The organism is Niallia taxi, from assembly GCF_004005475.1.
Classification (GTDB): domain Bacteria; phylum Bacillota; class Bacilli; order Bacillales; family Cytobacillaceae; genus Niallia; species Niallia taxi.
Genome location: NZ_RZTZ01000002.1, coordinates 346,028 through 403,698 on the forward strand (window position 1 = coordinate 346,028; position 57,671 = coordinate 403,698).

The 57,671-nt window shown below is 39.0% G+C and carries 61 protein-coding genes (2 of these 61 running past the window's edge); 51 read left to right on the forward strand and 10 right to left on the reverse strand.

The window, feature by feature from the left end; genetic code table 11:
- The 3 genes in view from yqeK to EM808_RS06550 are tightly spaced (each overlapping or abutting the next) and all read left to right on the forward strand, a layout consistent with a single transcriptional unit that may run on beyond the window.
- Nucleotides 1–345: the 3' portion of a bis(5'-nucleosyl)-tetraphosphatase (symmetrical) YqeK gene (gene yqeK, locus EM808_RS06540; protein WP_127737384.1), read on the forward strand. Its footprint begins 225 nt before the window's first position; only the last 345 of its 570 coding nucleotides appear in the window; its start codon lies off the left edge, out of view; the stop codon is at nt 343–345.
- The gene (rsfS, locus tag EM808_RS06545) at nt 346–702 is read left to right on the forward strand and encodes a ribosome silencing factor (RefSeq protein ID WP_127737385.1); all 357 of its coding nucleotides are present in this window, start codon (nt 346–348) and stop codon (nt 700–702) included. It begins immediately after the preceding gene.
- Nucleotides 699–1,442, forward strand: coding sequence for a class I SAM-dependent DNA methyltransferase (locus EM808_RS06550; RefSeq protein WP_127737386.1), 744 nt, complete (start codon nt 699–701; stop codon nt 1,440–1,442). Before rsfS ends, EM808_RS06550 begins: the two co-directional genes overlap by 4 nt.
- 135 nt (nt 1,443–1,577) lie before the next feature.
- Here EM808_RS06550 and comER read toward each other — a convergent pair whose 3' ends face one another.
- Nucleotides 1,578–2,411 (reverse strand): late competence protein ComER, encoded by an 834-nt coding sequence (gene comER, locus EM808_RS06555; protein ID WP_127737387.1) that lies wholly within the window; start codon nt 2,409–2,411, stop codon nt 1,578–1,580.
- 88 nt (nt 2,412–2,499) lie between these two features.
- Between comER and EM808_RS06560 the strand changes: the two genes are divergently transcribed.
- The 5 genes from EM808_RS06560 (at nt 2,500) to holA (ending at nt 7,588) form a co-directional block, all read left to right on the forward strand.
- Entirely contained in the window at nt 2,500–3,093 is a 594-nt protein-coding gene (locus tag EM808_RS06560; protein ID WP_127737388.1) for a helix-hairpin-helix domain-containing protein, read from the forward strand.
- An 89-nt stretch (nt 3,094–3,182) separates the two neighbouring features.
- A complete protein-coding gene (locus tag EM808_RS06565; RefSeq protein WP_127737389.1) occupies nt 3,183–3,770 on the forward strand; it encodes a ComE operon protein 2 in 588 nt (195 codons plus the stop codon).
- 24 nt (nt 3,771–3,794) lie between these two features.
- Nucleotides 3,795–5,681 carry a DNA internalization-related competence protein ComEC/Rec2 gene (locus tag EM808_RS06570; RefSeq protein WP_127737390.1) on the forward strand — a complete coding sequence of 629 codons (1,887 nt, stop codon included), beginning with the start codon at nt 3,795–3,797 and terminating at the stop codon, nt 5,679–5,681.
- 53 nt (nt 5,682–5,734) lie between these two features.
- On the forward strand, nt 5,735–6,124 hold the full coding sequence (locus EM808_RS06575) for a ComEC/Rec2 family competence protein (RefSeq protein WP_328590373.1): 390 nt from the start codon (nt 5,735–5,737) through the stop codon (nt 6,122–6,124).
- 432 nt (nt 6,125–6,556) lie between these two features.
- Nucleotides 6,557–7,588: a DNA polymerase III subunit delta gene (gene holA / locus EM808_RS06580; RefSeq protein ID WP_127737392.1), complete on the forward strand. Its 1,032-nt coding sequence runs from the start codon at nt 6,557–6,559 to the stop codon at nt 7,586–7,588.
- A gap of 83 nt (nt 7,589–7,671) precedes the next feature.
- Here holA and rpsT read toward each other — a convergent pair whose 3' ends face one another.
- Nucleotides 7,672–7,938 carry a 30S ribosomal protein S20 gene (rpsT, locus tag EM808_RS06585; protein ID WP_127737393.1) on the reverse strand — a complete coding sequence of 89 codons (267 nt, stop codon included), beginning with the start codon at nt 7,936–7,938 and terminating at the stop codon, nt 7,672–7,674.
- 262 nt (nt 7,939–8,200) lie between these two features.
- On the opposite strand from rpsT, the gene gpr reads away from it, so the two are divergent.
- From gpr to deoC, 13 genes are all read left to right on the forward strand, one after another.
- Complete coding sequence (gene gpr, locus EM808_RS06590) at nt 8,201–9,322, forward strand: GPR endopeptidase (RefSeq protein WP_127737394.1); 1,122 nt, start codon at nt 8,201–8,203, stop codon at nt 9,320–9,322.
- Nucleotides 9,323–9,427: 105 nt separating this feature from the next.
- Nucleotides 9,428–10,609, forward strand: coding sequence for a stage II sporulation protein P (spoIIP, locus tag EM808_RS06595; protein ID WP_127737395.1), 1,182 nt, complete (start codon nt 9,428–9,430; stop codon nt 10,607–10,609).
- Nucleotides 10,610–10,640: 31 nt separating this feature from the next.
- The gene (locus tag EM808_RS06600; protein ID WP_127737396.1) at nt 10,641–11,003 is read left to right on the forward strand and encodes a DUF3679 domain-containing protein; all 363 of its coding nucleotides are present in this window, start codon (nt 10,641–10,643) and stop codon (nt 11,001–11,003) included.
- Between the two features lie 130 nt (nt 11,004–11,133).
- On the forward strand, nt 11,134–12,972 hold the full coding sequence (gene lepA, locus EM808_RS06605; protein WP_127737397.1) for a translation elongation factor 4: 1,839 nt from the start codon (nt 11,134–11,136) through the stop codon (nt 12,970–12,972).
- An 88-nt stretch (nt 12,973–13,060) separates the two neighbouring features.
- Nucleotides 13,061–14,197 (forward strand): radical SAM family heme chaperone HemW, encoded by a 1,137-nt coding sequence (hemW, locus tag EM808_RS06610; RefSeq protein ID WP_127737398.1) that lies wholly within the window; start codon nt 13,061–13,063, stop codon nt 14,195–14,197.
- A gap of 144 nt (nt 14,198–14,341) precedes the next feature.
- A complete protein-coding gene (gene hrcA, locus EM808_RS06615; RefSeq protein WP_127737399.1) occupies nt 14,342–15,370 on the forward strand; it encodes a heat-inducible transcriptional repressor HrcA in 1,029 nt (342 codons plus the stop codon).
- Nucleotides 15,371–15,550: 180 nt separating this feature from the next.
- Complete coding sequence (gene grpE, locus EM808_RS06620) at nt 15,551–16,159, forward strand: nucleotide exchange factor GrpE (protein WP_127737400.1); 609 nt, start codon at nt 15,551–15,553, stop codon at nt 16,157–16,159.
- 35 nt (nt 16,160–16,194) lie between these two features.
- Nucleotides 16,195–18,024, forward strand: a complete 1,830-nt coding sequence (gene dnaK / locus EM808_RS06625; RefSeq protein ID WP_127737401.1) for a molecular chaperone DnaK — start codon at nt 16,195–16,197, stop codon at nt 18,022–18,024.
- Nucleotides 18,025–18,220: 196 nt separating this feature from the next.
- Nucleotides 18,221–19,348 (forward strand): molecular chaperone DnaJ, encoded by a 1,128-nt coding sequence (dnaJ, locus tag EM808_RS06630; protein ID WP_127737402.1) that lies wholly within the window; start codon nt 18,221–18,223, stop codon nt 19,346–19,348.
- A 23-nt stretch (nt 19,349–19,371) separates the two neighbouring features.
- Complete coding sequence (gene prmA, locus EM808_RS06635; RefSeq protein ID WP_127737403.1) at nt 19,372–20,313, forward strand: 50S ribosomal protein L11 methyltransferase; 942 nt, start codon at nt 19,372–19,374, stop codon at nt 20,311–20,313.
- A gap of 112 nt (nt 20,314–20,425) precedes the next feature.
- Nucleotides 20,426–21,172 (forward strand): 16S rRNA (uracil(1498)-N(3))-methyltransferase, encoded by a 747-nt coding sequence (locus EM808_RS06640; protein WP_127737404.1) that lies wholly within the window; start codon nt 20,426–20,428, stop codon nt 21,170–21,172.
- A gap of 10 nt (nt 21,173–21,182) precedes the next feature.
- Complete coding sequence (gene mtaB / locus EM808_RS06645; protein WP_127737405.1) at nt 21,183–22,535, forward strand: tRNA (N(6)-L-threonylcarbamoyladenosine(37)-C(2))-methylthiotransferase MtaB; 1,353 nt, start codon at nt 21,183–21,185, stop codon at nt 22,533–22,535.
- 108 nt (nt 22,536–22,643) lie between these two features.
- Nucleotides 22,644–23,315, forward strand: a complete 672-nt coding sequence (deoC, locus tag EM808_RS06650; protein WP_127737406.1) for a deoxyribose-phosphate aldolase — start codon at nt 22,644–22,646, stop codon at nt 23,313–23,315.
- 42 nt (nt 23,316–23,357) lie between these two features.
- Here deoC and EM808_RS06655 read toward each other — a convergent pair whose 3' ends face one another.
- A complete protein-coding gene (locus EM808_RS06655) occupies nt 23,358–24,275 on the reverse strand; it encodes a Na/Pi symporter (protein WP_127737407.1) in 918 nt (305 codons plus the stop codon).
- Nucleotides 24,276–24,558: 283 nt separating this feature from the next.
- On the opposite strand from EM808_RS06655, the gene rpsU reads away from it, so the two are divergent.
- The 25 genes from rpsU to EM808_RS06780 all read left to right on the forward strand — a co-directional run bounded on the left by rpsU (nt 24,559) and on the right by EM808_RS06780 (nt 47,979).
- The gene (gene rpsU, locus EM808_RS06660; protein ID WP_003152957.1) at nt 24,559–24,732 is read left to right on the forward strand and encodes a 30S ribosomal protein S21; all 174 of its coding nucleotides are present in this window, start codon (nt 24,559–24,561) and stop codon (nt 24,730–24,732) included.
- Nucleotides 24,733–24,747: 15 nt separating this feature from the next.
- Nucleotides 24,748–25,191: a GatB/YqeY domain-containing protein gene (locus EM808_RS06665; protein ID WP_127737408.1), complete on the forward strand. Its 444-nt coding sequence runs from the start codon at nt 24,748–24,750 to the stop codon at nt 25,189–25,191.
- Nucleotides 25,192–25,344: 153 nt separating this feature from the next.
- Nucleotides 25,345–26,685 (forward strand): NfeD family protein, encoded by a 1,341-nt coding sequence (locus EM808_RS06670; protein ID WP_127737409.1) that lies wholly within the window; start codon nt 25,345–25,347, stop codon nt 26,683–26,685.
- Nucleotides 26,685–27,689, forward strand: a complete 1,005-nt coding sequence (gene floA / locus EM808_RS06675) for a flotillin-like protein FloA (protein ID WP_127737410.1) — start codon at nt 26,685–26,687, stop codon at nt 27,687–27,689. Before EM808_RS06670 ends, floA begins: the two co-directional genes overlap by 1 nt.
- Before the next feature lie 24 nt (nt 27,690–27,713).
- Nucleotides 27,714–28,160: a hypothetical protein gene (locus EM808_RS06680; RefSeq protein ID WP_127737411.1), complete on the forward strand. Its 447-nt coding sequence runs from the start codon at nt 27,714–27,716 to the stop codon at nt 28,158–28,160.
- A gap of 97 nt (nt 28,161–28,257) precedes the next feature.
- Complete coding sequence (gene yqfC / locus EM808_RS06685; RefSeq protein WP_127737412.1) at nt 28,258–28,542, forward strand: sporulation protein YqfC; 285 nt, start codon at nt 28,258–28,260, stop codon at nt 28,540–28,542.
- A 14-nt stretch (nt 28,543–28,556) separates the two neighbouring features.
- Nucleotides 28,557–29,750: a sporulation protein YqfD gene (yqfD, locus tag EM808_RS06690; RefSeq protein WP_127737413.1), complete on the forward strand. Its 1,194-nt coding sequence runs from the start codon at nt 28,557–28,559 to the stop codon at nt 29,748–29,750.
- Nucleotides 29,747–30,712 (forward strand): PhoH family protein, encoded by a 966-nt coding sequence (locus EM808_RS06695; RefSeq protein WP_127737414.1) that lies wholly within the window; start codon nt 29,747–29,749, stop codon nt 30,710–30,712. Before yqfD ends, EM808_RS06695 begins: the two co-directional genes overlap by 4 nt.
- Before the next feature lie 286 nt (nt 30,713–30,998).
- Nucleotides 30,999–33,152, forward strand: a complete 2,154-nt coding sequence (locus EM808_RS06700; protein ID WP_225314667.1) for an HD family phosphohydrolase — start codon at nt 30,999–31,001, stop codon at nt 33,150–33,152.
- A 13-nt stretch (nt 33,153–33,165) separates the two neighbouring features.
- Nucleotides 33,166–33,636 (forward strand): rRNA maturation RNase YbeY, encoded by a 471-nt coding sequence (gene ybeY, locus EM808_RS06705; RefSeq protein WP_127737415.1) that lies wholly within the window; start codon nt 33,166–33,168, stop codon nt 33,634–33,636.
- A gap of 4 nt (nt 33,637–33,640) precedes the next feature.
- A complete protein-coding gene (locus tag EM808_RS06710; RefSeq protein WP_205685841.1) occupies nt 33,641–34,009 on the forward strand; it encodes a diacylglycerol kinase family protein in 369 nt (122 codons plus the stop codon).
- Nucleotides 34,010–34,196: 187 nt separating this feature from the next.
- Complete coding sequence (locus tag EM808_RS06715; RefSeq protein WP_127737908.1) at nt 34,197–34,670, forward strand: cytidine deaminase; 474 nt, start codon at nt 34,197–34,199, stop codon at nt 34,668–34,670.
- On the forward strand, nt 34,657–35,577 hold the full coding sequence (gene era, locus EM808_RS06720) for a GTPase Era (protein WP_127737417.1): 921 nt from the start codon (nt 34,657–34,659) through the stop codon (nt 35,575–35,577). Before EM808_RS06715 ends, era begins: the two co-directional genes overlap by 14 nt.
- Nucleotides 35,578–35,719: 142 nt before the next feature.
- Entirely contained in the window at nt 35,720–35,863 is a 144-nt protein-coding gene (locus EM808_RS06725; RefSeq protein WP_127737418.1) for a YqzL family protein, read from the forward strand.
- Between the two features lie 31 nt (nt 35,864–35,894).
- Nucleotides 35,895–36,689 (forward strand): DNA repair protein RecO, encoded by a 795-nt coding sequence (gene recO, locus EM808_RS06730; protein ID WP_127737909.1) that lies wholly within the window; start codon nt 35,895–35,897, stop codon nt 36,687–36,689.
- 338 nt (nt 36,690–37,027) lie between these two features.
- The gene (gene glyQ, locus EM808_RS06735) at nt 37,028–37,906 is read left to right on the forward strand and encodes a glycine--tRNA ligase subunit alpha (protein WP_127737419.1); all 879 of its coding nucleotides are present in this window, start codon (nt 37,028–37,030) and stop codon (nt 37,904–37,906) included.
- Between the two features lie 5 nt (nt 37,907–37,911).
- Nucleotides 37,912–39,978 (forward strand): glycine--tRNA ligase subunit beta, encoded by a 2,067-nt coding sequence (gene glyS / locus EM808_RS06740; protein ID WP_127737420.1) that lies wholly within the window; start codon nt 37,912–37,914, stop codon nt 39,976–39,978.
- 99 nt (nt 39,979–40,077) lie between these two features.
- A complete protein-coding gene (locus EM808_RS06745) occupies nt 40,078–40,692 on the forward strand; it encodes a helix-turn-helix transcriptional regulator (RefSeq protein ID WP_225314692.1) in 615 nt (204 codons plus the stop codon).
- Between the two features lie 19 nt (nt 40,693–40,711).
- Nucleotides 40,712–41,539 carry a pyruvate, water dikinase regulatory protein gene (locus EM808_RS06750; protein ID WP_127737422.1) on the forward strand — a complete coding sequence of 276 codons (828 nt, stop codon included), beginning with the start codon at nt 40,712–40,714 and terminating at the stop codon, nt 41,537–41,539.
- 382 nt (nt 41,540–41,921) lie between these two features.
- Nucleotides 41,922–42,314, forward strand: coding sequence for a DUF188 domain-containing protein (locus EM808_RS06755; protein ID WP_235856575.1), 393 nt, complete (start codon nt 41,922–41,924; stop codon nt 42,312–42,314).
- 59 nt (nt 42,315–42,373) lie between these two features.
- Nucleotides 42,374–44,182, forward strand: a complete 1,809-nt coding sequence (gene dnaG, locus EM808_RS06760) for a DNA primase (protein WP_127737423.1) — start codon at nt 42,374–42,376, stop codon at nt 44,180–44,182.
- A 37-nt stretch (nt 44,183–44,219) separates the two neighbouring features.
- Nucleotides 44,220–45,344, forward strand: coding sequence for an RNA polymerase sigma factor RpoD (gene rpoD, locus EM808_RS06765; protein ID WP_127737424.1), 1,125 nt, complete (start codon nt 44,220–44,222; stop codon nt 45,342–45,344).
- 114 nt (nt 45,345–45,458) lie between these two features.
- Nucleotides 45,459–46,007 (forward strand): LTA synthase family protein, encoded by a 549-nt coding sequence (locus EM808_RS06770; RefSeq protein ID WP_127737425.1) that lies wholly within the window; start codon nt 45,459–45,461, stop codon nt 46,005–46,007.
- Nucleotides 46,008–46,157: 150 nt separating this feature from the next.
- On the forward strand, nt 46,158–46,877 hold the full coding sequence (locus EM808_RS06775) for a tRNA (adenine(22)-N(1))-methyltransferase (protein WP_127737426.1): 720 nt from the start codon (nt 46,158–46,160) through the stop codon (nt 46,875–46,877).
- A complete protein-coding gene (locus tag EM808_RS06780; RefSeq protein ID WP_127737427.1) occupies nt 46,864–47,979 on the forward strand; it encodes a Nif3-like dinuclear metal center hexameric protein in 1,116 nt (371 codons plus the stop codon). The genes EM808_RS06775 and EM808_RS06780 overlap by 14 nt, the downstream gene beginning before the upstream one ends.
- Before the next feature lie 42 nt (nt 47,980–48,021).
- Here EM808_RS06780 and EM808_RS06785 read toward each other — a convergent pair whose 3' ends face one another.
- On the reverse strand, nt 48,022–48,963 hold the full coding sequence (locus EM808_RS06785; protein ID WP_127737428.1) for a 4-hydroxy-3-methylbut-2-enyl diphosphate reductase: 942 nt from the start codon (nt 48,961–48,963) through the stop codon (nt 48,022–48,024).
- Between the two features lie 175 nt (nt 48,964–49,138).
- Nucleotides 49,139–49,747 (reverse strand): VrrA/YqfQ family protein, encoded by a 609-nt coding sequence (gene vrrA / locus EM808_RS06790; protein WP_127737429.1) that lies wholly within the window; start codon nt 49,745–49,747, stop codon nt 49,139–49,141.
- Nucleotides 49,748–50,072: 325 nt separating this feature from the next.
- On the opposite strand from vrrA, the gene EM808_RS06795 reads away from it, so the two are divergent.
- Both EM808_RS06795 and EM808_RS06800 read left to right on the forward strand, forming a co-directional pair.
- Complete coding sequence (locus EM808_RS06795) at nt 50,073–51,383, forward strand: DEAD/DEAH box helicase (RefSeq protein ID WP_127737430.1); 1,311 nt, start codon at nt 50,073–50,075, stop codon at nt 51,381–51,383.
- Nucleotides 51,384–51,412: 29 nt separating this feature from the next.
- Nucleotides 51,413–52,306 carry a deoxyribonuclease IV gene (locus EM808_RS06800; protein ID WP_127737431.1) on the forward strand — a complete coding sequence of 298 codons (894 nt, stop codon included), beginning with the start codon at nt 51,413–51,415 and terminating at the stop codon, nt 52,304–52,306.
- 62 nt (nt 52,307–52,368) lie between these two features.
- On the opposite strand, the gene EM808_RS06805 is transcribed toward EM808_RS06800, so the two are convergent.
- The 4 genes from EM808_RS06805 to EM808_RS06820 form a co-directional block, all read right to left on the reverse strand.
- A complete protein-coding gene (locus EM808_RS06805; RefSeq protein WP_127737432.1) occupies nt 52,369–52,695 on the reverse strand; it encodes a hypothetical protein in 327 nt (108 codons plus the stop codon).
- Between the two features lie 108 nt (nt 52,696–52,803).
- Nucleotides 52,804–53,655 (reverse strand): TIGR03943 family putative permease subunit, encoded by an 852-nt coding sequence (locus EM808_RS06810; RefSeq protein WP_127737433.1) that lies wholly within the window; start codon nt 53,653–53,655, stop codon nt 52,804–52,806.
- Between the two features lie 12 nt (nt 53,656–53,667).
- On the reverse strand, nt 53,668–54,534 hold the full coding sequence (locus tag EM808_RS06815) for a permease (protein ID WP_127737434.1): 867 nt from the start codon (nt 54,532–54,534) through the stop codon (nt 53,668–53,670).
- Nucleotides 54,535–54,825: 291 nt separating this feature from the next.
- Nucleotides 54,826–55,083, reverse strand: coding sequence for a DUF2624 domain-containing protein (locus EM808_RS06820; protein WP_127737435.1), 258 nt, complete (start codon nt 55,081–55,083; stop codon nt 54,826–54,828).
- 194 nt (nt 55,084–55,277) lie between these two features.
- On the opposite strand from EM808_RS06820, the gene EM808_RS06825 reads away from it, so the two are divergent.
- On the forward strand, nt 55,278–55,691 hold the full coding sequence (locus tag EM808_RS06825) for a Fur family transcriptional regulator (RefSeq protein ID WP_127737436.1): 414 nt from the start codon (nt 55,278–55,280) through the stop codon (nt 55,689–55,691).
- A gap of 37 nt (nt 55,692–55,728) precedes the next feature.
- Here EM808_RS06825 and EM808_RS06830 read toward each other — a convergent pair whose 3' ends face one another.
- Nucleotides 55,729–56,301 carry a 5' nucleotidase, NT5C type gene (locus EM808_RS06830; protein WP_127737437.1) on the reverse strand — a complete coding sequence of 191 codons (573 nt, stop codon included), beginning with the start codon at nt 56,299–56,301 and terminating at the stop codon, nt 55,729–55,731.
- A gap of 187 nt (nt 56,302–56,488) precedes the next feature.
- Here EM808_RS06830 and EM808_RS06835 point away from each other — a divergent pair, with 187 nt between their 5' ends.
- Complete coding sequence (locus tag EM808_RS06835) at nt 56,489–56,893, forward strand: DUF308 domain-containing protein (protein ID WP_127737438.1); 405 nt, start codon at nt 56,489–56,491, stop codon at nt 56,891–56,893.
- 376 nt (nt 56,894–57,269) lie between these two features.
- Nucleotides 57,270–57,671 carry the 5' end (the start) of a beta-glucoside-specific PTS transporter subunit IIABC gene (locus tag EM808_RS06840; protein WP_127737439.1) on the forward strand. Its footprint extends 1,476 nt past the window's final position, so 402 of the gene's 1,878 nt are visible here — the first part of the coding sequence; its start codon is at nt 57,270–57,272; the stop codon falls past the right edge of the window.

Here is a 57,671-nt window from a genome sequence, read left to right on the forward strand (position 1 = left end):
GCCTTTCATTCTGAACTTTGGCATGCTCCTGTTGGGGCATATTTAGTTGAAAAGGAAGCAGGCATAAAAGATCAGGCAGTGCTTAATGCCATTAAGTATCATACTTCTGGAAAACCTGGAATGAGCAAACTGGAAAAAATCATCTATTTAGCAGATTATATCGAGCCAGGAAGAACCTTCCCTGGAGTCGATGAGGTTAGAGAATTAGCGATGATCAGTTTGGATGATGCTTTTATAAAATCAGTTAAAAATACAATATCATTTTTAATGAGCCGCAACCAATCGGTCTTTCCTGCGACATTTGAAATGTACAACAGCTTTGTAATGAAAACGGAGGTAGAATAAATGGAAGAACGTAATTTGCTTTTGACTGCAGTTAAAGCAGCAGATGATAAACGAGCAGAAAATATAGTAGCATTAAACATGAAAGGAATCTCTTTAGTCTCAGATTATTTCGTGATTTGCCACGGTAATTCTGATAAACAGGTGCAGGCAATTGCGAGTGAGATTAAAGATAAATGTGGAGAAATCGGTGTAACAGTCAAGCGTTTGGAAGGATACCAAGAAGCGAAATGGATTCTTGTTGACCTTGGAGACATCGTTGTGCACGTCTTCCACCGTGATGAAAGAACATATTACAATTTGGAAAGACTTTGGGGAGATGCACCAGTTGAAAATATCCAAAGTGTGATTGAGCAATGAGTTACCAGCAATTCGCTTATCTATATGACAGATTGATGGATGATGTTCCATATGATAAGTGGGTGGAGCTCCTATTAGCAGCGAAGCAGGAGTACAACATAAAGGGCGACAATCTCCTTGATTTAGCCTGTGGTACTGGTGAGCTGTCCGTTAGGCTGGCTCAAAAGGGGTTTGCTGTAACAGGTGCAGATATTTCTTCTGATATGCTGAGTGTTGCTCAAAACAAAGCGGCAGAACATAATCTTTCTGTGTTTTTTATGGAGCAGGACATGTCAGAGCTTGAGGATTTACCATTATTTGATTTCATCGGTATCTTTTGTGATTCATTAAATTACCTGCAGACAGAAGAACAGGTTGTGAACACATTTAAGGGCGTATATGAGCACTTAGATGATGGCGGATTATTTATGTTTGACGTTCATTCCTTATATAAGATGAACCATCTTTTCCATAATCAGACGTATGCACTGAATGATGAAGATGTCAGTCTTATTTGGCTCTGCTATGAAGGAGAACATCCTAACAGTGTCGAGCATGATTTATCGTTCTTCCATTTGGATGAGTCTACACAGCAATATAACCGTTATGATGAATTGCATTTTCAACGAACCTTTTCAATAGAGCAATACAGCAGTTGGCTTAAATCCGCCGGTTTTTCTATTCAGAAAGTTACCGCGGATTTTCAGAATGGCGAAATAAAAGAGGACGCAGAGAGAATCTTTTTTTACTGCAAGAAATAACTAAAGAAACACACCTTTTTTGAGGTGTGTTTTTTATGTACAATTTTTGTGGAAAAGCTTGTTAGAACTAGAAAAAACAAACTTAATAAGCAGGAATTTTCTTTTACATCGCGAATGGTATAATAGCAGAAATCCCTAAATGTTTTTATGTATAACTAGGGAATTTTTGACTAACTGTAAATCCTCTTCAAATTTATGCTGTGTTGCTTGAAACAGTTGATTGAATGTATCACCAATGTTCTTTTCCAATACGTTAATGCCTTCTCCTGTGACCCCGCCTTTTACACTAACCTTTTCTTGCAGTGTCGGTAATGTGTAATAACCCTTTTCTAACAGCTGCCCTAGCCCTATCAGCATCTCACTTGCCAGCTTAGTGGCCGTGTCGGCATCAATTTCCGTTTCCTCAACAGCACCATCAATAAAGCGCTGTGTCAAATAGCTGAAAAATGCAGGTCCGCAGCTGACGATATCTGACGCCACTCTTGTAATGTTATCAGCAATCTCAGTCGGTGTAGAGAAATTATTAAACAGTGTACTTAGTGCTTGCTTCCATTCTTGTGTACAGTTGCTTCCATAAGAAAATAATGCTACCCCGCATAGTGCTCTATTTGTGATGCTCGGGATAATTCGAGCGACAGAGCATGACACGGCATTCTCTAGCTGCTCTGTATTAATGGGGCTTGTAATGGACACAACACATTTGTCTGCCGAAAGATATGGAGCGATGTCAGAAGCTACACTAAAGACATCATGCGGCTTTACACACAAAAAAATAAGATCAGCATTTTGCGCAACTTTCTTGGCTGTTTTTAAAACAGTAACTGCCGGATATATCTCCTTAATTTGAATTGCTTTTGCCAGCGTACGATTTTGGATTAGTAAGTCAGCAGGAGAAATAGCCTTACTTTCAAGCAATGCCTCTATAAGAATTTTCCCCATATTGCCTGTTCCAATCATTCCTATTTTCACGGTTTATTTCCCCCCTATAATGAGCGGTTTCTCATATAACGATATGAGTGTTTAACATGGATTATACCTAGAAAGGAAGAATACTGACATGAAATGGCTTTCAGAAAAAAGACTTATTATATTGCTTTGCACGGCATTTGCTGTATTTATTGGGTATCACTTTGTTTCTAAAGCGAATGAGGCTGAAGCAGGAATAGAGCTGGGAGAGCTGACTGATGCTGCTGGCATGGAGAAAGCACAAGCAATACAAGAGCCAGATATCTATGTCGATGTGAAAGGAGCTGTTAAGGCTCCCGGCTTGTATGAAGCAAAACAAGGAGAACGGGTCATGGATATAATTGAAAGGGCGAATGGATTCACAAACGAAGCTGACGAAAATGCGATCAATCTCGCAGAAAGAGTGGAAGATGAGATGATTGTTTATATTCCAAAGCTGGGTGAGGAGTCGAAAAGTGTTAATGGTGGTGCAGGACAGAATGGGGATGCAGCCCTTGTAAACATTAATGAAGCTGACAGCAGTCAATTGCTTACATTGCCTGGAATAGGTGAAGCTAAAGCATCTGCGATAATGGAATACAGAGAACAAAATGGCGGGTTTAAGGACGCGGCTGAATTAAAGGAAATAAGCGGGATTGGCGAAAAAACCTTTGAAAAGTTAAAGGAGCTCATCACAGTAAAGTAGCGTTTTTAATGTCAAATTGACGTAGAGATTTCTTGCATATAAACTAAGGATAGTTTTTTAAGATCATTTTTTAGGAGTGGCTGAAAATAATGGAAAGATTATCTTGGAATGAATATTTTATGGCACAAAGTGAATTACTTGCATTGAGAAGTACATGTACTAGACTTGCTGTCGGTGCAACAATTGTCAGGGATAAAAGAATCATAGCAGGAGGCTACAATGGCAGTATAGCTGGTGGGGTACACTGTATGGATGAAGGCTGTTACGTAATTGATCATCATTGTGTCCGCACGATTCATGCAGAAATGAATGCCATCCTGCAATGTGCTAAGTTTGGTGTGGCAACAGCATCTGCAGATATTTATGTGACTCATTTTCCATGCCTGCAATGCTGTAAGGCGATTGTACAGGCCGGTATTAAGACAGTATATTATGAACATGATTATAAAAACCATCCATATGCGATTGAGCTTTTTGAACAGGCCAAGGTACATGTTGAAAAGGTAGAAAAACAACAGGTTATTTTCGATAATAATAAAACGGAAAAGAAGCTATTTGTTGAGACGTTGTTAAGTCAGCTGAAAGATAGCAGGGAGGACATGGAGGGGATAGAGGAATTAGAAAAGCAAGCAGAAGAGCTGTTTTCCATTATCCCTACAGAAACTTCTTCAGTATAAGGAAGAAGTTTCTCTCTAATTAACATGAGCAGACAATATAATAACCTCCTCTATTTTGCTATAGCTTCGCTTCTGGCAACCCTCTCTGCCTTAACTTTGTTTCTCCCTTTTGCGGCAATTTTTATCATGCTGGCCAGTTGGCTCATTACTGTGAAAAGATGGTCATATCCAGCTGTTTTATTGCTGTTATTCCTTTTTGCAGTCTTTTTTTATAGAGTCCAAATAGATCAAAAAACCAATGTTACCGGTTTGAATGAAACTCAATCAACCTTTTCTTTGACCATACAGGAAGTACCGAAAATAGATGGAAACAAGTGGACAGTCACTGCCGAAGGCACTGCAACAGGTGAAAAACTTTTACTTCAATATAAATTACGTACACCTTCAGAAAAACAGCATATTCTCAAACAGCCCTTTCTTGGACAAATATGTACAATTACAGGAAAACTGATAAAGCCTGCAGCAGCTGCCAATGAAGGTATGTTTGATTACAAAGGCTATTTGACAGGAAAGTCGATCCATTGGCTGCTGGAAGTAGATAGAAAAGGCTTTTCCTCGTGCGAAAAATCAAATTTTCATCCACTATACTTCATTCTAATGCTAAGAGAGAAAGGCAGCAGCTGGATTAACACTGTATTTACCGAACAAACTGCTCCAGTTGCGATTGCGTTATTGTTTGGAGACAGAGATTATATGGGTGGTGATATTCAGTCGGCATACCAAAAAATAGGGATAGTTCATTTGTTAGCCATTTCTGGGTCACATGTTATCCTTTTAATAGGGATGTCCTATTACGGCTTACTGCGAATAGGTGTGACGAGACAAAGGGGCATTACAATATTATTGGTTTTTTTGCCTGCTTACACCATCCTGACAGGATTAAGTCCCTCTGTCATCAGAGCTGTTTCGACAGCCATGCTAGTCCTTATCCAAAAAAGGTGGCAGCGAACAGATTACTCCTCGATTGATTTATTGAGCATCGCTTTTGTTATTTATTTGTTTATAAATCCGAGAATTGTCTATGACATTGGCTTTCAGCTGTCCTTTGTTGTCAGTCTGTTTTTATTGCTTAGCACCACTATCTTTGAGCAAACAGAAAAAAAATCATGGAAAATATATGTACTCACTGCCTATTTTTGTGAATTGTCTGTATTGCCTTTCCTGTTGAGTTATTTCCATGAGTTGCCTGTATTATCCCTTCTTGCAAACCTTGTATATATCCCCTTTTATTCTGTGCTTCTTCCATACTGTATATTAGTGTTCCTTCTATCGATGCTTTTTGTAAATATGACCCCACTGCTTCTTTATCCACTTGATAAACTTTGCTTGTTGTCTGACTGGCTTGCTTTAACAGCTGCAAAACTTCCGCATGTTACAATGATTTTTGGAAAACCAGACAAGCTGGAGCTGCTTCTGTATATTCTGCTTATTCCGTTATTTTTCTACTTGTATGAGGCATTTCCTGATAAGAGAAAAAGGTTATTTCTTATCCCGTTAAGCCTCCTTCTTTTTCAGCATGCAGGAAATATATGGAGCCCGTACGGAGAAGTTGCTTTTATTAATGTCGGGCAAGGGGACAGTGTATTGATTCACGAGCCATTTAACCAAGGAACATATCTTATTGATACAGGAGGCACAGTTACCTTTCAAGAAGAGGAATGGACGAAAAGAGACGATCGATACGAGGTTGGTGAAGACACGCTAGTTCCTTACTTAAAAAGTAAAGGAATTTCAAAAATTGAAAAACTAATTCTTACACATGGGGATTTGGATCATGTTGGCGGCAGTGTGGCAGTTATCAATAATCTTCAAGTAAAGCAAATTCTTATGGCTAAAACCAAGTTGAAACTAACGGATGAGGGGAAATATGTGAGCTTGCAAAAAAGAAAGGTATTCCTGTCCTGTTTGTAGAAGCAGGAAACCGCTGGACGAGCCGAGATGTAGGTTTTCAGATTCTTGCCCCAATAGCAGATGCTGATTATAGCAGTGGTGAAAATGATGGATCACTTGTCATTTCAGCCAGACTCGGAGGCTTGACTTGGCTGTTTCCAGGTGATATTGAGGAGATAGGGGAAGAAATGCTGCTAAATAAAAAAACAGATTTAAAGGCTGATATACTGAAGGTTGCTCATCACGGAAGTAAAACCTCCACAACAGATGACTTTATTCAGGCAGTAGATCCAACCGTTGCCATCATTTCAGCAGGCAAAAACAACATTTACGGGCACCCAAATAAAGGGGTGCTTGAAAGATTGCATGCAAAAAACATAACAGTGTGGAGAACAGACGTGAATGGAACCATTTCTTTTAAATATTCACAAAAAAAAGGCACCTTTTTTTTGCAGATGCCATAAACTATATCAAAACCACAGGGAAAATTCATCCGCATAATAGAGAATTCCTTTTTGAAATATCATACTTAAATTACTTGAATAATCTGCGGATATCCTGGTTTGGTTTTTAGTTTTCACGAGTGTTTGTGTGAAAACACTAATAACAGTGTACCGTAGCATATTAAGTATCCTAGGCCTTAATATGCTACGTTCATTATAGATTGAAAGCGGGTTACCTAATAGAGAAATGTAAATGCCTTCTTTGAAAAGCCACCACCAACGTTTTTCAAAGAGGGCTGGAGCTTTTCTATAAAATGGTTGCCCGCTTTCTAGTTTTTATCACTTGTCAAAATGGAAATGCTTCTTTACGATATAAGATAGACGAAAAATAGTTGCTTGGCTAGCTGCCTTGCTCCCCTTACTTAGAGGGATATGAACGGAGAGAATAATGTTATGATGCAAGAAATTTGGAAAAAAATAAAAAGACAGGAATTTGCGCCCGTTTATTTGATGTATGGACAAGAGTCTTTTTTAATAAATGAAACAAAGCAGCTTTTAATTCAAACCGCATTAAATCCAGAAGAAGAGGACTTTAACCTATCCACGTATGATTTGGAGGAGGTCAGTATAGAGCTGGCAATTGAGGATGCCGAAACGATTCCGTTTTTTGGTGATAGAAAGGTTGTCGTCCTGCAAAATCCATTTTTCCTGACAAGTGAGAAAACAAAATCAAAGGTGGAACATGATGTAAAGAGGCTAGAAGCATACTTAAACGAGCCTTCTCCCTATACGATAATTGTCTTTACGGGAAGCTACGAAAAGCTGGATGAACGGAAAAAAATCACAAAGGAAATGAAAAAGACTGCGGAAATTCTCGAAGCAAAGAAATTAAATGAACAAGAATTAAAAAATTGGATGAAGCAAAGAGCCTCCTACAATAAAGTAGAATTAGACAACGATGCTCTCGATTCCCTTCTTAGTATTGCTGGAACAAACCTGTTTCTTCTGACAAGTGAAGTGGACAAAATGGCGCTTTATGTACAGGATTCAAAACTCATTACGAAGGAAATTGTCGAGGAGCTGGCCGCTAAGTCGCTGGAACAGAACATTTTCGCTCTTGTTGAGAAAATAATTAACAAAAGAATTGATGAGGCATTAAGGATTTATTACGATCTATTAAAGCAAAATGAAGAGCCATTAAAAATGCTCGCAATCATCACAAACCAATTTCGTCTTATTTATCAAGTGAAGGCACTCTCGAAAACAGGCTATGGACAGCAGCAAATCGCGTCTGTTTTAAAGGTCCATCCGTTTCGGGTGAAGCTTGCAGCCGGTCAGGCAAATCGCTTTACAGATGAGGAGCTAACAAGGTGTATCAGCATGTTCGCTGAGGCTGACTACCAGATGAAGACAAGCGGAATGAACAAGACAATGATCATTGAAATGATTCTTTTTAAATTAGGACAAGCTAATAGAAACGCATAGAAAAAAACGCTGCCCTTTGGCAGCGTTTTTTTTATGTACCAATTAAAAAGGCCACCAAATGAATGATAGCCTATTTTAATTAATTATGCATTGATCGCGTTTTTTCTCTTAGCTAGACGAGATTTCTTACGAGCAGCAGCATTTTTATGGATAAGACCTTTTGAAGCAGCCTTGTCTAAGTTGCTAGCAGCTACTACAAAGCTTTCGTTCGCAGCATTAGTATCTTCAGAAGCGATAGCAGCTTCTGCTTTTTTAACAGCAGTACGCATTGCTGATTTAACTGTAGTGTTTTGAGCGTTACGAGCGTTGCTAGTTTTTACGCGTTTAATAGCAGATTTAATGTTTGGCATTTACGTTCACCTCCTAAAAAGAAGCATCGAGAATCATATATAAACTCGATTTTTACATTCCTAAAAAACTTAAAGAACAAATGATATTTTATCAAACCGTTTGTAATAATGCAATACTCTCCTCTTAATTTGCCCCGTTAACACGCATTTTTTTATTTAAACATAAGAAAAAGCTGATTAAACTCTTTCTATGCGGTGAATTTTTTTGTCTCAGCAAGGAAAAGATAGAATATATCAATTATTCGTGGGAGGGGAATGTAGGATGAGTGAACAGCTTGATTTAAGCATGTATGCCGTCAGAACTGATTTGGCAATTGAAGCAAATGAATTGGCACTTAGCCAAAGAGCACATATTCAAACAGAACCGAACCAATCTCAACTTGATGGGGTAATCATAAAGGAAAAAGAAGAGAATGGTATAAAAGTATCTTATGTCGAAGTAACAGATAAAGGTGAAGAACTTATCGGCAAGAAAAAAGGCAAGTATTTAACATTGGAAGTCATGGGCATTCGCCAGCAGGACAGTAAGCTGCAGGCGGAGGTTGAAAAACTATTTGCCAAGGAATTCTCTCAATTCCTAGCATCTAATAATATTTCTGCAGATGCCTCCTGCCTTGTAGTAGGTTTAGGTAACTGGAATGTAACTCCAGATGCGCTTGGCCCGCAAGTTTGTGAAAACATTCTTGTGACAAGACATTTGTTTGAATTGCAGCCCCAGAATGTGGATAAAGGCTACAGACCAGTCAGTGCGTTATCACCAGGAGTTATGGGACTGACAGGAATTGAGACGAGTGACATTATTAAAGGCGTTGTGGAAAAAACAAACCCGGATTTTGTCATTGTAATTGATGCACTAGCATCAAGAAGCATTGATAGAGTTAATTCTACGATCCAAATTTCTGATACAGGTATTCATCCAGGTTCTGGTGTTGGCAATAAACGAAAAGAGTTAAGTAAGGAAACATTAGGCAGACCTGTCATTGCAATAGGTGTTCCGACAGTTGTTGATGCTGTGTCGATTACAAGTGATACGATCGATTATATTTTGAAGCATTTTGGAAAAGAATTGAAGGAAGGAGACAGGCCTTCTAGGGCTCTAGCTCCCGCCGGTTTAAGCTTTGGAGAAAAAAGAGTGCTGACAGAAGAGGATTTACCAGAAGAGCATCATCGAAAAACATTTTTAGGCATTATCGGCACACTGCCAGAGGAAGAAAAGCGCAAGCTTATTTTTGAAGTGCTTTCTCCAATTGGCCACAACTTAATGGTCACTCCAAAGGAAGTGGATGTTTTCATTGAGGATATGTCCAACCTGCTCGCTAATGGTCTGAATGCATCACTGCATACTGCTATTAATCAGGAAAACGTCGGATTTAATACACATTAATTTATACACCGTCAGAAAAAGAATCTAGCATTTTGAAAAAAAATAATAGTTCTATCTCTCCTAGCATTTACATAGTAATTAATAGACTTGCTAGGAGAGGTGAACATGAAACCATTACGAAAAAAAACAGACGTTTACATATTGAATGCCAATGTAATGAATATCCTGCCCGTATTTTTTATGCTGTTTATTGTTATTTTTATTTTAGTGATAGCTGTTTCGGCCGTAAAGCAGGAAATAGACATGGGTGCAACCATCTTGAAAGAATCACCTAGCGAGATAGAAGGGAGCTTCTTTTACTCTCTGCTCGGTTCTGAAAATCATTACTTTTTGTCTGCTCTATCAGAAGAACAGAAGGATTTAGATATAAGTCAATTGTTTATAAAGCTAGCAACGAATATTAATTTAGACGATCCAAGAAGCTTGCTTGGAAGAGAGCTTCCTGCCTTTTCTTTATATGACAGTGAAATACTCGTAGCGGGTGATGGAACAAACTATACGAATTTGCCTCTAGAATCAGCACCTCCACAGCCGTTTATCGAGGCTGGAAAAGAAGCGGCACTGCAGCGTACGGATGAAATAAAAAGACTGGAAGAAAAAGAGAAAAAACAAACCGCAGCCGCTCCCACAACAGGCGATAAAAAAATTGTCTATTTGTATTTTTCCCATAATCGAGAATCCTTCCTACCTTATCTTAAAGGTGTAAAGGACCCAAATCTTGCTCAACACTCGAAAATAAACATCACAAACTTAGGAGATGTCATGAAAGAGGAGCTGGAAATGAAGGGGATTGGCACAACCGTAGAAAAGAAGGATATTCAAAATCTGCTCAATAAAAAAGGATGGAGCTACACCCAATCCTATCAAGGTTCAAGAGAAGTGGTAGCAGCAGCAATGTCTGATAATAGAGACTTAAGTTACTTTATTGATATTCATCGTGATTCTCAAAGACGAAAAAACACAACGACTACGATTGATGGCAAGGACTATGCGAAAATTGCCTTTGTGATTGGCGGAAATAACAAAAACTTCGAAAAGAATCAGCAGCTTGCAGAAGAATTGCATGGCATCCTAAAGAACAAATACAAGTCCCTATCAAGAGGAGTTATCTTGAAAAAAGGGGCGTATACGAATGGGAAATTTAATCAGGACTTGTCAGAAAACAGTATATTAGTTGAAATTGGCGGTGTTGACAATACGTTTGCAGAGCTGAACAGAACGTCAAAGGCTTTGGCAGATGCTTTTAGTGAGTATTATTGGAAAGCAGAGAGTGTGAACGGTAACTAAAAAAATGAACAAGTAAGGAGGTGCTTAACAGATGAAGATGTTTACCTTGAAGGCACTAGGTATTGCCTTCTTGATGTTTGCTTGTGTGTTATTCGGAATGCAGCAGGCAAATGGAGGTATTTTAAAGATGAAGGGCTATGAAGACGAAAACTTCAGCAGTGCTTTAGCAATTAATAATGAGCAAGGCGGGTTGGAAGCCTCCATATTAGGCAGTGATGTTACAAGCCATGATTTACAAAAAAAGAAAGAGCAGATGGAGGAAATGAAAACCTTTAATCTACTTTCCGGGATAGGGAAGGGTGTCGCTGATGGCGTCTCCTCTCTTGCCCAAAAGGGTGTTGATTTGGTCAGCGGTGTCATAAACAAGGATAAAGATACAGGTAACCAGCCGTGATTAGGTTTACCTCTCTTTGGATAAAAGGAAAGCGGTGCTTATTCTTTCCGATAATTTCATTGAATCTTATCCATCACACTGCTATAATCAGAAATAGTGTATATGTGCGATTATTGTAGGAGTGAACTAGATGAACAGAGAAGAAATGCTTAATAGACAATCAAAAATCCGTAATTTTTCCATCATCGCTCATATTGATCATGGAAAATCTACATTAGCAGATAGAATATTAGAAAAGACAAATGCGTTGACAGCGCGCGAAATGAAAGACCAGCTTTTAGACTCAATGGATCTTGAAAGAGAACGTGGGATTACAATCAAGCTGAATTCCGTTCAGCTTAAATATAAAGCAAAAGACGGCGAAATTTATACACTGCACTTGATTGATACACCGGGACATGTCGATTTTACATATGAAGTTTCCCGAAGTCTGGCCGCTTGTGAAGGGGCTGTGCTTGTTGTGGATGCGGCTCAAGGTATTGAAGCGCAAACACTTGCGAATGTGTATTTGGCAATTGATAATGACTTGGAAATAGTTCCGGTTATTAATAAAATTGACTTACCGAGTGCTGATCCAGAACGTGTTCGTAACGAAATTGAAGAGGTCATTGGTTTGGATGCTTCTGAGGCGGTTCTTGCTTCTGCAAAGGCCGGCATTGGAATTGAAGATATTTTAGAACAAGTGGTAGAAAAGGTTCCTGCTCCACAAGGAGATCCGGAAGCGCCGTTGAAAGCACTTATTTTTGACAGCCTTTATGATGCTTACAGAGGTGTAGTCACATATATTCGTGTTGTCGAAGGTACAGTTAAAGCAGGCGATAAAATCAAAATGATGGCAACAGGCAAAGAGTTTGAAGTAATTGAGGTCGGCGTATTCACGCCAAAGGCTGTCAGTACAGATCAGCTGTCTGTTGGTGATGTTGGTTACCTTACAGCTGCAATCAAAAATGTCGGCGATACAAGAGTCGGGGACACGATAACAAGCGCGAAAAACGGCGCAGTCGAAGCACTGCCAGGGTACCGTAAGCTAAATCCAATGGTATATTGCGGCTTATATCCAATTGATAGCTCGAAATTTAATGACCTTCGTGAAGCGTTGGAAAAGCTTGAGCTTAATGATTCTGCTCTTCAATTCGAGCCGGAAACTTCTCAGGCATTAGGCTTTGGTTTCCGTTGTGGTTTCTTAGGACTGCTTCACATGGAAATCATCCAGGAAAGAATTGAACGAGAATTTAAAATTGACTTAATTACAACAGCTCCAAGTGTTATTTATGATGTAATTATGACAGATGGAACAGAATTAAAGGTGGACAACCCATCAGCAATGCCTGACCCACAAAAAATTGACCATATTGAAGAGCCTTATGTGAAGGCGACAATGATGGCTCCGAACGAATATGTTGGGGCAATCATGGAGCTTTGCCAATTGAAACGCGGCGTGTTTATTGATATGCAATATATGGATGAAACTCGTGTCAAAATTGTTTATGAAATTCCGCTGTCTGAAATCGTTTATGACTTCTTCGATCAGCTGAAATCTAATACAAGAGGGTACGCATCGTTTGACTATGAGCTTATTGGCTACAAAACGTCTACGCTCGTGAAAATGGATATCCTTCTGAACGCAGAAAAGGTCGATGCGTTAAGCTTTATCGTCCATAAGGATTTTGCGTATGAAAGAGGAAAACTCATCGTTGAAAAGCTGAAGGAACTAATCCCGCGTCAACAGTTTGAAGTGCCTATTCAAGCTGCTGTCGGTCAGAAAATCGTCGCACGTTCAACAATCAAGGCGATGCGTAAAAACGTATTGGCGAAGTGTTATGGCGGTGACATATCCCGTAAGCGTAAATTGCTAGAGAAGCAAAAAGAAGGTAAAAAACGAATGAAGCAAGTCGGATCTGTAGAAGTGCCGCAAGAGGCATTTATGGCCGTATTGCGCATGGATGATAACAATACGAAAAATTCATGATTTTAACAAAACGGGGTTAGGCTGCTGAAATAAAAGCAGCGCTAACCTCTTTTCTTATTTATTTGCAAAAAGAAAGGACCGTGACATATTGATTAAAGCAGCATATATCCATATACCATTTTGTGAACATATATGTCATTACTGTGATTTTAATAAAGTATTTCTTAAGGGTCAGCCTGTGGACGAATATTTGGACGCATTAGAAAAGGAAATCAAGCTGACAGCAGCTAATAACCAACATGCACTTTCCACCGTTTTTGTCGGAGGAGGAACGCCGACAAGCTTAAATGCTAAGCAGTTGGAGCGATTATGTGCAATTATTAGTGAAAATCTTGTTTTAGATAAAAATGCCGAATATACATTTGAGGCGAACCCTGGAGATTTGGCTCCAGATAAACTGAAGGCACTATATGATGGTGGAGTCAATCGTTTAAGCTTTGGTGTGCAATCCTTTAATGATGAATTGCTGCAACGAATCGGAAGAACGCATCGCGCAAAGGATGTTTTTTCTTCTGTTGAAGCTGCAAACAAAATCGGATTTGACAATATTAGCATCGACTTAATGTACAGTCTGCCAGGACAAACAGTGGAAGACTTTGCGGCAACATTAAAGCAGGCCTTCACATTAGATATTCAGCATTTTTCTGGATACTCGCTGATTATCGAGCCGAAAACGGTATTTTATAATCTTCTTCGTAAGGGCAAGCTTTTAACACCAGGTGAAGATGCTGAAGCAACGATGTACCGCTTGCTTATGGAGGAAATGGAGAAACATGGCTACAAACAATATGAAATAAGCAATTTTGCCAAGGAAGGTTATGAAAGCATTCATAATATTACCTATTGGAACAACGCAGAATACTATGGCTTCGGCGCAGGAGCCCATGGTTATGTTAACGGATATCGCCGTTCTAATTTTGGCCCATTGAAGAAATACATGGAGCCTCTGGCTGAAGGAAATCTGCCGCTACTTGATAATCATAAGGTAACTCGAACTGAACAAATGGAAGAAGAGCTGTTTTTAGGTTTAAGAAAAAACAGTGGGGTTAGCTTAAATTCCTTTAAAGAAAAATATAATCAAGACATCGAGACACTATTTGCAGATGAACTGAAGGGGCTGTTGGAAAGAGGGTTAATTTCCATGGATGATGGGAACTTAAAGCTTACTTACAACGGACGTTTCCTTGGAAACGAAGTGTTCCAATCATTCATTGGGATACTTTAACACCTCGTTTTTGTTCAGACAAAATAAAGGAAAGAATTTCTTTATGAAATAAGAACCAAAATATTGACATAGTCCCCTTGTATTTGATAATTTATAAATAGAATTAGCACTCGGTGCTAATGAGTGCTAACAGAGGTGATGAATGTGTTAACAGATCGTCAATTATTGATACTACAAGTGATTGTTGATGATTTTATAGCATCTGCTCAGCCGGTTGGTTCTAGAAGCCTGTCGAAAAAGCCGGAAATATCCTTTAGCTCTGCCACTATCAGAAATGAAATGGCTGATTTGGAGGAATCTGGTTATTTAGAAAAGACTCATTCTTCATCTGGACGAATTCCGAGTGAAAAGGGCTATCGTTTTTATGTAGATCACTTATTATTGCCGCAAAAGCTTCGAAAAGAAGATGTGTTGACACTGAATTCCGTGTTTGCTGAAAAGATTTACGAATTGGAAAATATGGTCCAAAGGTCAGCGAAAATACTCTCAGAGTTAACAAACTATACGACAATTGTGTTGGGTCCTGCTGTTAAGGAAAACAAGCTGAAAAAAATTCAAATCGTCCCATTAAATGCTCAAACAGCGATAGCCATTATCGTGACAGATACAGGACATGTTGAAAATAAAATGTTCCATTTGCCGGAATCTACAGATGCAAATGACATTGAAAAGCTTGTGAATATCCTTAATGAAAGGCTTGCGGGAGTCTCAATAGAGAAGCTGCACAACAAAATATATAAGGAAGTTGCTTCCTTATTAAAACTTCATATTAATCATTATGATTTATTTTTGAATTCTATCTATGATGCTGTTAAAATCGATACACATGAGAAGCTTTTCTTTGGTGGCAAAACAAATATGCTAAGCCAGCCTGAATTTCATGATGTCAATAAGATTCGAGATTTGTTGACCATGATTGAAAAAGAAGAGGGCATCCATGATTTGATTCGTAATAATTCAACAGATATCAGCATTAAAATCGGTACGGAAAACAATGTTTCGGCGATGGAAAACTGCAGCGTCATTTCTGCTTCCTATTCATTAGGAAAAAAACAGCTTGGCTCCATTGCGATATTGGGACCTACGAGGATGGAATACTCCAGAGTTGTCAGCCTGCTAAACCTGATGTCACATGATTTGACAAAAGTGTTGACAAGGCTGTATCAAAATTAACATCAAAGGATATAGTTAATAAATAGTTGTCCCTTAAAAACAAAGTTAGTTTTGAATGTTGGCAGGGACAAGATTTTTAAAAAAAATGATAGTTTCTGGAAGCATTATATAAGCTGATTATGTATAATAGTTCACTGTGAAGACTATTTATGACAAATAATTCATTTAAGGGAGGTGAATATGTTGGCAGAAGATAAAACAACGATGAATGAAGAACTACAAGAGGAAGTCGCAGCTGAAGAAAAGACAGAAGCGGTCTTTGAAGAAGTGAAGCAAGAGGAAACGACTGCTGAAGCTGAACAAGGGGCGGACTCACTTGATAAGGATCTTCAGGCAGCAAATGCTAAAATTGCTGAACTTGAGGCAAAAATTGAAAGTGAATCAAATCGCTATTTGCGTCTTCAAGCAGATTTTGACAATTCCCGCCGCAGGGCAAAGCTTGATTTAGAAGCGGCGCAAACATATAGAGCACAAAGCATCGTTATGGATTTGCTACCAGCAATCGATAACTTTGAAAGAGCTATGAAGGTCGAAGCGACAGAAGAACAAGCAAAAAGCTTATATACTGGTATGGAAATGGTATACAGAGGATTGTTGGATGCACTTGAAAAAGAGGGTGTTCAAGTAATCGAGTCTGTTGGAACTGAATTTGATCCACATCTACATCAAGCAGTAATGCAGGTAGAAGTGGAAGGTACAGAACCTAATATTGTAGTAGAAGAGTTCCAAAAAGGCTACAAATTAAAAGACAGAGTTATCAGACCAGCCATGGTAAAGGTTAGTCAGTAAGGTCTACATATTTAAAAATTGGAGGGAATTTTTCCATGAGTAAAATTATTGGAATCGATTTAGGTACAACAAACTCATGTGTTGCTGTATTGGAAGGCGGAGAACCAAAAGTTATTCCAAATCCAGAAGGTAACCGCACAGCTCCATCTGTAGTTGCATTTAAAAATGGAGAGCGTCAAGTTGGGGAAGTGGCAAAACGCCAATCTATTACAAACCCAAACACAATCATGTCTATCAAACGTCATATGGGTACAGACTACAAAGTTGAGGTTGAAGGCAAAAACTACTCTCCTCAAGAGGTTTCTGCTATTATCCTTCAATATTTGAAAGGTTATGCAGAAGAATATCTTGGCGAAACAGTAACAAAAGCTGTTATTACAGTTCCTGCTTATTTCAATGATGCAGAACGTCAAGCTACTAAGGATGCAGGTAAAATTGCTGGTCTTGAAGTAGAACGTATCATCAATGAGCCAACTGCAGCAGCTCTTGCATATGGACTTGATAAAACAGAAGAAGATCAAACAATTCTAGTATATGACCTAGGAGGCGGTACTTTCGACGTTTCCATCCTTGAATTGGGTGATGGTGTATTCGAAGTTAAATCAACTGCTGGTGACAACCGTCTTGGTGGAGACGACTTCGACCAAGTAATCATTGATTACTTAGTAGATCAATTCAAAAAAGAAAACGGTATTGACTTAAGCAAGGATAAAATGGCTCTTCAACGTCTTAAAGACGCTGCTGAAAAAGCGAAAAAAGACTTGTCTGGTGTAGCTTCTACACAAATTTCGCTTCCGTTTATCACTGCAGGCGAAGCTGGCCCACTTCACTTAGAAGTAACGCTATCTCGTGCTAAATTTGAAGAAATTTCTGCTGATTTAGTTGAACGTACAATGGGACCTACACGCCAAGCATTAAAAGATGCTGGTTTAAGTGCTTCTGAAATTGATAAAGTAATTCTTGTTGGTGGTTCTACTCGTATACCTGCTGTACAAGAAGCGATCAAAAAAGAAACAGGTAAAGAGCCTCATAAAGGTGTTAACCCTGACGAAGTAGTTGCAATGGGTGCAGCTATCCAAGGTGGAGTTATCACTGGTGACGTTAAAGACGTTGTTCTTCTTGACGTAACACCATTATCATTGGGAATTGAAACAATGGGCGGCGTGTTCACAAAGCTTATTGACCGTAACACAACAATCCCAACATCTAAGTCTCAAGTGTTCTCAACTGCTGCTGACAGCCAAACGGCTGTTGACATCCATGTGCTTCAAGGGGAACGTCAAATGGCTGCTGACAACAAAACTTTAGGCAGATTCCAATTGGCAGATATTCCGCCAGCACCACGTGGAGTTCCACAAATCGAAGTAAGCTTTGATATCGATAAAAACGGTATTGTGAATGTACGTGCAAAAGATTTGGGTACAAATAAAGAGCAAACAATCACAATTAAATCTTCAACAGGTTTATCTGACGAAGAGATCGACAAAATGGTTAGAGAAGCAGAAGAAAACGCGGAAGCTGATAAAAAGCGCAAAGAGGAAGTTGAATTGCGCAATGAAGCAGATCAATTAGTGTTCACTACAGAAAAAACACTAAAAGATTTGGAAGGCAAAGTGGATGAAGGCGAAGTAGCAAAAGCTAATGAAGCAAAAGATGCGCTTAAAGAAGCAATCGAGAAAAACGAATTAGAAGAAATTCGTGCGAAAAAAGATGCGCTACAAGAAATCGTTCAAAATCTTTCTGCCAAGCTTTATGAAGAAGCAGCTAAACAAGCTCAAGCAGCACAAGGTGCTGAAGGGCAATCAGCTGGCAAAGATGATGATGCAGTAGATGCAGAGTTTGAAGAAGTAAAAGACGACAAATAAGCACATGCAAAACAAAAAAGTCAAAGTCAGGTAATCCTTGGCTTTGGCTTTTCTTTATAATGGCTAAAAAACGTTCGTATTTTATAAAAAAAGAGCAGGTTTTTTCTAAGTCGTTAAGAATAAACTATTGTACATTAGAAATGCAAAATGTTACAATATCATCTATGTGAAAAGAATCGGGGAGTGGCAATTATAAATGGATAAGCGAGATTACTATGAAGTCCTTGGCGTTGCGAAAACAGCTTCCAAGGATGAAATAAAAAAGGCATATCGAAAACTGTCAAAAATGTATCATCCTGATATCAATAAAGAAGCTGATGCAGACGAAAAGTTCAAAGAAGTAAAAGAAGCATACGAAGTGCTCAGTGATGAACAAAAACGTGCCCAATATGACCAATTTGGCCACACAGATCCTAACCAAGGCTTTGGTGGTGGAGCTGGTGATTTCGGTGGCTTTGGCTTTGAAGATATATTCAGCAGTTTCTTTGGCGGTGGCGGCGGTGGACGCAGACGTGATCCAAATGCGCCAAGACAAGGAGCAGATCTGCAATATACAATGACACTTTCCTTTGAGGAAGCGGCATTTGGAAAAGAAACAGAGATTGAAATTCCTCGTGAAGAAACTTGTGAAACATGCAGCGGCTCAGGTGCAAAGCCTGGAACGAAACCTGTTACGTGTAAGCATTGTAGCGGAACAGGCCAATTAAATGTAGAGCAAAACACGCCATTTGGGAAAATTGTCAACAGAAGAACTTGTCAGCACTGTAATGGTACTGGGAAAGAAATTAAACATAAATGTGGAACATGCGGCGGCACAGGTAAAGTGAAGAAACGCCGTAAAATTAAAGTGAAAATTCCTGCTGGTATTGATGATGGGCAACAATTGCGCGTCAGCGGCCAAGGGGAGCCTGGTGTTAATGGCGGTCCTGCTGGGGATTTATATGTCGTATTCCATGTAAGAACACATGAATTCTTCGAGCGTGACGGTGAGGATGTTTACTGTGAAATGCCTATTACCTTTGTGCAGGCTGCACTAGGTGATGAAGTGGAAGTGCCGACATTGCATGGCAAGGTTAAACTTAAGGTGCCTGCAGGAACACAGACAGGAACGAAATTCCGTCTGAAAGGAAAAGGTATCTCCAATGTACGTGGCTACGGTATCGGTGACCAGCATGTCATTGTACGCTTAATTACACCGACTAAGCTGTCAGATAAACAAAAGCAAATGCTGCAGGAATTTGCAGAGCTAACTGGAAATGCCCCTCAAGGGGAAGAGGAAGAAAGCTTTTTCTCAAAAGTAAAAAGAGCCTTTAAGGGTGAATAAAGATTGATTGGAGTTGGTAGAAAATGAAATGGTCTGAAATCACAATTCATACAACAAATGAAGCGATTGAACCTATTTCGAACATTTTGCACGAAGCAGGTGCTAGCGGGGTGGTAATTGAGGATCCCTTCGAATTGATAAAAGAAAGAGAAGACCGTTTTGGCGAAATCTACCAACTCAATCCTGACGATTACCCACAAGAGGGAGTTTTGGTTAAAGCATATCTGCCTATCAATAGCTTTTTAGGTGAAACGGTAGAGGAAATTAAAGAAGCAATCAATAATTTGATTTTATTTAATATCGATATTGGGTTAAATAAAGTGACAATTATGGAAGTGAATGAAGAAGAGTGGGCTACGGCATGGAAGAAATATTATCATCCTGTCAAGATTTCTGAGAAGTTCACCATTGTACCGACTTGGGAAGAATATACACCAGTGAACAGTGATGAATTAATTATTGAACTGGATCCTGGGATGGCGTTTGGGACAGGAACACATCCAACAACAGTATTATGTATCCAAGCTTTGGAAAGAATAGTGAAAAAAGGGGATACAGTTATTGATGTTGGTACAGGTTCTGGCGTGCTAAGCATTGCAGCCTCCATGCTCCAAGCAAAATCAGTGCTTGCCCTTGATTTGGATGAGGTTGCTGTTCAATCAGCTAAGTTAAATCTGAAGCTAAACAAGGTGCATGAAACAGCTACAGTTCAGCAAAATAATTTACTTGATGGAATAACGCAAGAGTCTGATGTGATTGTTGCTAACATTCTTGCAGAGGTAATTGTCCGCTTCACAGATGATGTTTACCGTTTGTTAAAAGAGGATGGCTATTTTATTGCTTCAGGTATCATTCTTCAGAAAAAAGAAGAAGTAAAGGCTGCCATCCTTGCTTCAGGACTTGAAATTGTTGAAACAGTCCAAATGGAAGATTGGATTAGCATCACAGCGAAAAAAGGAAAGTAAACCTAAAAAGAAGTTTGTTCGTAATACTGCAAACTTCTTTTAGTATGCTTATAAGGCTTTTTCTTTCCAAAGCAGGAATTCCTTGATTTTATGTAAAGGCAGGTTTTAAGCAGTGCAACGTTATTTCGCGGAAAATATAGAGGACACATTCCTTATAAAAGAAGATGACTTTCATCATATTACAAGAGTTATGCGCATGAAGCTTGGCGATGAAATATATTGTGTCAATTCTAATCAGCAAACTGCTCGCTGTTCTATTGAAAATATTACCGAAAACGAAATCGAAGCAAAAGTGGTACAATGGGTAGAGGGAGACATGGAGCTACCTGTCACTGTAACAATAGTAAGCGGCCTGCCAAAAGGGGATAAGCTGGAATGGATTATCCAAAAAGGCACAGAACTAGGTGCGCATGAGTTTATCCCTTTTATTGCATCTCGCTCGATTGTAAAATGGGACGCAAAAAAGTCCGATAAAAAGATCAGCCGCTGGAATAAAATTGCCAAGGAAGCGGCAGAGCAGTCGCATCGCGCTGTTTTACCGAATGTTTCCACACCAGTTTCAGTGAAGGAGCTTATTAAAAAAGCTGCAGAATATGACGTTAAAATCGTCGCATACGAAGAAGAGGCTAAGCTAGGGGAAACCGCTAATCTTGCAAAGGCACTTTCTTCCTTGAATAAGGGACAAACGCTGCTTGCAGTATTCGGACCTGAAGGCGGCCTAACTGATTCAGAGGTTGAGCTCTTGATGGAAAACGGCTTTATAGCATGTGGACTCGGACCAAGAATATTAAGAACGGAAACAGCACCATTATACTTACTTTCTGCTGTTTCCTATCATTTTGAACTATTGAATAGATGAGGTGAACAATATGCCAACAGTTGCTTTTCACACATTAGGTTGTAAAGTAAATCATTATGAAACAGAAGCTATATGGCAATTATTTAAAGAGCAAGGATACGATAGAGTAGAGTATGAAAACATGTCAGATGTTTATGTCATCAATACATGTACAGTTACAAATACAGGGGATAAAAAGAGCCGTCAGGTTATAAGAAGAGCTGTCCGAAAAAATCCCGATGCTGTTATTTGTGTTACTGGGTGTTATGCGCAAACATCACCAGCTGAGATTATGGCAATACCTGGTGTCGACATTGTAGTAGGAACACAGGATCGTGTGAAAATGCTTGATTATATCACACAATTTAAAGAAGAACGTCAGCCAATTAATGCAGTTGGTAATATCATGAAAAACAGAGTGTACGAGGAATTAGACGTTCCAGCATTTACTGACAGAACGAGAGCTTCCTTGAAAATCCAAGAAGGCTGTAACAACTTCTGCACATTCTGTATTATTCCATGGGCTCGAGGTTTAATGCGGTCAAGAGATCCGAAAGAAGTAATCAGACAAGCGCAACAGCTAGTTCAAGCGGGTTATAAGGAAATCGTTCTTACAGGTATCCATACAGGCGGATACGGGGAGGACATGAAAGATTATAATCTTGCCAGACTTCTTCGCGATTTGGAATCTCAAGTAAAAGGACTGAAAAGACTTCGTATTTCTTCCATTGAGGCGAGCCAAATTACAGACGAAGTAATTGAAGTATTAAATGATTCGAAAATAATTGTTAACCATCTTCATATCCCGATTCAATCCGGTTCAGATACTGTATTGAAAAGGATGAGAAGAAAGTATACGATGGAATTCTTTGCTGAAAGAATTACCCGCTTAAAAGAAGCACTTCCAGGACTTGCTGTTACTTCTGATGTTATTGTCGGGTTCCCAGGTGAGACAGAGGAAGAGTTTATGGAAACATACAACTTCATAAAAGAACATAAATTCTCTGAACTTCATGTTTTCCCATATTCAAAGAGAACAGGAACGCCAGCTGCAAGAATGGACGACCAGATCGACGAAGACGTAAAGAATGAGCGTGTACATCGCCTTATCGCTTTATCTGACCAGCTTGCAAAGGAATATGCCTCTAATTATGAAGGGGAAGTTGTCGAAGTGATTCCGGAAGAGAAGTATAAGGAATCTGGCGGTGAAGACTTGTATGTTGGCTATACAGATAACTATCTAAAAGTCGTATTCCCGGCAACAGAAAGCATGGTTGGCCAAATTGTAAAAGTGAAAATTACAAAAGCAGGATATCCTGTTAACGAAGGTCAATTTGTACGTGCTTTGGAAGAATATACAGAAACAGAAAAAGCTATTGTATAATAGAATAGCAGGCAGTTTTTAATGGAAAAGCATCAGAATTGATGCTTTTCCGTATCCCTTTGTAAGACCAAGATCTATACATACTATTGTTAAAAGGAGCCATTAAATATGAGCAGCCAAATTGCAAAAATGATTGATCACACATTATTGAAAGCAGATGCAACAAAAGAACAGGTTAAAACATTATGTGAGGAAGCAAAAGAATATAGCTTTGCTTCTGTATGTGTAAACCCAACATGGGTGCAATATGCAAGTGAGCTTTTAGCAGGTACTGAAGTGAAAGTTTGCACGGTTATTGGATTCCCATTAGGTGCGACTACTTCAGCTACGAAGGCTTTTGAAACAGCTAATGCGATCGAAAATGGTGCGACAGAAGTCGATATGGTTATCAACATCGGTGCATTAAAAGACAAGAATTTTGATCTTGTGAAGGAAGATATTAAAGCAGTAGTTGATGCAGCAAAAGGCAAAGCACTTACAAAGGTAATTATTGAAACTAGTTTGCTTACAGATGAAGAGAAAGAAAAAGCATGTGTCTTGGCAGTTGAAGCAGGTACAGACTTCGTGAAAACATCTACTGGCTTTTCAACAGGAGGCGCAACGGTAGAAGATATTGCGCTTATGAGAAAGACAGTCGGTCCAGAAATTGGCGTTAAAGCTTCTGGCGGAGTAAGAAGCAGTGAAGATACAGAAAAGATGATTGAAGCAGGAGCTACTCGTATTGGTGCAAGCTCTGGTGTTGCAATTGTCAACGGACTTACAAGCAATAGTGACTATTAAATAAAAAAGATGGCTGCCTAAGACAGGTAGCCATCTTTTTTTTTATTTATGAAGCCTCATAATCCACCTGCCAAACTGTTCTGCGAATGGAAGGACAATAATGGAGGAAAGAACATTAAATAAGAGGCTCGCATGTGCAAGCTGTACGTCTTTGGCGCTTGTCATAAATTCTACAGCATCCTTCAATTGGCCGATGAAGGGATAGAACAGCACCGCACCGCCAATATTGAGCCATATATGGGCGTAGGCACATAGCTTGGCCTCTTTGTCTGCCCCAATTGAAGCGAGATAGGATGTAATGCATGTGCCAATATTAGAGCCGAGCATAATGGCGATACCAGCCTCGATTGACAGCATATCTGCAGTCAAAAAACCCATGATAATGCCAATTGTCGCGGTGCTTGATTGAATTAACGCTGTAATCAGGATACCGAGTGATAATGCCCAAAAAATATGATTAGACAAATGGGCGAGGAAGGTCTGCATAAGAGGGTTTTCCTGAATAATCCCGGCAAAGTATTTAAATCCTTTCATTGCTGTAAATACAATCGATATGCCAAGTAATACAAAGCCAATACTTCTTAGCTTATATTTGTTTATAAGGATGCCAAGTGCGCCAGCAGCTGCTAACGGAAGCAGATAGTCACTTATATCATAGGTGATGAACTCTGTTGTAAAGGTTGTCCCGATATTTGTTCCAAGAATAATTCCGATTGACTGGGGAAATGTCAGTACTCGTGCTGCAATTAAGCCGATTGTCAGCACCATAACAGCAGAGCTGCTTTGCAGGACTGCTGTTATGACAATGGCAGCAATCATCCCCTTCCAAGGCTTGTTCGTCAGTTTTTCCAGCAAGGCTTTAAATGAATGGGAGGACAGATTGAAAAGGCCTGTTCGAAGCATTGTCATACCATAAATAAACAGCAGGATTAACAAAATAAAAAGTCCAATATACAGCATATATGTTCACTCCTTCAAAAAAATATATGAAAAAAGAGGATAGGACATGCTAAAAATGAAAAATGATAGAGATATACAAGATTTAAAGTTGTATTTTGTGGTAATATATAAGTGTGAGGATGGACAATGAGGGATACTTGTTTAGAAATCACAAAAAAAATCAAAACAATTTTCAGTACAGGGCTAAATACAGTTGACCTTGCTTCCTTGATATATTATAATGTCAAGGTACATGGTATCCATGAGATGTTAGTGTGTTGTGTTTCGGAGGGAGGGAAAGAGAATGTCTAAAACCGTCGTTCGTAAAAACGAATCGCTTGAAGATGCTCTTCGTCGCTTCAAACGTTCAGTATCAAAAACTGGTACTTTGCAGGAAGCTAGAAAGCGCGAATTCTATGAAAAGCCTAGTGTTAAACGTAAGAAGAAATCAGAAGCAGCAAGAAAACGTAAGTTCTAAGAGAGGGTGTATTAATTGAGTCTTCTCGAACGCTTAAACAATGATATGAAGCAAGCGATGAAAAACAAAGATAAAGATAAACTCACTAATATCAGAATGTTAAAAGCTGCCATTCAAAATGAAAGCATTAAGATTGGCGGAGATCTTTCTGAAGAGGATGAGTTAACTGTCCTTTCTCGCGAAGTGAAACAACGCAAGGACTCCCTCCATGAGTTTGAAAAAGCAGGTCGCCAAGATCTTGTTGACAAAGTACGTGCGGAGTTAAAGCATGTTGAAATATATATGCCTGACCAGCTTTCAGAAGAGGAGTTATCAGCTATCGTTACTTCGGTAATTGCAGAAACTGGTGCTTCTTCAAAGAAAGATATGGGAAAAGTGATGGCTGCTTTAATGCCAAAGGTTAAAGGTAAAGCAGATGGTTCACTAGTAAATAAACTTGTACAACAACACCTTTCATAAATTGATTATGTTTTAAAGGCTGCAGTCCTAGACTGCAGCCTTTTAACATTTTATTTTTTAAAAAACATGTTAATAATATTAAAATAAATGAAACCTTTTCAAACTCGATTCGTATATGTACTATAACCAAACGAACAGGAAAGGAGGAGAAAATTGATTAGGAAAAAAATATTGTTATTGCCTTTTCTTTTCAGTATTTTGTTATCCTTTTTTCCTGCAGTCAGTTATGCTAACGACCAGCAATTAGTCTATATCGTGCCAATAAAGGATACAGTGGAAATGGGCTTGAGTGAATTTATAAACAGAGCCGTAGAAACCGCCGAAGAGAAACAGGCAGATGTTATCATCTTTGAAATGGACACACCTGGTGGATCGGTAGATGCGGCAGTTTCGATTGGGAAAATAATTTCCGGCACAAGGTTGAAGACAGTCACTTACATTAATCAGGATGCCATCTCGGCAGGTTCCTTCCTTGCTTTGAACACAGATGAAATCTATATGGATGGAAGAGGCAGGTTTGGAGCAGCAGGTGTCATAGACAGTCAGGGTAATACTGCCGGCGAAAAAGCCCAGTCCTATTGGCTGTCTGCGATGAGAGGGGCGGCCGAAAAAAGCGGAAAAGATCCCCTCTATGCCATGGCGATGGCAGATAAATCAATTGCCATTCCAGAGCTTGGCGATGATGAGGATAAGTTTCTTACGTTGACCGCCGCTGAAAGTCTTGAGGTTGAATATTCAAACGGCACAGTCAGTAGTTTAGATGATTTGCTCAAAACTCTTGGTATGGAGGATGCAACAGTAGAAAGAATGGATGAAAGCTTCGCTGATAAGGTGGCTCGGTTTGTGACAAATCCAATTATCATTCCTATTCTTCTAACGATAGGAGCTCTTGGATTAATCTTCGAACTGTTTTCGCCAGGGTTTGGGATTGCGGGCTTTGTTGGAATTTCCTCTCTGCTTTTGTTCTTTTATGGTCATCTTGTATCAGGGCTGGCAGGGTATGAATCCATTATCCTGTTTGTAGCAGGAATAGTCCTTGTTTTCCTTGAATTTTTTATAGTCGGCGGGATAGCCGGGATTTTGGGCATAGCTGCAATTATCGGCAGCGTCTTTCTCGCTGGTGGCAATGTTTATCATATTGCCCTAAGTGTTCTTATTGCGGTAGCCGTATCGATTATCGCCACTATTCTTTTAGTAAAGGTGTTTGGTAGAAAAATGAAATTCTTCAAAAAAATTGTGCTGAGAGACTCTACTAGTACGGAAGAAGGATATGTTTCCAATAAAACAAGAAATGACCTTGTTGGAAAGACCGGGGTTACGATGACGGCATTACGCCCTTCAGGAACGGTCCTAATTGGAGACGAACGGATTGATGTGGTCAGTGAAGGTAATTTTGTTGGCAAGGATGTTAAAGTCAGTATCGTAAAAGCAGAAGGTTCAAGAATTGTTGTAAGAGAATTGACAGACATTGATCTGCATAAGGAGGATAAATAATGGAAGTATTGAGCGCAACGGCAATCTTTTGGATTGCAGTCATAATTATAGGGGTTATTCTACTTGGGATCCTCCTGACATTCGTACCTGTCATGCTGTGGATTTCCGCATTAGCAGCAGGCGTTAAAATCAGCATTTTCACATTGGTTGGTATGAGATTGAGAAGGGTTATCCCAAGTCGTGTTGTCAATCCACTGATTAAGGCACATAAAGCTGGTATAAATGCCACGATTAATCAGCTGGAAAGTCACTACTTGGCTGGGGGTAATGTCGACAGAGTTGTTAATGCATTAATTGCTGCACACAGAGCGAATATTGAATTGTCCTTTGAACGCTGTGCTGCCATTGACTTGGCTGGCCGTGACGTTCTTGAAGCAGTACAAATGAGCGTTAACCCGAAAGTAATTGAAACACCGTTTATTGCTGGTGTGGCAATGGATGGTATTGAAGTAAAAGCAAAAGCAAGAATAACAGTTCGTGCTAATATTGAACGCCTTGTTGGGGGAGCCGGAGAAGAGACGGTTGTAGCCCGTGTTGGTGAAGGGATTGTCTCCACTATTGGTTCGTCAACCAACCATAAAAAGGTTCTCGAAAATCCAGATATGATCTCCCAGACAGTTCTGTCAAAGGGATTGGATGCAGGTACTGCATTTGAAATCTTGTCCATCGATATTGCAGACGTTGATATAGGTAAGAACATTGGTGCAGAACTACAGACAGAACAGGCAGAGGCAGACAAGAAGATTGCTCAGGCAAAAGCAGAGGAACGCCGGGCAATGGCTGTTGCTCAAGAACAAGAGATGAAAGCGAAAGTCCAAGAAATGCGTGCGAAAGTTGTTGAAGCAGAGGCTGAGGTACCTATGGCGATGTCTGATGCACTTCGTTCTGGAAATATTGGTGTAATGGATTATATGAATTTGCAGAACATTACAGCTGATACAGAAATGAGAGGATCCATCGGCAAGCTTAATAGCGACAATAAAGATGAGGATAGTAAAAAGTAAGGCAAGTGAAGGGAGCAGTCTCTCTTGGAATATATTTCAATCATTGTAATAGTAGTAGGCTTCCTGTTTTCCTTGTTCCAAAAAAAAGCGCAGGAGGAAAACAACAAAAAAGGTCAGAAGAAGCCAACGCCTGTTAAACCGGATTTCACCAAGCAGGTAATAAGAAAAATGGAGCAGGCCTTTGAAGCGCCTGTGAAAAAAGAAACAGTGTCCACAAAGGTTAATGAGCTTAATGAACTAGAGGCACTAAAAAAAGAACGGGATGCCCTCAAGCAGAAGCTAAAGCGGATGGAGGCAGCTTCTGTAAGGCATGTAAAGGCCGAACAGAAGGCGGAGCCTTTATTAGGCGATAAAGGACTGCTTGAAGGTCATTCCTTGGCTGAGGCGGTCATATTTGCCGAGATAATCGGTGCTCCAAGAGCAAAGCGTCCGCATCCGGCTACACGTAAAAAGCAAGGTATTAAACAGTAAGGGGAAATTCAGCATTCATGCTGAATTTTTCCTGAAAAATAGGTGCTAGAACCCCCTTTTGTCTCATACATATGAGATGAAAGGGGGTTCTTTTTTTATGGCTAAAAAATGGGGAAATACGTTACGGAGCTGGATGATTAAAAACTTAGAGCTTCCTCAAGATGTCATGATGGACTTACCCAGGATCACAATGATTGGCCAAATCCATATATATATTGAGAACCACCGTGGGCTGCTGACTTTCTCAGACAAGGAACTACGGCTGCTCTTGAAACAGGGCCAGCTTTTAATAAAAGGTAAGGGATTTGTCATCAAGACGATACTGCCAGAAGAGATATTGCTGGAGGGGAAAATTGATCAGGTGATGTACATAAACGAATAATATGGGAGGAAGCTATGAAAAATCATTGGATAGAATTTTTTACTGGCATTGTTACAGTTAAAGCGACGGGAAAGGGCTTAGAGCGTTTCTTGAATAATCTACTAAGAAAAAAGGTAGCTGTGTGGAGTGTCAAAAAGCATGGGCCACATTCTATTACCTTCCAGATGGGACTTAAAAGCATAAATAAGTTTAGAGAGGTCGTAAGAGGAAGCGGAATAAAAATAGAGTTTCAGCGTGGTGCTGGAGCTCCCTTTCTTTATAAAAGAATCTTGAAAAACAGCGGGTTTGCGATAGGGATATTTTTGTTTTTTGGACTAGTTCTAACCCTTTCCAACATGGTGTGGGGGATTGAAATAAAGGGTGCTAATCCGGCAACAGAGTATCAGATACGCAAGCAGCTAGATAAGATGGATATAAAAATCGGTGAGTTTCAATTCTTTTCAAAAGAATTGGACGAGATACAAGCAGGACTGACCAATAATATTGACGCGATTACGTGGATCGGTGTGGAATTAAAAGGGACAACTTATCATTTTCAAGTAGTGGAGAAAAATGAGCCAGAAAAAATGGAAGAGGAAAAGCCGCAAAATTTAATTGCAGCTAAAAAAGCGACAATCGTGGACTATTTCATTGAGGAAGGCGATCAAGTCTTTACTATCCATGATGTGGTAAAAAAAGGACAGCTATTAGTAACAGGAGTATATGGGAAAGATAATAACACAAAAATTGTTTCAGCCAGAGGAGAAATATGGGGAGAAACATGGTATAACTCCAAAGTTACAATTCCTTTAGATAGTACTTTTCAAGTGTTTAATGGCAATGAAAAGCAAAAGCATTATTTGAAGCTTTTTGGCTACGAAATTCCAGTTTGGGGATTTGGAAAGGTAGAGTATAAGGAATACGAAAAAGAGGAAAACGAAAAAAAGGTAAAGTTTCTTAAATGGGAATTACCACTAAAGATTACAAACAAAACATACAGGGAAAAAGAAGAAGTGACGAGAAGTTATACGGAGGAGGAAGCCATTAAAGCTGGTAAGGAAAAAGCGCGGAAGGATATTCAACAAAAAATCGGGGAAGATGGCAAAATTAAAAAAGAAAAAATTTTGCGACAATCGGTAAAGAATGGTAAAGTAATACTAAATATAGATTTTACAACAATTGAAAATATTGCAGAAGTACAACCTATAACTCAAGGAGACTTGGAATGACAGAAGATTTGAAGACAATGAATGTAAAATTAAATGGCCCAGAAGAGGCAGTAGCTTTGCTTGGAAACGGAGACCGCAATCTTGAAATTTTAGAAAAAGAGCTTGATTGCCAAATCGTAACAAGAGGCGAAACTTTGCATGTTTCCTCCACAAATCCAGACAGTATTGAACTGGTAGGGGAAATTGTTGAAAAAATTTTGCAGGTGATAAGGAAAGGAATTTCTGTAAGCCAGCGTGATGTCAGCTATGCGATTGAAATGGCCAGAAAAGGAACCTTAGAGTATTTTGGGGCGCTTTATGATGAAGAGATTGCCAAGACAATCAAAGGAAAGTCCATTAGGGTCAAGACAATCGGCCAAAGCGAATATATCCGTTCCATTAAAAAAAATGATTTGATTTTTGGAATTGGACCAGCAGGAACTGGTAAAACATATTTAGCTGTTGTAATGGCAGTTAGTGCATTGAAAAGTGGTAAGGTAAACAGGATTATCTTGACAAGGCCGGCTGTCGAAGCTGGAGAAAGCCTCGGCTTTTTGCCTGGTGATCTAAAGGAAAAGGTAGACCCTTATCTTCGCCCGCTATATGATGCCCTCCACGATGTTCTTGGGATGGAGCATACGCAGCGTTTGATTGAAAGAAATACGATTGAAATCGCACCACTTGCTTATATGCGCGGACGTACCTTGGACGATGCATTTGTTATCCTTGACGAAGCGCAAAACACGACTCAAGCACAAATGAAAATGTTTTTAACAAGGCTTGGATACGGCTCTAAAATGGTGATTACAGGTGACAGAACACAAATAGACCTACCTAAGGGTGTAAAGTCTGGGCTGGTTGCAGCAGAGCATATCCTCAAAAATGTTTCCGGTATTTCCTTCAGCTACTTATCGGAGACGGATGTTGTAAGGCACCCGCTAGTAGGAAAAATTATAAAAGCATATGACGTAATTGAAAGCTGATAAAAAGGGGCAAACCATCTTAAGTTGATAAGCATGGTTTGTCTTTTTTCTTTTTTTTGTGTGAAGTTTGTTTCAGCTAAATTGAGGTCAGAATGGTTATTGAGCTCAATTTTTGTAGAAAAAAGCCCTTATTTGCCTAGTGAAAGTGAATAGTAGAGCTCATATCGAGAAAAAAGGTGAAAACATCACAAAAAACTGATATTATTTTACATAAATATCAAACTTTTGAGTTTTGGAAAATTCATACATAATGGATAGTGCTCTTGTTTATCGATAGGAGGTTACAATGGGATTTCTTCAAAATATCATCCAAAACAAGAACCGATATTTAAATAAAACAGCGGTTCGAATTTTGCTGTTTCTGTTTATTGGGGCGATATTGTTTTTCTCTATGTACAGCAATGTTAAACCAGAAAAGCTTAATGTCGATGTATTTACCGTTGCAAATGAAACAATCCGGTCACCTATAACAGTTGAAGATACAGAAAGCACGGAAAAGAAAAAAGAAGAAAACAAAAATCAAGTACAAGATGTGTACGTAGTTAATAAAGAAATAGCTCAAAATCGTGTAGATTTAATCACTTCTATTTTTGATTCTGTGACAGAGGTTAACAATGAAGCAGAGAAGCCGGCAGAGGATGATGGAGCAGACAGTAAACCATCTGCTGCAACTGAAATTACGCCTGATAAAAAACTTTCTCTTCTTAAAGAAAGACTAACAGCCAATGTCACAAATGAAATTATGGATAGTACATTAAAGGAATTGCTTGCTTCCTCAGAAGCGGAGCTTGAAATTGCTGAAGATATAACGGTCACCGCTATTAATTCTGTAATGAGCAGCAAAATCCCGGCAGATGAAGTAGAAAATGCGAAGAAACGGGTCGAGGATGAATTAAGAAACAGCAGTGGCATTAACAGTGATATTAAAAGCTCTATCATCGACTTAGGGCGATTTGCTATCATCCAAAATGAATTTTATGACCCGACAGGCACGGAGGAGCTCAGGCAGCAAGCTGTCGACAGTGTGGAGCCTGTAAAAATCCTTCAAGGTCAAATTATTGTGGAGGAAGGTCAGCTTATCAGCAGGGAAGTGTACCGCCAGCTTGGATTAGTGGGGCTGCTGGACACAGATCATACGAGTAAGCCGTTTATCGGTCTTGGATTAATTGTTTTGTCTATTGTTTGCTTATTTTACTTTTATATTACAGCATACGAACGTGGAAACAAGCGGAATAAAGGCACTGCTATGATGTTTTCCATTATTTTTATTATTTCTATTCTAATTATGAAAGCCCTCAGCCTGTTTCAGCAAGAGGATATAATTGAAGTTGGATACTTTTTTCCTGCAGCGATGGCTGCGATGCTAATAAAAATCCTTATTGAAGAAAAGCTGGCGATTTTTGTCACTATCGCCCTTTCTGTTAGTGGGATGATTATGTTCAATGAAGGCACTGCAGGAGCATTTCATGTAGGGATGGGAATATATATATTAGCAGGGGGGATTGCTGGCGTTCTTTTCTTGAAAAAGCATAACCAGCGCTCAAGTATTTTGCAAGCCGGCCTGCTTGTTTCGTTAATAAATATCATTACTATTTTGGGTATGCTTTATATGCAAAATGGTCAATTGGAAGCAACGGAATATGGATTTTATCTATTAAGTGCGATTCTGTCGGGAATTGTGTCAGCTGTTTTGACAATTGGAATATTGCCTTTCTTTGAGACCGGCTTTAATATTCTGTCAACGATGAAGCTAATCGAGCTTTCTAACCCAAATCATCCATTATTGCGAAAAATATTGACTGAAGCCCCTGGCACGTATCATCATAGTGTTATGGTTGCAAACCTTGCCGAGGCGGCATGTGAAGCAATTGGTGCAAATGGTTTACTTGCTAGGGTCGGATGTTATTATCATGATATTGGAAAAACAAAAAGACCGCAGTTCTTTATTGAAAACCAGCTGAATATGGGCAATCCTCATGATCGCCTACCCCCGCAGGCAAGTAAAAATATCATTATTGCACATGCAACAGATGGGGCTCAGCTGCTAAAAAGCAGTAAAATGCCAAAAGAGCTTATTGACATTGCGGAGCAGCACCATGGCACAACCTTGCTGAAGTTTTTCTATTATAAGGCAAAGGAAAAAAATCCAGATGTAGCCGAAAATGAATTCCGGTACCCAGGTCCAAAAGCACAGTCTCGTGAGGCTGCTATCATTGGAATCGCTGATAGTGTGGAAGCAGCAGTTAGGAGTCTTAGTTCTCCTACACCAGACCAGATTGAAGGGCTTATAAAAAACATTATTGCCGATCGCCTTCAAGACGGTCAGCTTGATGATTGTGACCTTACATTAAAGGAATTGGATCAAGTAAGAAATACACTTTGTGAAACACTAAAAGGGATATTTCATTCAAGAATTGAATACCCTGATATGAAGAAGTAAAGGATGAATGAAAATGAATTTGGAAATAGATTTTATTGATGAAACAGAAAAAGTGGCGGAGGCTGATCAGGCTAAAGTCGAGGAATTACTAATATTAGCTGCCCAGAATCAAAAATTGTCTGGCGATATTGAGCTTTCGGTTACGTTTGTTGATAATGCCCGCATACAGGAAATCAATAAAGAGTACCGCAATAAAGATCAAGCAACAGATGTTATTTCCTTTGCAATGGAGGAGCTTGGAGAAGGGGAAACAGAGCTTATTGGGGCAGATATGCCACGTGTGCTTGGAGATATCATTATTTCCATTGATAGAGCAAAAGAGCAGGCAGAGGAATATGGTCACGGCTATATGCGAGAGCTTGGCTTTTTAGCAGTCCATGGTTTTCTGCACTTGCTAGGTTACGACCATCTAACAAAAGAGGAAGAGGAAGTTATGTTTACTCTTCAAAAGGAAATTCTTGATGAATTCGGATTACAAAGATAAGCGAATTAAAAAGAATAGTCAGCTGTCGTCCTTTCGCCTTGCCTTTTTAGGTATCTGTTCTGCTTTTATGAAAGAAAGGAACTTGCGGATCCATTTTTGTTTGATGGCCATTGTGGTAATATTAGGCTTTTTTTGCCACATTTCTTTACATGAATGGATGTTTATTTTTATCGCTATCGGCCTTGTTATCAGTATGGAATTAATGAATACGGCACTTGAGCGGGTTGTGGATCTCGTAACTAAGGAGTATCATCCATTGGCTAAACAAGCAAAGGACATTGCTGCAGGGGCTGTGTTGTTCTCTGCTATCATTGCCCTATTAATCGGTATTATTATTATTTTGCCAAAATTATTGGATCTATATATTTATTAGAGCAGGCGGATAGATATCCGCCTGCTGTTTTTGCTTTTACAAAGATAAGCGAGTATAGCTAATTAACTTTCATCAAGAAAGAAGTTAGTATATAATTTTTATAGATGCAGGTTTAGCTATTCATAGTGCATCGGCAGAAAAAAGTGAAACTGCTGATTTGAAAACGTTCTATTCTTTTTATAAAATAATGAACAACACGCCTTGCCTAAAAGGACAGCATACAAGAAGTGTAATAAATCGAAACGGAGACGATTTTATGAAAACAGAAGCGCTGATACAGGAAGCTAAAGCAGCAAGAGAAAAGGCATATGTTCCGTATTCTAAATTTCAGGTAGGAGCAGCCTTGCTTTCTGAAACAGGAAAGGTTTATCATGGATGCAATATAGAAAATGCTGCGTACAGTGTGACAAATTGTGCAGAGAGAACAGCATTATTTAAAGCAGTTTCAGAGGGAGATACAAAATTTGTTAGTCTAGCAGTAGTTGCAGACACAAATGGACCTGTTTCACCATGCGGAGCATGCAGGCAAGTTATTTCCGAGCTATGTCCAAGTGACATGGAAGTTATATTAACAAATCTGAACGGTGACGTTCAAAAAACAACGGTGGCAGAATTACTGCCAGGAGCATTTTCATCGGAGGCATTAAATGAACATAAATAATACTAGCAATAATGAGCATAAATCAGGATTTATTTCGATCATCGGGAGACCAAACGTTGGAAAATCGACATTTTTAAACCGTGTTATCGGACAAAAGATTGCAATCATGAGCGATAAACCGCAAACAACTAGAAATAAAGTGCAAGGTGTACTAACAACAGATGATTCACAGCTGATTTTTATTGATACACCAGGTATTCATAAGCCTAAGCACAGACTTGGCGATTTCATGATGAAAGTGGCGCAAAACACTTTGAAGGAAGTCGATCTCATTTTATTTATGGTAAATGCAGAAGAAGGATTCGGTAAAGGGGAAGAGTTTATTCTTGAGAAGTTTGAGAATATTAAAACGCCTATTTTCTTAGTCGTAAATAAAATTGATACAATTCATCCGGATAAGCTGTTTTCCGTAATTGATTCTTATAAGGAGAAGTATCCTTTCAAAGAAATAATTCCAATCTCTGCTTTAGAAGGAAACAATGTGGAAACATTACTGACGCAAATAAAAAAATATATGCCAGAAGGTCCACAATTTTACCCGGCAGATCAAGTAACAGACCACCCAGAAAGATTCATCGTTTCAGAATTAATCAGGGAAAAGGCTCTGCATTTGACAAGGGAGGAAATTCCGCATTCTTTAGCTGTTGTTATTGAAAAAATGGAAAAGAAACAAAATGATGTTGTCCATGTAATGGCAACAATTGTTGTGGAAAGAGATTCCCAAAAGGGCATTATCATTGGTAAGCAGGGCGGAATGCTCAAGGAAGTCGGCAAAAGGGCAAGAACAGATATCGAGAATCTGCTCGGCAATAAAGTGTTTTTAGAGCTTTGGGTTAAGGTCCAAAAAGACTGGAGAAACAAGATGACTCAGCTGAGAGACTTTGGTTTTAGAGAAGACGAGTATTAATACTCGTTTAACCTGGTTCTAAAATTATGCGGGAATAAAATTAGCAATATTTTCGTCTCATGTTTTTACCAAAGACAGGCTATGATAAGGTCAAGGTATTAATTAAGCTAGTATTAAAATCAAAAAAAGGTGGGGGTTTATCATGTTAGACTATACCTGGAAGGTTTTTTCGCAGACAGGTAACATAGACACTTATCTACTTTTTAAGGAAATAGAAAAGGCTAACCATGAAATACCGAATACTCAGAATGAAGAGCTAGCAGATATTGATTATCCCATCTCATAGTCCTGTCCCATAGATAGGGATGGTGAGGGTGATGCTAGAAAAATGTGAAGGCATCGTCATTAGAACGACAGATTATGGAGAGACAAACAAGATTACAACATTATTTACCCGCGAATGGGGCAAGGTTGGTGTAATGGCAAGGGGAGCAAAAAAGACAAACAGCAGGCTTTCTGCTGTTACCCAGCCTTTTACATATGCTTATTATTTAGTACAGCGTTCAACCGGACTTGGTCTTATGCAGCAAGGTGAGATGATAACAAGCTTCCGAGCAATTAAAGAGGATATTATGCTGACAGCGTATGCGAGTTATGTTGCTGAACTGACAGATCGCTGTACAGAGGATAAAAAGCCAAACCCTTTTCATTTTGAGTTGTTGCACCAAACAATGAATTACATGAATGAAGGTTATGATGCACAAATATTGACAAACATTTATGAAATGAAAATGCTTAACGTCCTTGGCATGTATCCGGTTTTAGATAAATGCACAATTTGCGGTGCTACTGACGGGCAGTTTTCCTTTTCCATTCGAGAGGGTGGCCTTATCTGTCATCGCTGCTTGGAGCATGATCCGTACCATTATAAAATATCTCAGGCAGCTGTTAAGCTGCTGCGGGTTTTTTATTATTTTGATTTGGGCAGACTAGGTAACATCTCTGTCAAGGAAGCTACAAAGGAAGAGCTGAATACTATTATTTCAGCTTATTATGACGAATATTCAGGCTTATACTTGAAATCAAAAAAATTCCTTCAGTCCATGAAAAGCTTTGGCAGTGACTTTATGAAAAACAGCCCAAATATAAATAAGAACAAAGACGAAGGTTGACAATTGGAATTATTTTCGTTAATATTTTTTGTAAATAAACAGTTGCGTTGAAAAGAAAGTAGTACTTAAACAACTCTTGATCCAGCGAGCCTAGGATAGTGAAAGCTAGGTGCATGAGCTTTAAGGAAGGCGTTCGTGGAGCAACACTCACATGAAAGTGGCTGCAATTTGTTTGCGGCAAATAGGGTGGAACCGCGGGTTAACTCTCGTCCCTATGTCAATCATTGGCATAGGGGCGGGAGTTTTTTGCTGTTTAAAATACAGCGAAATAAATGTAATACATAAATTCTTTCGCTTCTATCTATTGAGAAAAAAACTATTTGGAGGCTAGAGCTGACATGAATATTCAAAACATGATTTTAACACTGCAAAAGCATTGGTCAGATTATGGTTGTATTTTAATGCAGGCATATGATGTAGAAAAAGGGGCTGGAACAATGAGCCCTTATACCTTCTTAAGAGCAATCGGCCCTGAGCCTTGGAATGTGGCTTATGTTGAGCCATCCAGAAGACCTGCTGATGGACGTTACGGGGAGAATCCTAACCGTTTGTATCAGCATCACCAATTCCAGGTTATCATGAAGCCATCACCAGATAATATTCAAGAATTGTATTTGGACTCTCTTAAAGCGCTTGGTATTAACCCGCTTGAGCATGATATCCGTTTTGTTGAGGATAACTGGGAAAACCCATCACTAGGATGTGCTGGGTTAGGCTGGGAAGTTTGGCTTGACGGGATGGAAATCACTCAATTCACATACTTCCAACAGGTCGGCGGTTTAGAGTGTAAGCCTGTTTCTGTTGAAATCACGTATGGTATTGAAAGATTGGCTTCTTATATTCAAGATAAAGAAAATGTATTTGATCTAGAGTGGACAGACGGCTTTACAATCAGAGACATCTTCTACCAACCAGAATTTGAGCATAGTAAATATACATTTGAAACGTCAGATGTGGATATGCTTTTCCACTTGTTTAGCGTATACGAAAAAGAAGCGCATCGCCAAATGGATGAAGGACTTGTGCATCCGGCATATGACTATGTATTAAAATGCTCTCATGTCTTCAACCTTCTTGACGCAAGAGGTGCCATTTCTGTTACAGAGCGCACAGGCTATATTGGAAGATGCCGGACGCTTGCACGTAAAGTTGCTAAAACATTTTATGAAGAGCGTGAGAAATTAGGATTCCCTATTTTAAAAGGCAAGGAGGTTTGATTAGCATGAGTAAAAAAGATTTATTGCTAGAGATCGGTTTAGAAGAAATGCCTGCCCGTTTTGTCACAAGCAGCATGAACAGCTTAAAAGAAAAGGTGGAAGCATGGCTGAATGAAAAACAATTGCAATTTGATGCAATTGAAGCATTCTCTACACCAAGACGCCTTGCAATTCTCGTTTCTCAAGCAGATGAAGCACAAAAGGATATTGAGGAAGAAGCAAAAGGCCCTGCTAAAAAGATTGCTCTTGATGAAAAAGGGGAATGGTCGAAGGCAGCTGCAGGCTTTACTAGAGGTCAAGGTGCGACGGTTGAAGATATTTATTTCAAGGAAATCAATGGTGTGGAATATGCACATGTAAAAAAATTCATTAAAGGCCAAGCAACAATTGATTTGCTGCCTGCATTAAAAGACATCATTTTAAGCTTGACGTTCCCAAAAAATATGCGTTGGGCAAATAATGACCTTCGTTATATTCGTCCAATTAAATGGATTGTTGCATTATTTGGGGATACAGTCGTTCCATTTTCGATTACAGGTGTGGAAACAGACCGTAAATCGCTTGGTCACCGTTTCCTTGGAGGAGAAATCAGCTTTACACAGCCAAGCAATTATAAAGAAGCATTGCTAAGTCAGTTTGTCATTGCAAACCCTGAAGAACGTAAAGAAGCTATTCTCTCGCAAATTAAAAAAATTGCTGAAGAAAATGATTGGATTATCCCAATTGATGCAGATTTGTTGGAAGAAGTTAATAATCTAGTTGAATATCCGACAGCTCTTTTCGGTAAGTTTGAAGAAGCCTTTTTAGAGCTTCCAACAGAAGTGTTGATTACAAGCATGAAGGAGCATCAGCGCTACTTCCCTGTTAAATCAAAGGATAATACATTGCTTCCTTACTTTATTACAGTTCGCAATGGTGACCATAACCATTTAGAAAAGGTTGCAAAAGGGAATGAAAAAGTATTAAGAGCTCGTCTTGCAGATGCTGCGTTCTTCTATAAAGAAGATCAAAAGCAGGATATTGACAAGCTTTTGGCGAAGTTACAATCCATCGTATATCATGAAGAAATAGGCACACTTTCAGAAAAAGTTGCAAGAGTACAAGGGCTAACAAATAACATTGCTGATACGCTTAACTTCTCAGCAGATGAAAAGAAAAACGCAGATCGTGCTGCCCAAATCTCAAAATTTGACCTTGTTACAAACATGGTTTATGAATTTCCAGAGCTACAAGGGCTTATGGGTGAAAAATATGCCCTTCAAAAAGGGGAAGCTCCTGCTGTTGCTAAGGCAATTAACGAACACTATATGCCGAGACACGCAGACGATAACACTGCCTCAAGCAATGAAGGTGCAGCACTTGCTCTTGCAGAAAAATTGGATACAATCGTTTCCTTCTTTGCTATTGGCTTAATTCCAACTGGTTCACAAGACCCTTATGCGCTGCGCAGACAGGCTACAGGTGTTGTACAGACATTGATGGATAAAGAGTGGGATTTATCTTTAGAGGAGCTTGTCTCACTTGCAATGCATAATGTAAAAGGCTTTGCAAAAACGTCTGAAGAAGAACTGCATAAAAATATTATCGATTTCTTTAAGGCTCGTATTAAGCATATCCTTCAAGCAGAAGGCATTCGTTACGATTTAATTGATGCAGTCCTTGGTGATACACTTGGCAGTCCTGCAAGCCTGCTTAAAAAGGCTAAGGTGCTTGATAGCCATAAAGATGATGCTAACTTCAAAAATGGTATTGAAGCATTGGCACGTGTCATTAATATTTCCAAAAAAGCAGAAGTTAAAGGCTCTGTTAATTCTTCCTTGTTTGAGAATGACGAGGAAGGCAGCTTGTTCCGAGCAGTGCAATCAGTGAAGGAGAAACTGACAAAGGATACAGAGGAAGATGTATACTTCACTTTGCTGCTCTCTCTTGAATCATCCATTGCCTCGTATTTTGACAACACAATGGTAATGTCAGATAACCCGTCCTTAAAAGAAAATAGATTAAATCAAATGACAGAGCTGGCAGATATAATAAAAGGCTTTGCTAATGTATCTGAAATAATGGTGAAATAAAAAAAGTGTGGTGGAGATTTCTCCACCTACTTTATTTTTAAATGACTTCCCAGAAGCCGTCAGAAAGACGCTTTACTTTGCGAAGGTGGTGAATGAACGATAAAACTGAATAAACGCCAACAGCAAATCGTGGAAATCGTAAAAGCGAATGGTCCAATAACGGGAGAGCATATTGCTGAAAACTTACATTTAACGAGAGCAACATTACGTCCTGATCTTGCCATCTTGACAATGGCTGGATTTCTCGATGCAAGGCCTCGTGTCGGCTATTTTTATACTGGCAAAACGTCAGAGCAATCAGAAAGAATTGGTAACCTGTATGTGAAGGATTATTATTCCTGTCCTGTTGTAGCAAGTGATACAACATCTGTATATGATGCAATTGTTACGATGTTTACAGAAGATGTCGGAACAATCTTTATCGTTGATGCTAATAATGCTCTTGCAGGTGTTGTTTCAAGAAAGGACATGCTAAGGGCAAGTATTGGCAAGCAGGAATTGTCGTCATTGCCTGTTACCATTATCATGACAAGAATGCCGAACATCACGTATTGTTACTTGGACGACAAGCTAGTTGATGTCGGCAAAAAGCTGATAGAGAGAGAAATAGATTCTCTGCCTGTTGTAAAAGAGGAGCAAGATGGTTTTAAAGTAATCGGACGAGTGACAAAGACAAATATAACGAAAGCACTTGTGAACTTATCCAATGAATAAATAGAAGGAGGAAGTTTTCATGACTGAAAGGCAAATCATTTATGTAGTATCCGATTCTGTCGGAGAGACAGCAGAACTCGTAACAAAAGCCGCAATAAGTCAGTTTTCCGGTCATAATGTGAATGTATCCATAAAAAGGTTTCCTTTTGTGGAGGATAAGTCAAATATCCGTGATGTGATTCGTCAGGCCAAACAAGAGCACGGAATGATTGCATATACACTTGTAAAGCCGGAAATGCGGAAATACATGCAGGAGCTTGCTGTTGAAGAAGGAGTATATGCTGCAGATATCATTGGACCAATCATCGACCAGTTTCAAATGCTATGGGGCAAAACTCCGCTTTTTGAACCAGGTCTAGTCAGAAAGCTGGATGAAGACTATTTCAAGAAAGTGGAAGCAATTGAGTTTGCCGTTAAATATGACGATGGAAGGGACCCAAGAGGCTTGGAAAAGGCAGACATTATTTTGCTTGGTGTATCCAGAACCTCTAAGACACCTCTATCACAGTTTCTTGCCCATAAGCGGGTGAAGGTTGCTAATGTGCCGATTGTCCCTGAAGTAGACCCTCCGAAGGAATTATTTGAGGTTCCAGCACATAAATGCTTTGGTTTAAAGATCAGCCCTAAAAAGCTGAATAATATTCGTAAGGAGAGATTAATTTCCTTAGGGTTAAGCGATAGTGCAAGCTATGCGCAAATTGAACGTATTGAGCAGGAAATGGCTTATTTCGAAAATATTGTGGACAAAATAAAATGCCCTGTCATTGATGTGACAAATAAAGCTGTTGAAGAGACAGCAAATATTATTTTTAATTTATATTACCGCGCTAAAAACAATCATTTTTAAAATAAAAAAACCGCAGAAGAATCGTGCTCTGCAGTTAATAAAAGCTGGATTATTTTTTTAATGCAAATTCCTAACCTTTTCTCGAAAAATACTGTTGTTTTTTTCGGAAAACTTATGGTATTAAGCTAAATTATGTACTATAATAGAAAATTGTGATAAAAAAGTATTGTAAATAGGTTTAGAGTTGGCTCATAAGGAATAAACTATTTACTGTGAGAAGTCAAGAGGAAGAAAAAAATAATTTTCGACAACGACTCTTTCCATGAAAAAGTATTCATGAAAGAAGGAATATATGGAGTGATGTAGAATTAGTAGTACATTGGATAAATGCATCATATATGTTGACGCTGATTCTTGTCCTGTGAAAGAAGAAATTGTCGAAATGGCTAAAAGCAGATCTATTGAGGTAATTTTTATCGCTTCCTATGCTCACATGAAACGGCATGAAGACGGAACAAACTGGAAGTATGTTGACAGTAGCAAGGAAGCAGTAGATATGTTTATTATGAATGCCGTAAAGGCAAATGATGTAGTAGTAACACAGGATATTGGACTGGCAGCAACACTGCTGCCCAAAAGAGTTTATGTTCTTACTCCAAGAGGGATTATCCTTGAGGAAAAAGATATTGGGACAGCTCTGGATATGCGCTATCTTTCTGCTAAAGCAAGAAGAAGAGGCATATACGGAAAAGGACCTAAGCCATTTGAAGAAAAGGATCGGCAGAAATTCAAAAAAAGTTTCGGAATCGTTTTGTCGAAAGTTGCAGGAGAATAAGCTGATTGTGTCGAATGTCTTATGTATAGGAATGTTAGTAGTAGGGAGATGTGTTGAAAATGGTTGAGCGCATTCCTGATGAGAAAGTAAACGAGGTCAAACAGGCAATTGACATAGTTGATGTCATTGGGGAGCATGTTGCACTAACAAAGCAAGGACGCAATTATTTGGGATTGTGTCCATTTCATGGCGAAAAAACCCCCTCATTTTCCGTTTCACCTGAAAAGCAGATATTTCATTGCTTTGGCTGTCACGCAGGAGGAAATGTATTTACCTTTCTAATGGACTTACAAGGCTATTCCTTTCAGGAAGCAGCTTTCCATCTGGCAGAAAGAGCGAATGTTGATCTCGGTGTAGAATTGCAGGAGTCAGGCAATAAGCCTGCCATTTCTAAAGACTTCCAGCAAATGCTGGATGCTCACGATCAGTTAACTAAATTTTACCATCATATTCTTGTAAATACAACGGATGCTGAGCATGCTTTACAGTATTTGCTTGACAGGGGCTTTACAAGAGAGGTCATTGAGAAGTTTCAAATTGGCTATGCACCGAATCAGTGGGATTTTGCGGTGAAATATCTAAAGAAATATGACGCTTCATTAATGGAAAAAGCCGGTTTAATTATTAAAAGTGAAAAAGGGGATAAATATTTTGACCGCTTCCGCGATCGGATAATGTTTCCTATTTATGATCGTAATGGCAATCCAATTGCATTTTCCGGACGTACACTAGGGGACTCAACTCCCAAATATTTAAACAGTCCGGAGACACCAATTTTTAATAAAAGCAGTACCCTATATAATTTTCATATGGCGAGGCCAAGCATAAGAAAAACACAGCATTCTGTCCTGTTTGAGGGATTTGCTGATGTGATTGCTGCTAACCGTGCAGGTGTGGAAAACAGTGTCGGGACGATGGGAACATCCCTAACGGATGAGCATCTTGCTATTTTAAAGCGAAATTCCCGAACGATAACCATTTGCTATGATTCAGACTCAGCAGGAATCGAAGCAGCCTACCGTGCAGGAAAAATGCTTGCTGGTGCCAATTGTACCGTTAAGGTTGCCATGCTTCCAGATGGTCTGGATCCGGATGATTACCTTAACAAATATGGGGAAGAAAAACTGCAGCATGAAATCATGCAGGCGAGCGTTCCGTTTATGAGCTTTAAGCTCATATATCATCGCAGAGGAAAAAATCTGCAAAATGAAGGAGATAAGCTTAGCTATATAGAACAAGTATTGGGAGAAATAGCTCAGCTTGGGAATGCAGTCGAAAAAGACCTTTATTTAAGGCAGCTGTCATCGGAATTTTCCATCTCTCTCGATGCATTAAAAATGCAGGAGGAAGAGCTTGCCGGCAGGCAAACAATAAATAAGCCAAATAAAAGCATTAATGCGCCAGTTAAGCAATATAGTGTAAGAAAAAGATCCAACCACTTATTGCCGGCATACCATACTGCCGAACGAAGGCTGATTGCCCATATGCTAAAAAGTGAGGATATTGTATTGAAGGTCCGGGAAGCTTTACAGGACAGGACATTCAATATTGATGAACATCAAGCGATTTTCACTTATTTGTTGGCTTTTTATGAAACAGGACAAAGTTCGGATTCAAGCGCCTTCCTTAATTTCATCCGTGACGGTGAACTGCAGCGGATTGTGGCAGACATTGACATGATGGAAGTAAATGAGGAGGTCAGCGATCAAGAGCTTACCGATTATTTAAAGCAGCTGTTGAATTACGAAAAAATGCTGGAAATTAATGAAAAGAAAGCATTGCAAAAAGAAGCAGAGCGACAAAATGATTTTCTAAAGGCAGCAGAAATAGGAATGGAAGTCATGTTGTTAGTAAAATCATTAAAATAAATTTGATTGTCTTGATTTTTTGGAAGGAGGGGGACATATGGCTGAAAAGTCAGCCCGTTCAAAAGAGGTTGAAACGGAATTGACCCTTGATCAGGTAAAGGAACAATTAACAGAAGTTGGAAAGAAAACTGGGGTGCTTGCATATGATGATATTGCAGAAAAATTAGCCAGTTTTGAATTAGACTCCCATCAAATGGATGAGTTCTATGAAGTATTAGGTGATCAAGGAATAGAGCTTGTTGGAGATGGCGAGGATGAGCCACCGAATGTTCAAGAGCTTGCAAAAGGCGAGGAAGAGTTCGATCTTAATGATTTAAGTGTGCCTCCTGGCGTTAAAATAAATGACCCTGTACGTATGTACTTAAAGGAAATTGGTCGTGTAGACCTACTTTCCGCAAAAGAAGAAATTGTATTGGCAAAGCGCATCATGGAAGGCGATGAAGAAGCAAAACGACGCCTTGCAGAAGCAAACTTAAGACTTGTAGTAAGTATCGCGAAGCGTTATGTCGGCCGCGGAATGATGTTCCTTGATTTGATTCAGGAAGGTAATATGGGCCTAATCAAAGCAGTTGAAAAATTCGACTACGAAAAAGGATTTAAATTCAGTACGTATGCGACATGGTGGATTCGCCAGGCAATTACAAGAGCAATTGCGGACCAAGCCCGCACAATTCGTATTCCAGTCCATATGGTCGAAACAATTAACAAATTGATTCGTGTTCAGCGTCAGTTGCTTCAGGACTTAGGCCGCGAACCGACTCCAGAAGAAATTGGAGAAGATATGGATCTTACACCAGATAAAGTAAGAGAAATCTTAAAGATTGCACAAGAGCCTGTTTCCTTGGAAACACCGATCGGGGAAGAAGATGATTCTCATTTAGGTGATTTCATTGAAGACCAAGATGCAACATCTCCATCAGAGCATGCAGCATATGAGCTTCTTAAAGAACAGCTTGAAGATGTTCTTGATACATTAACAGACCGTGAAGAAAATGTCTTAAGACTTCGTTTTGGTTTGGATGATGGACGTACAAGAACACTTGAAGAAGTCGGAAAAGTATTTGGGGTTACGCGTGAACGTATTCGCCAAATTGAAGCTAAAGCACTTAGAAAGCTTAGACATCCTAGCCGCAGCAAAAGACTGAAAGATTTCTTAGAATAAGCGAGCAAGTTTAAATTCAAGTAATGATTGCCAAGAAATAGTTTACTTCTTACAATAGGAGTGACTGTTTCTTTTTTTTTAACCGTATTAACATTAAGGATGGATGTGCTGCTCATGGAGGATAATAGAAAAACAGTGATTATCCAAGAAATACTTTATTGGAAACAAAATAAAATGCTTCCGGAACATTACTGCGATTATTTGCTCACCCTTTATACAGAAGGCAACAGAATAGAAGAGGAAGAGCTGCCAAAGCAAAAAGAAAAACAAAAACAAAAACATTATATTTCCAGTGCAATCTTTTTATTGTTTATTCCAATTACAGTAGGTTTCTTATATTTTACTGAATTGTCTTTCATTTTGCAAATGGCTATTTCACTAATTTTTCTGATAATTTCTGCAGCAGGCATTTACTATTATCAGGTGAAGGGTCTTGGAAACGATATTCCCGTAACAGTAGCGGCTTTTATTGTCCTGCTGTTCAGTGTTAAAGCTGTACTTGAATATTTTCCTGAACAAATAATATTCTTATATATTATTTTAGCGATAAATTGTATCATTTGGTTTTGGGTAGGACGAAAATTTAAGCTCATTTATTTTTCGATATCCTCCTATATTGGTTTTCTGATGATAGTGCTCCTCGTTTTTATGTCTTTTCGCTAAAACGACAATGTGTTTAAAGAGCGTGATTACCAATGCAAGAATTATAAAAAGGTAAATAGTGGTTCTTATGGAATTCTGAAATTAATTATGTTACAAATAGGTAATAGAATAACTTTGTACAAGAAAAAGCAATGAAATGTGGTGTTAGGGATGAATACAGACAGATTATCTAATCGTCTTGAAACAGTGGCAAAATACATACCGGCAGGAGCAAAATTCGCAGATATCGGCTCAGACCATGCTTATTTGCCATGCTATATGCTGAAAAAACAGAAAGCTTCCTTTGCAATTGCAGGAGAGGTAGTTGATGGGCCGTTTCTATCTGCACAGAAGCAGGTCGTAAATGAAGGCCTCTCAGATGTTATTTCAGTTAGGAAAGGAAATGGATTGGAAGTCATTAATGATGGAGAAGTAGACTGCATCACAATCGCTGGAATGGGAGGCTCTTTAATAGCGGCAATTTTGGATGATGGAAAGGACAAGCTCCGTTCTGTTAAACGACTTGTTCTTCAACCCAATGTTAGCGCCTATTCAATCAGGATTTGGCTTATGGAGAATGACTGGTCCTTAGTGACAGAAGAAATTATCGAAGAGGACGATAAGATATATGAAGTGCTTGTTGCTGAAAGAGGCGAAGGGAAAAAACCTTATTCTTCTCATATCGATGCAGAGCTTCTACTTGGTCCCTATTTAAGCAAAGAAAGAAATCAAGCCTTCCAAAAGAAGTGGAGCATGGAAAAAGCAAACTGGGAAAGAATCATTGGCCGCTTGGAAACGGCTAATGAAACAGAGGAAACTGCTGCTAAACGACAGGAGCTATCATGGAAAATTGCACTTGTACAGGAGGTACTCGGAAATGAAAGCAATTAATGGGTTTGAAATTATATCGCTGTTTGAGCAGTTTTCACCAAAGGCTTATGCAATGGAAGGGGACAAAATAGGCCTTCAAGTGGGCGATTTGAGCAGACCTGTTCACAATGTCATGATTGCTTTAGATGTTACTGAAAAAGTAGTTGATGAAGCGATATCTTTAAAAACGGATTTGATTATTGCTCACCATCCACCGATTTTTCGTCCCCTAACAAAGATAACAGCCGATAATCCTGCAGGAAGACTTATGCAAAAGCTAATCAAGCATGATATTGCTGTATATGCTGCACATACAAATTTAGATGTGGCAAATGGTGGTGTAAATGACCTGTTAAGTGATGCATTGGGTTTAAGAGATTGCGAGGTTTTGGTGCCTACATATGAAGAAAAGTTAAAAAAACTAGTAGCATATGTTCCTGTGGTTCACGCAGAAGCTGTTAAGGAAGCACTCGGCAATGCAGGAGCTGGAGCAATCGGGAAATACAGTCATTGCAGCTTCACAGCATTAGGTAAAGGGGAATTTAAACCAGGAGAGGATTCTAATCCATTCATTGGGGAGCCAGGCAAGCTGGAGGTAGTCGATGAAATGAGGGTTGAGACTATTTACCCTCAAAACTTGGAAAAAACCGTACTAAAGGAACTTAAAAAAGCACTTCCGTACGAGGAGCCTGCATTTGATATTTATGATGTCGCACAAAAGGGTGAGCAGCTTGGTCTTGGCAGAATCGGCAAAATAGACGAGATGACTTTAGCTGAGTTTGCTGAACATGTCAAAAAGCGGCTTGATGTCCCTGCTGTTAGAGTAGTGGGAGACATGAAGAAGAAGATTAAAAAGGTTGCTGTATTAGGCGGAGATGGCAATAAATACTTTTCTCATGCAATTAGAAAAGGAGCGGATGTATATGTAACAGGTGATATGTATTACCATGTTGCTATTGACGCAAATGAACTCGGCTTGAGTATTGTTGACCCTGGACATAATGTCGAGAAGGTTATGAAAAAGGGAGTCGCATACAAGCTCGTAGCGATGTGTGAAGAAAGAGGTTATAAGGTTAATATTTTCCCATCTAGCCTTCATACAGACCCATTTCAGTTTGTATAAAATAAAAAGCGATGAAGAACAGCGGTTCTTCATCGCTTTTTATTATTTTTTCTTCACTTTTGGAAGAATTTTGTTTAATGGGACCTTCTTTTCTCTAGTCCATGTTTCTTCATTTTCTGGTTCATATTGTTCTAAAAAGGCAATCACTTCTTTTGTGATTGGTGTTGGTGTTGAAGCACCTGCTGTAACAGCAACAGATTGAGCATTTTCAAGCCATTCCAATTTCAGCTCGGAAACATCTGCAATACGATAGGCTGGAGTGCTGGCAATTTCCTCAGACACTTGTGCAAGGCGGTTGGAGTTATTGCTCATTGGATCTCCAACAACAATAAGAACATCTGCCTCGCCTGCCTGCTGTGCAACTGCTTCTTGCCTTACTTGAGTTGCAAGGCAGATTTCCTTATGGAACTCTGCATGAGGGAACTTTGAATTAATGCTGTCCATTAAGTCTGCGACATCCCATTGGCTCATTGTCGTCTGATTTGTTACAAGGATTTTTTCGTTTGTTATCGTAAGGTTTTCAATATCCTGTACTGTTTCAACAAGGCTCACCGCATGTGGAGCAACACCAACAGCACCTTCTGGTTCTGGATGTCCTTTTTTTCCAATGTAGATGATATAATAGCCTTCTTTTTCTTTTTCGCGAATTAAATCATGTGTTTTAGTCACATCTGGGCAAGTTGCATCAAGTGTGACAAGGCCTTTTTGTTTGGCGATTTCTCTAATTTCTGGTGACACACCATGTGCAGTGAAAATGACAGTCCCTGTTTCAACCTTCTCAATGATGTCCTTGCGGTTTTTCCCGTCTAATGTAATAATACCATCCTCTTCAAAGGCATCTGTTACATGTTTATTGTGAACAATCATTCCAAGGATGTAAATTGGACGTGGTAATGTTTTATCTAAAGCCGCATTACGTGCGATAACCATGGCATCAACTACTCCATAGCAATAGCCGCGCGGTGCAATTTTTATTACTTTCATTGTAATCCTCCCACTAGAAACCTCTTTATCCGAAAATATTACGAATAAGTTATAAGGACTCAAAAGATATCTTATCATATTCTATTATATAAAACTTATTAAAATAAGACAAAAATATTGAGATTGGAAGAAAGTACAAAAAATAAAAAGACCCAAGGCATGGGTCTGTAAAGGATTAAATATACATTCTCGGAACAGAGACTCCGCCTTCTTGCGGACCGCTTTCAGGTGTTGCCTCAGGAATTTCAGTTGGTACGGCACCGCCATTGCTTGATACAGCTGTTTCTCCAACTGTTTTTGTGTTTTCGGTCCTATTGATAGTCTTTGTCTTTGTCTTTGCTTCATTCTCCGTTGTATCACTGCTAGAGGAACTCAAGCCTTTGTAGAGCTTCCACATTGCCGGGATATTTCTCACCATTGGTCCATACTGGCTTATCATCGGACCAACTTGGCTTGCTGTAGAAAGAAACTTTTGTGAATTTGCAAGAAAACCGTTGATGGAAGCAGGATTTGTCAATGTTTTTAAGATTCCGCCTCCGCCTGCAGCTGCGGCATTTCTTGTCCCTGCACCGAATGTGGCACCTAAACCTCTTTGCGCACTATTTGTGTCTCCGCCTTTTCCCCCTCCAAGCAATTTGGAAAGTATGCCTCCGCCTCCATTTCTGGCAGGTGCTCCACCGCTTCTTCCCATCATCTGTCTTTGATAAGGATATGGAGCAGGGCCTTGCGGCATCATTCTTCCCCCCATGCCTCTTGGCTGCGGCATACGCGATCTTGGTGGCATGCTGCTGCCTCCTTTCTGTATTTACCTGACATTCACACTCGCTACTAGTGTATGCAATATAGTTGTCACTTGTTTAGGATTTAGCGGAGGAGAGCAAAAAAGAAATATGATTTATTTAAAGCGATATAAAAAATAGCAAATAAGGAAAAATAAAAAGAATGATGATAAGTAGGGAAAAGAAAGGAAGTTTTTTAGTTATTTCGGCAGCTTTCGGCATTATTCCTTAGATTTAGTGGTGTTTTTATGAGATTTTTATTATAATAATATGATGGACTAGTGAAGCCACGGCAATTTTATCTTGCCTGAACATAAAGGAGTTTTAAAAATGAGTAAAACAAAATTCAATAAATACGAATTACAGCCGTTCATCCTGAACGCAGTCGATGAGCTTGGCTTTTATGAACCAACTGAAATACAGCAAAAGGTAATTCCGTTAATTTTAAAAGGCGAAAGTGCGATTGGACAATCTCAAACAGGAACAGGTAAAACCCATTCCTACGTACTGCCAATTGTCCAAAAAATTGTTTCACAGGAAAGCACTGTGCAAGCTGTTATCACTGCACCAACAAGGGAGCTTGCAACACAGATTCATCAGGAAATTCTTAAAATCACAAAACACGCACCAGAGGCTATTACTTCCCGTTTGTTCATCGGAGGAACGGATAAACAGCGCGCGATTGAAAAGCTGAAAAGCCAGCCCCATATTGTTGTAGGAACACCTGGTAGAATCAATGATCTTGTGAAAGAGCAAGCCTTGTTTGTCCATACAGCATCCATGCTAATCGTCGATGAAGCAGACTTAATGCTTGATATGGGCTTCATAGAAGATGTGGACCAAATTGCTGCAAGAATGCCGAAGAATTTGAGCATCTTTGTTTTCTCTGCAACAATTCCGGAAAAGCTAAAGCCATTCTTGAAGAAATATTTGGAAAATCCAAAGTATGTTCATGTCGAGCCAAAACAGCTAACTGCAGCAAAAATTGAACATGTACTTCTTCCTTCAAGGCATAGAGACAAGGTAGCGACAGTATATGAGGCGTTAACTACTTTTAACCCATTTTTGGCAATCGTGTTCACGAATACGAAGCAAATGTGTGACGAGGTAGCAACAGGTCTTTCCCGAAAAGGGCTTAAGGTTGCTAGACTCCATGGAGGCTTAACACCTCGCGAACGTAAAAAGGTCATGAAGCAAATCTTAGATCTTGAATATCAATACATTATTGCAACTGATTTAGCTGCAAGAGGAATTGACATTAAAGGAATCAGCCATGTCATCAACTATGAGCTGCCATCTGATTTAGATTTTTATGTTCACCGTGTTGGAAGAACAGCAAGAGCTGGTTCTTCAGGTATCGCATTGACGATTTACGAACAAGCGGATGAGGATAAGCTGAATCAGCTTGAAAAGCTTGGCATTGAATTTAAAAACATCGATTTGAAAAACGGTGAATGGGTCGAGATAGAAGATAGAAACCGCCGTAAAAAACGTCAACGCTCAGCAGATGAAATTGATGCGAAAGCAAAATCACTTGTGAAGAAGCCGAACAAAGTAAAACCAGGCTATAAGAAAAAAATGCAGCGTCAAGTGGAAAGCATCAAGAAGCGTGAAAGACGTCTGAAAAGCCGAAACAAATAATTAATTAAATGGGAAGGGAGAGAGAAATTATGGTGAAAATAGGTTCACATGTTTCCATGAGCGGCAAAAAAATGCTTCTTGCAGCAAGTGAAGAGGCATTGTCTTACGGAGCTAACACTTTCATGATCTATACAGGTGCTCCCCAAAATACCAGACGCAAGAAAATAGAGGACTTGAATATTGAAGCAGGGCTTCGTCATATGCAGGAGAACGGGATTGCAGATATCATCGTTCATGCTCCATATATCATCAATGTTGCCAATACAACAAACCCTGCAACATTCGAGCTCGGTGTTAATTTCTTAAGATCGGAAATTGAACGAACAGAAGCACTTGGTGCCAAACAAATCGTCCTACACCCAGGTGCCCATGTTGGCGCTGGTGAGGAAATCGGTATTAAGAGGATTATTGAAGGTCTAAATGAAGTGCTGACAGGCAATGAGAATTTGCAAATCGCACTTGAAACAATGGCTGGAAAAGGATCAGAATGCGGAAAGACTTTCGAGGAACTAGCGATGATCATGGATGGTGTCACACATAGTGACAAGCTGTCTGTCTGCTTTGACACATGCCATACACATGATGCTGGTTATAATATTGTCGAGGATTTTGATGGAGTTCTTGATGAGTTCGACCGCATTATCGGCTTGGATAAGCTGAAAGTGCTTCATATCAATGACAGCAAAAATGCTGTAGGGATGAAAAAGGACCGTCATGAAAACATTGGCTTTGGTCATATTGGTTTTGATGCATTAAGCAAAATCGTTCATCATCCACAGCTAGTAGATATTCCGAAAATCCTTGAGACACCATTTGTCGGGGAAGATAAGAATAACAAAAAAGCTCCATATATGCATGAAATTGAAATGCTAAAAAGCAAAACATTCAATGAAAACTTATTAGATGAAATTCTAAAAGGATAAAATAAGAAGGACCATTTCCCACAAGCGGAAAAGGTCCTTCTTATTTTATCTAGCAGAGTGAATCAAAGGGAAAAGGCTGCTGCAAGTCCAATGAGAAAAAATAAAAAGGAGCCGACGTTGAAGCAATTAATGGAAAGTCTGCCTAAGGTCCTTTTTAATTTATAGCTGTTTTTAAATCCTAGAGTGCTTGTTGCTGTTCTCATTTCACTATAGTTAGTGAAAAGTCCTCCAGTGCTTGAAAAGAAGATAAACAGTAAAGAAAAGACTAAGCCAACATAAAAGATGGAATCGAGTAACAGGAGATTATATTTTTGTACAAGAAGCAAAGAAATACCAAATTCAACAAGGATAACTGCAAATGTAAGAATGAGAAACTTACCATATTTCATTAAATCCCCCCTAAATATTTCCTTCTTATTTTATTATAACATAAAATACTGATATTTCTGACATTAATAACAAAAAGCAAAGACTACAAATGTGGTCTTTGCTTTTTGTTAATTTTGTCGATACACATATGGATCATTAGGCTCTGAAACCTTTTCCCATTTTGTTACTTTCAAGACAGGTATTGTCTTTTTGAATGGTTGATAATACATCGAATCGATGGTTCCGGTTATTTGTAGCCATTCGTCATTGCTGGTTTTTAAGTCGTCTGGTAAATCAAGCATGATACCGTATACCCCTGAATCGGCAATACAATGAATAATCCCAAAACGGAGCAGAAATGCTTGGTTAGGTGCCAGCTCATTATCCTTATAGGCGAAGCCTGTCAATGTCATTTCTTCCCCCATGAACTCACCTGGATAATTATAGACTGTTTCAAGGTCATTCAAAAAGGTATCGCCCTCTAAAGTGATGGAGTCTTCTTTGTTTAATTTTTTTAGGCCCTTATCCATCACCTCAGAATAGCCTTCCTTGCCGTAATAGCTGCTTGTATCAGGTTGAAGAAACTGGTGCTGGCTGTATTCGTCCCCTTCGTCATAAACTGGGAAAAACAGCCCTTTTTTTTCTACGATATTTGAATCAAGTGTGGCAACAGGCAAAAACAGTCCTGTCAAAACAGGCGTAAGCATAATAAGAAAAGCAAACCCTCTTTTCCACCAACTATTTTCCTCGTGGGCATGATCATGTCCGCAATCCACGCCACAATTATGTCCGTGCTCATGTTCATGCTTGTCTCCTTTTATATAAAAATAAAGGGAAATCAACGTAAACAGAATAAAGATATAAATTGCAGATTCAGATATATACGAGTACTTCATATTGATATATTTAGAAATATCACCAGAAGCATGCAGATGGAAAAAAAGGTATGTGAACCCGATTAATACAAAAATCCGAAACATTTACATGCCTCCTTAAAAAACTAATGTCAAAACTAGCACAGTAACGGTAATTGCTGTACATAACACAGCAACAAATTTTGCTTTAAATGTACTTAACAGCATCATTGTGTTTTTAATATCAAGCATCGGTCCAAAGAGCAGGAAAGCGAGAATCGAGCTTGTTGAGAAGCTGCCTCGAAAGCTTGCCGCAATAAAAGCATCTGCTTGTGAGCAAAGGCTTAAAACATATGCAAGCCCCATCATCACTACATGGGAGGAGACAGTACCATTCCCAATGGAAACAAGTGTTGATGTTTTAATGGTTGTTTGTACAAGTGCAGCTATAAGTGATCCTGCTACTAAATATTTTCCGACAGAAAAAAACTCATCAATGGAGTGTTTCAGCATGGCAGAAATTTTTTCTGAAAAGGAATGATAATGAGCAGCATGGCTGTCTGTTGATTTTAATGGTGAATCCTTCACAATAAATTGGAGGAAGATGCCAATGATAATGGAAGCAAGTATAGCCAATAAACCACGGTGTAGGACCATGCTCCAGCTGTTTCCAAATGCAATATAGGTCGAAAAGAGAACGATTGGATTAATGATTGGTCCAGTGATCATAAATGCAACCGCAGCAGGAACGGACACACCTTTAAGAATAAGCCTTCTTGTTATGGGGATAATCCCACATTCGCACGCAGGAATGATAGCGCCTAAAAGAGAGGCGACTAGTATAGCCAAGATAGTATTTTTTGGCATAAGCTTCGCAATCATTTCTTCTGAAATAAAAACTTGAATAATACCGGAGAAGATAACACCAATAAGAATAAATGGCAGAGCTTCTATAACAATGCTTATAAAAATGGTGTTTAATTGCAGTAATGATTCCATATTCATATTATTGCTCCTTTTAACTTCCAAAAAATAAGACAAGTAATTCTTGTCCAAGGACAAACTTTAGCATAGCCAGATGAAAAAAAGATGAGAAATACAAGAAATTATGACAAGCAGAACGGTTATCATTTTTTTAGAGGATAGTGGGTTTTTTACAGGTTTTTGTTAAATGGGTGAAGTTAACTAACGCTGCATGACTTGGTCGTGCCTGTTTTATGGGTATAGACATTATCCTTTTTTGAAAAGACAAAAGCCCCTTTTCTCTGGATAGAAAAAAGAGGCTTTTGATTAAGACTATTGTTTTGCGAACAGGTTGAACAAGTTATTAACTTCCTTTGCAGTGGCTGGACTTGTAATGGTGGCAAGCTCTCTAATTAGTTGAGCTCTTTCAGTTGGATTAAAGATATTGACCTTTTTGCTGTTCAAGTGTTGTGCGAGTTTTTCTGATTCTGTGTCTGAAATAGGTATTTTAAACTGTTTGCTGTATTTCAGCAGTTCTGTAGGTGTAATCGTATGGATTTTGTGGTTTATTATATTTTCAAAAATTTTCATGTCATCACTCCCCATTCTAACATATGAATGTTAGGCGAAAATGTGTCATGAAAATTTGAAAAAAATTAAATTGATTTATCTAAAGAGGCGGTAACTTTACAATTATAGGGCATTCTTGTATACTATTTTAGATAAAGTATTAATTAAATCGTAACGATTACTATATATATTCCAGAAATTGGGAGGTGTCACAGTTGAATGTTGCACAAGCGTTGGACATACTGAAGGAAGAGGGCTATAAGCATACAGGGAAAAGAGAAGATATGTTAGAGCTGTTTGCGGCAAAAAATAAATATATAACAGCTAAAGATGTACTTGATGCTCTGAAAAATGATTATCCTGGCTTAAGCTTCGACACCATATACCGCAACCTATCCCTTTTTGTTGATCTAAATATTTTTGAGATGACAGAATTAAATGGTGAAAAGCATTTTCGCTTTACTTGCTCTCACCATCACCATCATCACCATTTTATTTGTTTAGAATGCGGAAAAACGAAGGAAATTATTACATGCCCAATGGCAGAACTGACAGACAATCTAAAAGGATACGACGTGTCTGGCCATAAATTTGAAATTTACGGAAGATGTCCGGAATGTGTCCAATAAAAAATCTACTGTACAGAACAGTAGATTTTTTTTGTAATTATTTTGTTTTCATCCAATTTTCAACCCAATCAGAGGCTTCCTGCCAGCTTGTCACTCGGATGACTCCTTCAGGTATCGGGTCTCTGTTGTAAGGTGTATCAAATAATAAGACAGGAATGCCACATTCCTTATGTATCATTACTGCATTATCATGCTTATCCTCAAAAAAGATATCGACCTCGTATTGTTTAACAGCAGCTATTTTATGATGTGTACCAATTAATTCTATATGATCATAGGAAATACCGTTATGAACAAACCATTCCTTCGTAACATCAAGCAGATGCTTGCCTCTGGCACTGATAAAATACAGCTCATGCTTACCTGCCCAGCTGCTTAAAACAATATTAGCCCCTTCTGCAAGAGGGGAAGCAGTATAAATTCGCGGCTCATTATCAATAAACCATTTGTCAAATTCCTCATGTGAAACAGAAACAAGAGGGTATAAATCGTATTCCTTAATATCATCAAGCGTAATATTTAACTGAAAGCTTTCATTTAAATAGGGAACGAAGGTATCTGGACTAGTGACAGTGCCGTCAATATCAATCCCAAATCGTAATTTTTTCATATGTACTCCTTTTTATGTGGTTTTCACGAAGGTTTCTATAAAATCCTTTCCTTAAGCTTAACAAAGATACGGACAAGGAGAAAGTCATAACTCCCCAAAAAATTGCTGCCAAGCTTTTACACTTATAATACTTGCTGTTTTGGCCATTATAATAAATGCTCCTATTATAGAAAGCGAGGGAATGATCATGGCAGACTACAATAGCAATGAAGAAAAGAATCGCATCGATAGAGAGCAAGACGATTCACGTACAACTGATTATATGGAAGAGACATCTGCAGAGATTGTCAATCCAATGCCTTTTAACACAAGTGTCCCGATTCGTCAGAGAGTGGAAACGACGAATGAAGAAGCCAGAATGGCCACCACAGATCGTAGGGAGCATACACAAAGCAATGGAAGAGGAATCGGTATTACAGCACTGATTATCTCGATTATCTCCCTGTTTGTGATGCCAATCATATTAGGTATCGTCGGGATTGTTGTAGGATTTGTAGCACGCAGACGCGGTGCAGTTACGCTTGGATCTTGGGCGATTGCGCTTGGAGCATTGTCCATCATCATTGGCATATTTATAGCACCGTTCTTCTAAGGAAACCCTATAGCAGTAACATGCCGGCAGCTTTAAAAGGAAGCTGCCGGTTTTTTTATATGAAAAAAATTATAATATTTTTTATAGAAAGCGTTGACAATGATTTTAGAGCGTGTTAAATTTAGCTTATAAAACTTAATGAAACCGCTTTAGGATTGTTACTGATAAGCAGGCAAAACCTAAACTACGTTCTTGATCAATGGGGATAGTATATCCTTATTCCAGGGCGCAGTTTAGGTTTTTTTTATGGAGTTAAAGCTGGAGGGATGTAAAAAGCAGAAACAAAAAGGTAAATAAAAAAGCTGTAAATGGGCGGCCACCCACATACAGCTCATGCAAAAAATAATATTTTCCCCTAAAAATAGGAGGTACTATCATGGATTATAATAAATTATCAAAGGATATTTTGCAACAAGTTGGCGGTGAAGAGAACGTAGATAATGTCATTCACTGTATGACAAGATTGCGCTTTAACTTAAAAGACAACAGCAAAGCAAACCGTCCTCAAATAGAGGCGCTTGAAGGTGTTATGGGTACAAATATTAGCGGAAGCCAATTCCAAATTATTATTGGAAATGATGTTCCGAAGGTTTATAAAGGAATTATTGATAACAGTAAATTAAGTGGAGAAAAAACGAGCGGCGGATCTTCTGGTCAAAAGAAAAATCCGATAAGTGCTGTATTTGATGTCATTTCAGGTGTGTTTACTCCAATACTTCCAGCAATTGCTGGAGCAGGTATGATCAAAGGTATATTAGCAATTCTTGTAGCTTTAGGT

What these genes read in the sequence shown, in the direction of transcription:
- rsfS (WP_127737385.1), top strand. Translation starts at nt 346, where the DNA reads ATGGAAGAACGTAATTTGCTTTTGACTGCAGTTAAAGCAGCAGATGAT.
- EM808_RS06550 (WP_127737386.1), top strand. Translation starts at nt 699, where the DNA reads ATGAGTTACCAGCAATTCGCTTATCTATATGACAGATTGATGGATGAT.
- EM808_RS06560 (WP_127737388.1), top strand. Translation starts at nt 2,500, where the DNA reads ATGAAATGGCTTTCAGAAAAAAGACTTATTATATTGCTTTGCACGGCA.
- EM808_RS06565 (WP_127737389.1), top strand. Translation starts at nt 3,183, where the DNA reads ATGGAAAGATTATCTTGGAATGAATATTTTATGGCACAAAGTGAATTA.
- EM808_RS06570 (WP_127737390.1), top strand. Translation starts at nt 3,795, where the DNA reads ATGAGCAGACAATATAATAACCTCCTCTATTTTGCTATAGCTTCGCTT.
- holA (WP_127737392.1), top strand. Translation starts at nt 6,557, where the DNA reads ATGATGCAAGAAATTTGGAAAAAAATAAAAAGACAGGAATTTGCGCCC.
- rpsT (WP_127737393.1), bottom strand. Translation starts at nt 7,938, where the DNA reads ATGCCAAACATTAAATCTGCTATTAAACGCGTAAAAACTAGCAACGCT.
- gpr (WP_127737394.1), top strand. Translation starts at nt 8,201, where the DNA reads ATGAGTGAACAGCTTGATTTAAGCATGTATGCCGTCAGAACTGATTTG.
- spoIIP (WP_127737395.1), top strand. Translation starts at nt 9,428, where the DNA reads ATGAAACCATTACGAAAAAAAACAGACGTTTACATATTGAATGCCAAT.
- EM808_RS06600 (WP_127737396.1), top strand. Translation starts at nt 10,641, where the DNA reads ATGAAGATGTTTACCTTGAAGGCACTAGGTATTGCCTTCTTGATGTTT.
- lepA (WP_127737397.1), top strand. Translation starts at nt 11,134, where the DNA reads ATGAACAGAGAAGAAATGCTTAATAGACAATCAAAAATCCGTAATTTT.
- grpE (WP_127737400.1), top strand. Translation starts at nt 15,551, where the DNA reads ATGTTGGCAGAAGATAAAACAACGATGAATGAAGAACTACAAGAGGAA.
- dnaK (WP_127737401.1), top strand. Translation starts at nt 16,195, where the DNA reads ATGAGTAAAATTATTGGAATCGATTTAGGTACAACAAACTCATGTGTT.
- dnaJ (WP_127737402.1), top strand. Translation starts at nt 18,221, where the DNA reads ATGGATAAGCGAGATTACTATGAAGTCCTTGGCGTTGCGAAAACAGCT.
- prmA (WP_127737403.1), top strand. Translation starts at nt 19,372, where the DNA reads ATGAAATGGTCTGAAATCACAATTCATACAACAAATGAAGCGATTGAA.
- mtaB (WP_127737405.1), top strand. Translation starts at nt 21,183, where the DNA reads ATGCCAACAGTTGCTTTTCACACATTAGGTTGTAAAGTAAATCATTAT.
- deoC (WP_127737406.1), top strand. Translation starts at nt 22,644, where the DNA reads ATGAGCAGCCAAATTGCAAAAATGATTGATCACACATTATTGAAAGCA.
- EM808_RS06655 (WP_127737407.1), bottom strand. Translation starts at nt 24,275, where the DNA reads ATGCTGTATATTGGACTTTTTATTTTGTTAATCCTGCTGTTTATTTAT.
- rpsU (WP_003152957.1), top strand. Translation starts at nt 24,559, where the DNA reads ATGTCTAAAACCGTCGTTCGTAAAAACGAATCGCTTGAAGATGCTCTT.
- floA (WP_127737410.1), top strand. Translation starts at nt 26,685, where the DNA reads ATGGAAGTATTGAGCGCAACGGCAATCTTTTGGATTGCAGTCATAATT.
- yqfC (WP_127737412.1), top strand. Translation starts at nt 28,258, where the DNA reads ATGGCTAAAAAATGGGGAAATACGTTACGGAGCTGGATGATTAAAAAC.
- yqfD (WP_127737413.1), top strand. Translation starts at nt 28,557, where the DNA reads ATGAAAAATCATTGGATAGAATTTTTTACTGGCATTGTTACAGTTAAA.
- EM808_RS06695 (WP_127737414.1), top strand. Translation starts at nt 29,747, where the DNA reads ATGACAGAAGATTTGAAGACAATGAATGTAAAATTAAATGGCCCAGAA.
- EM808_RS06700 (WP_225314667.1), top strand. Translation starts at nt 30,999, where the DNA reads ATGGGATTTCTTCAAAATATCATCCAAAACAAGAACCGATATTTAAAT.
- ybeY (WP_127737415.1), top strand. Translation starts at nt 33,166, where the DNA reads ATGAATTTGGAAATAGATTTTATTGATGAAACAGAAAAAGTGGCGGAG.
- EM808_RS06715 (WP_127737908.1), top strand. Translation starts at nt 34,197, where the DNA reads ATGAACAACACGCCTTGCCTAAAAGGACAGCATACAAGAAGTGTAATA.
- era (WP_127737417.1), top strand. Translation starts at nt 34,657, where the DNA reads ATGAACATAAATAATACTAGCAATAATGAGCATAAATCAGGATTTATT.
- EM808_RS06725 (WP_127737418.1), top strand. Translation starts at nt 35,720, where the DNA reads ATGTTAGACTATACCTGGAAGGTTTTTTCGCAGACAGGTAACATAGAC.
- recO (WP_127737909.1), top strand. Translation starts at nt 35,895, where the DNA reads ATGCTAGAAAAATGTGAAGGCATCGTCATTAGAACGACAGATTATGGA.
- glyQ (WP_127737419.1), top strand. Translation starts at nt 37,028, where the DNA reads ATGAATATTCAAAACATGATTTTAACACTGCAAAAGCATTGGTCAGAT.
- glyS (WP_127737420.1), top strand. Translation starts at nt 37,912, where the DNA reads ATGAGTAAAAAAGATTTATTGCTAGAGATCGGTTTAGAAGAAATGCCT.
- EM808_RS06750 (WP_127737422.1), top strand. Translation starts at nt 40,712, where the DNA reads ATGACTGAAAGGCAAATCATTTATGTAGTATCCGATTCTGTCGGAGAG.
- EM808_RS06755 (WP_235856575.1), top strand. Translation starts at nt 41,922, where the DNA reads ATGGCTAAAAGCAGATCTATTGAGGTAATTTTTATCGCTTCCTATGCT.
- dnaG (WP_127737423.1), top strand. Translation starts at nt 42,374, where the DNA reads ATGGTTGAGCGCATTCCTGATGAGAAAGTAAACGAGGTCAAACAGGCA.
- rpoD (WP_127737424.1), top strand. Translation starts at nt 44,220, where the DNA reads ATGGCTGAAAAGTCAGCCCGTTCAAAAGAGGTTGAAACGGAATTGACC.
- EM808_RS06770 (WP_127737425.1), top strand. Translation starts at nt 45,459, where the DNA reads ATGGAGGATAATAGAAAAACAGTGATTATCCAAGAAATACTTTATTGG.
- EM808_RS06775 (WP_127737426.1), top strand. Translation starts at nt 46,158, where the DNA reads ATGAATACAGACAGATTATCTAATCGTCTTGAAACAGTGGCAAAATAC.
- EM808_RS06780 (WP_127737427.1), top strand. Translation starts at nt 46,864, where the DNA reads ATGAAAGCAATTAATGGGTTTGAAATTATATCGCTGTTTGAGCAGTTT.
- EM808_RS06785 (WP_127737428.1), bottom strand. Translation starts at nt 48,963, where the DNA reads ATGAAAGTAATAAAAATTGCACCGCGCGGCTATTGCTATGGAGTAGTT.
- vrrA (WP_127737429.1), bottom strand. Translation starts at nt 49,747, where the DNA reads ATGCCACCAAGATCGCGTATGCCGCAGCCAAGAGGCATGGGGGGAAGA.
- EM808_RS06795 (WP_127737430.1), top strand. Translation starts at nt 50,073, where the DNA reads ATGAGTAAAACAAAATTCAATAAATACGAATTACAGCCGTTCATCCTG.
- EM808_RS06800 (WP_127737431.1), top strand. Translation starts at nt 51,413, where the DNA reads ATGGTGAAAATAGGTTCACATGTTTCCATGAGCGGCAAAAAAATGCTT.
- EM808_RS06805 (WP_127737432.1), bottom strand. Translation starts at nt 52,695, where the DNA reads ATGAAATATGGTAAGTTTCTCATTCTTACATTTGCAGTTATCCTTGTT.
- EM808_RS06810 (WP_127737433.1), bottom strand. Translation starts at nt 53,655, where the DNA reads ATGTTTCGGATTTTTGTATTAATCGGGTTCACATACCTTTTTTTCCAT.
- EM808_RS06815 (WP_127737434.1), bottom strand. Translation starts at nt 54,534, where the DNA reads ATGAATATGGAATCATTACTGCAATTAAACACCATTTTTATAAGCATT.
- EM808_RS06820 (WP_127737435.1), bottom strand. Translation starts at nt 55,083, where the DNA reads ATGAAAATTTTTGAAAATATAATAAACCACAAAATCCATACGATTACA.
- EM808_RS06830 (WP_127737437.1), bottom strand. Translation starts at nt 56,301, where the DNA reads ATGAAAAAATTACGATTTGGGATTGATATTGACGGCACTGTCACTAGT.
- EM808_RS06835 (WP_127737438.1), top strand. Translation starts at nt 56,489, where the DNA reads ATGGCAGACTACAATAGCAATGAAGAAAAGAATCGCATCGATAGAGAG.